The following is a 57,671-nucleotide window of genomic DNA, read 5'->3' on the forward strand; positions in this document are numbered from 1 at the left end:
CCAATCTTCATTTATTTATAGCGGTTTTGGACATTTCTTCAGGTTATGTTGGATATTGATCTCTCAGAATTGTATGGTGTAGAAACCAAAGTACTAAAGCAAACGGTACGACGTAATATTAGAAGATAGAAATCTTATTTACTTACCTAAACTAATTTATAGAAAAAGAAGACAAACTAAGAACATCAATTGGTTTTAAACAAAAAGGTAAATAAAGAGGTAATTGGGTTCAAAAAAAATGATATTTGTATAACCTGAGCAATTTTCGGATTTTAGCGACGGATTAGTCTTTTCATATTTGTATGGTAAATAATTAATGATATGGAAACACAAGATCAGCTTAATTATAAGCGTATTGCCAGTGCAATAGATTATATCAAGGGAAATTTTAAAGGGCAACCTAGTCTTGACGAAATCGCAGAACATGTACATCTAAGTCCTTTTCACTTCCAAAGGCTTTTTACCGAATGGGCAGGTACCAGCCCCAAGAAGTTTCTGCAGTACATTAGTGTAGCACATGCGAAACGTATGTTGATGGAGAATAGGTCTACGCTTTTTGAAACTGCTTATGAAACCGGTTTATCTGGTACAAGCAGACTACATGATTTATTCGTGAATATTGAAGGAATGACACCCGCAGAATACAAACATGGAGGGAAAAATCTGAGTGTTAATTATAGTTTTGCTGAAAGCCCTTTTGGCAACCTTATCGTGGCATCAACGGCTAAGGGTATATGTTATATGGCTTTTGAAGACAATGAAGTTCAAGCCTTAGAAAATTTAATACTTAGGTTTCCGAATGCTTTTTTTGTCAGAAAGTTGGACCTGATTCAGCAAAATGCTCTGTTTATTTTTCAAAATGACTGGACCAAGATCGCTGAAATTAAGCTGCATTTAAAAGGAACTGATTTTCAGTTAAAGGTATGGGAAGCATTGATGAAAATTCCAATGGGGCAAGTTTCTACCTATGGTACTATTGCGAAACAGGTTGAGCATCCAAATGCGTCACGCGCTGTAGGTACAGCTATTGGCAGTAATCCAGTAGCTTTTTTAATCCCCTGTCACCGCGTAATTCAGTCGACAGGTCTTTTCGGTGGTTATATGTGGGGAAACACTCGTAAAACGGCTATAATAGGATGGGAGAGTGCCAGAACATCTCATCTGTTACCCTAAAATATATAATATCTGTATCCGTTATTGTTTATTAAAAGTATATAGATTTACAGGTAGAAATTAAATACAAAATGGAGTTTATACAGAGTACTCATCAGGATATAGATGCAATTTTTCAACTTTATGATTACGCTACGGTGTACCAGGGAGAGGTAGGTAATTTAAAGTGGCAGGGATTTGAAAGAAGCATGGTAGAAAATACAATAGATGAGAAGGTTCAATGGCAAATCGTTATTGATAATGAATTAGCTTGTGTCTTCACTTTAGCTTTAAATGATCCTTTGATATGGGAAGAAAAAGATAAAGATCCTGCTGTTTATATACATCGTATAGCTACAAACCCCAAGTTTAGAGGGCAACACTTTGTAAAGCATATTGTAACCTGGGTTAAACAGTATGCTTTAGAAAAAGGTAAATCGTATGTACGAATGGATACAGGTAGTGGTAACGAGCGATTGAACAACTATTATGTTAGCTGTGGATTCGATTATCTTGGCGTTGTAAAATTAAAGAATACTACAGGCCTTCCCCGACATTATCAAGATGGTTCGTTTAGTTTATTTGAAATTAAGCTGAATTGAGTATTTTGGATAGGTTTAGATATCCTCCTCTTCTTCCAGGTATATTTCGTGAACTAAAAATTTAGCATGTTTTAGTGGTTCTAAAAGCTCTGTAATATCTTCCGAATCGATATGATAAATGGTTTCCCCGGCATCAGGAATTTCCGAGTTGGGTATTAATTCGAAGAATTTAATTGGAAGATCTGTATCCAGTTCCACGAGTTTTATATAGTCTACGCCATTCGCTTTCCAATCCTTTAATATTTGCTCAGTGAACTGGACATAAGGGTTCTTATTTTCATTTTCCATCTTATAATGCTAATTGAATTAGTTGTTGAACATTTTTATAACCTTATTATAAGAAAGATCGGTGTAGTTGTCAATATATAAATTACATGGTGGAAGTTCTTCTTTACTATGCGATGTTAATACTCCGACTACTTTCATTCCGGCATTTAATGCTGCTGAGACGCCAGAGAAAGAATCTTCAAATACCAGGCATCTTTCAGGTGCTACGCCAAGATTATCGGCAGATTTTAAATAGACTTCAGGATCCGGTTTGTGTTTCTTTACATCTTCACTAGCTAGTATAGAACCTAATCTTTCGCGAATATTTACTTTGCTTAGTATCAACTCCAGATTCGCATATGGTGCTGATGTAGCTACGCCTAATTTAACTCCATTAGCATTTAAGTCTGATATAAATTCAACAATTCCAGTTATAGGTTCGATATGCGGTTCGTAAATTTTTCTGAACAGTCCTTCTTTTTCTGCTTCCATCTGCAAAAGTTCATCGCCTGTAACCGGGCGTTTAAGAAAGTGGCTTAAAATGTAGCTATTACTTTTGCCAAACATATGTTGTGCAAATTCTTCATCTGTTGGGGCTAAATCTCTGGTCGAGAAAAATTCACGAAAGGCAAGAGAATGGAAAGGATTGGTGTGGCAAATTACACCGTCCATGTCAAATATAACTGCAATATCATTGTTCATTACACAAATTTAACTAAGTTTCTTCGCTTATCTGTCACATAATTGTGTTAAGACTAATAAAACCATTATATAACTCTGTTTTATTATAGCTGTCTTTTGCAAGTTGTAATGACATCGATTTCCCTATGTTTATTTTTTTAATTAAACTTTCAGTAAATTTTGAAAGTTTAATATATTGATTATATTTGTACATGGAATTAGCAGCAGCAAAACAAAAATTCATAGAGGCCTGGGGTAAATTAGGATCAGAATGGGGGATTAACCGTACAATGGCACAGGTCCATGCGTTGTTACTTGTTTCTCATGAGGCACTAACCACAGAGCAGATTATGAAAGATTTGAGCATATCAAGGGGGAATGCGAACATGACGCTAAGAGATTTAATTGGCTGGGGACTGGTGGAAAAACAACATAAAGCAGGTGAACGTAAAGAATATTTTTATGCGGATAAAGACACGTGGAATATTGCCCGGCAAGTAGCTAAAGAAAGAAGAAAGCGAGAGTTGGATCCGGTTCTGAAAATCCTTGATGAGTTGTCGAATGTAGAGGGAGATGTTAAGGATCCTGAATTTAAAACTTTCAGCAAATCCGTTAAGGATATTAATAAACTGGCTAAGAATGTAGATAAAACCTTAGACACTATGCTAAAGGCTGAAGAAAGCTGGTTTTGGGGCTCGATTTTTAAAATATTCAAATAGAATATTTTTTTGCAATACATGTTTCATTTTTTATTGAAACTTCAATAAGTATAACGATTTGAATGATGAATAGCTTTATTAAATAACACTATATGAAAACGCTGAAAAACCACCTGATCCTGTTTGATGAAGAATGTCCGATGTGCCGCATGTATACAAGTGCATTTGTGAGTACTGGTTTGTTGGAAAAGGAGGGGAGAGCTGCCTACCAGGATTTGTCAACGCAAGCTTGTCCTATGGTAGACCGCCAACGTGCTGCCAACGAAATCGCATTGGTAAATCAAGATACAGGGGAGGTGACTTATGGCATCGAAAGTTTATTTAAAATCTTTGCACTGATAATGCCTTTTTTCGGTCCGATTTTTAGATTCAAACCCTTTGTCTGGTTGATGAGCAAGGTGTATGCTTTTATCGCTTACAACAGGCGGGTTATTGTACCTCCTCTAAAAGACCAGAGTTTTCAATTCCAGCCAACATTTAAATTACACTACCGCATCGCTTATCTTGTTTTTACCTGGTTCGTGACGGCTTATATACTTTCTGTTTATACTGGCTTAATGAAAGAACTGCTTCCTGCTGGAAATGCTTACCGCGAATATTTTGTTTGCGGTGGACAAATCATTTTTCAGGGGATTATTATTACCCTGCTGAATAGACGGAAAGTATGGGGGTATCTCGGGAATATGATGACGATATCCTTTGCTGGAGCATTGTTGCTGTTACCTGCTTTATTAACTTCAATATGGCTAACTATAGATCCTTTTTTTTACATGTTATGGTTTCTCGCAGTTGCTGGTCTCATGTTATTTGAACACATCCGGAGAAGTAAATTGCTGAAAATTGGTTGGGTGCTAACCATTACCTGGATGTTGTATAGCATTGCTGTTCTATTAATATTCTTTTATAAATAATGTAGTTATGAAACCAGACCTACAAACTGCTATATTTTTAGCAGGAATAGCTCAATTGGCTTTGGCCGCCGGAAGCCTTGTGATCCCGGGAATATTAAAGTGGAAGGAAGAATTGAGTAAGGTCAATACAATGATTAAACAAATGTTCTGGACATATGCTGCTTACATCTTTGTGATCAACCTGTGTTTTGGATTACTTTCTGTTTTCGCTGTCAGTGAATTGCTTAATGGCTCTTTAATTTCTTTATTGGTATGCGGTTTCATTGCAGTTTACTGGATTTCCAGAGTATTGATACAGTTCTTGTATTTTGATAGAAAGAGCTTTCCCGCGGGAAAATTATACTTGTTGGGAGAGGTTGCTTTAGTTGGGCTCTTTGTGGCATTGAGTATCATAAATAGTCTTGCGTTTTACGCCAATTATTTATTGATTTAATATGGATAACCTATTCCCCGCAGTCATTTCCTTTGTATTTATAAACTTAATTCTCTTTTTTACCGGATTTATGAGTTTTAAGAAGCACTTGATCTGGTTGGGGTGGACATTACTTCCCCTTTGTTTAATTTTTATTTACCTGGTTTTTCAACAACAAAATGCGATAATTAAAATGTGGGCCCTTATTTCAACAACTTTTACTTGTATGAAAGTGATCGTTACTATTCAAAGTTATAACCAAGAAAAGTATGAATTAAATTTAATACAATGGTTGTTGTTTTGCTTCGGATGGGCTGGAATGCAACCGAGATTATTTGCCAGCTACGGTGGGAAATCACTAGAAAATGCCTGGATGATGATCTGTTTTGGAATAAAAAGGATTGGTGTTGGACTTATGTTGATATTTTTAGTTCATCAGGTATTACTTTTAGAAATAGATCCGAAACTTATTGATTTCTTTTCTTCTGTGATTTTATTGGTCGCTTTTAGTCTTATTTTACATTTCGGTCTATTGAGTATAAGCGCAGGGATCTGGCGATTTTCAGGGGTAAATGCTAGCTATCTTTTTAGATCTCCGTTGAAATCCAACAGCCTGGCTGAGTTTTGGAGCAGGCGGTGGAATCTGGCCTTTAGTGAAATGACGAGTATTGCCATATTCAGGCCATTAAGAACTAAAATAGGTCATACCTGGGCTGTTTTTGCTGGCTTTGCCTTTTCAGGTATTTTACACGAACTAGCACTTAGTGTTCCGGTAAATAGTGGTTTTGGTTTACCTTTTCTATATTTTTTAATCCATGGTTGTCTGGTCATTTTCGAAAAGATATTAATCAATAACCAAATCCTGATCTTACAACATCATGTGATCAGGAAAATATGGGTCTTTTTCTGGTTAGTTGTTCCGGCACCATTACTTTTTCATGAGACTTTTGTCAAACAGATTTTATGGCCCCTTGCAGGTATTGATGGAGGATGGAATTTATAACAACAGACTTAGAATGCTGGTTCCATTAATAAATGTAAATTGCAAACTCAATTACACAGTCGTTAATGGAACCACTAAAAGAAATGTTTAACAGCGAATTTTATCAGCACTTTGCTGGTGTTTTTGCTCATGCAGATAAAAATTTTAATGCCAAGGCCTTTGTTGGAGATGTTACGGCCAATCTTGATGAATTGACACTTAACGGTCGACTTCGCAATACCAGTGTCACATTGCATCAGCATTTGCCTGGAGATTTTAAAAAAGCTATTGCTGTTCTTTATGGTGCGGCTCCATCTTTAAGACAAGGGTATACAGCGCTGGTACTGCCGGATTTTGTAGCGCTTTACGGAAAAGATCATTTTGATCTTTCTATGGAAGCCCTTAAGGATTTTACATCCCTCGGTTCTTCAGAATTCGCGATCAGGGAATTTTTAAAGACAGATCTGAATAAAACACTGAAAGTGATGCAGACTTGGGCTGAGGATAAAGATCATCATGTGAGGCGATTGGCATCTGAGGGCAGCAGACCGCGCTTACCATGGTCGTTTAAGTTGGATCAGATTATTAAAAAACCTTCGCTTACTAAGGATATCCTTGAAAAATTAAAAACCGATGAGACTCCTTATGTACGTAAATCGGTCGCGAATCATTTGAACGATATCTCGAAAGACAATACGGCTTATATGTTGGAATTAATGAAAGGTTGGGATAACAGTAATCCACATACCAGTTGGATCATTAAGCATGCCAGTAGAACACTTATAAAAAAAGGAGATCAGGATTCATTGTCGCTGTTCAATTTTGAGAAAGATGTGAAAGTGGGCATAGATAACTTTAAACTGAATATGTTTCATTTTAAATTGGGAGAGGAAATGCAGTTTAGTTTTGAACTTAAAAGTTTAAAGGATAGTTCACAGAAGTTGGTTATTGATTATGCAATTCATTATGCAAAGGCATCCGGAGAACAATCTAAAAAGGTGTTTAAACTGAAGGAAATTACACTGTTGCCGGGGCAGTTAATTTTAGTTTCTAAAAGGCAATTATTTAAAGATCTAACTACGCGTAAACATTATACAGGTAAACATCTTGTAGAAATTATGGTGAATGGGAAAGGTTATGGAAATATAGAATTTGATCTGTCCTGCTAGAAGATAGTTTAAATTGAAATTCTATATTTGTGTATAGTGAATATGGACCATTTTCAAATATTCCATGAACGATAAAAATAAAATTATTCTCCAATGAAAAAATACGCATTATTATTCTTTGTATTGATCTCATTTTCAGGGTACGCTCAGAATACGATCAATAACTACAAATATGTACTGGTACCTGAAAAATTCAGTTTTTTAAAGCAAGCTAATCAGTATAGATTAAATACGTTGGCCAAGGCCTTGCTCGAAGAAAAGGGATTCACAGTTTATTATGATAATTCCGAATTGCCACAGGAAATTGCCAATAATAAATGTACAGCTCTTAATGTAGAGGTGCTGGAAAAGAAGAGTATGTTTAGTACTAATCTTACATTATTGTTAAAAGACTGCCAGAACAATGTTGTTTTCAAAAGTAAAGAGGGGAAAAGTAGAGAGAAAGAATTTAGTACATCTTATAATTTAGCCCTGCGCGATGCTTTTACGTCTTTGGAAGAGGTTCCTTATGCTTATGTTGCTGGAAATAATGAAGTTAAAACTGCTATTGTTACAGTAGCTCCTCCAGTTCCTCCTGCGTCGTCAGTTCCAGCTACCCAGACAGCAGCTCCTGTTGCTCTGCCGGCAGCAGCCAGCGTTGTTCCAGTAGTAAACGCTTCAGGAACACTGTATGCCCAGGCAACAGCTAATGGATATCAGTTGATAGATACTACACCAAAAAAAGTTTTAACCTTGTTTAAAACCTCTGTACAGGATTGTTTTATAGCTGATAATGGAACAGCTAATGGAATTGTTCTTAAAAAGAACGGGGAATGGTATTTTGAATACTACAAAGACGGCTCGCTTACTGCCGAAAAGCTTTCCATTAAGTTTTAACCGTTTAATCAAATTATTTTACATAAATAAAGCCCGCCTGTATAAATGCGGGCTTTGTTGTTACATAACAATCGGTTTACTATGCATTTTCTAAATCTGCGATTACAAGTTTCTTCATTTGCATAAGCGCATTCATCGCTCTTTGGCCGCGTATAGGATCACTTATCAATTTTCCTAATTCTTTAGGAATGATTTGCCAGCTGATGCCATATTGATCTGTTAACCAGCCACAGGCAACTTCGTAACCACCTTCGCTAGTTAAATTACTCCAATATTTGTCAATTTCAGCCTGATTTTCACACTCGACTACCAATGATATGGCATCGTTAAAGCCAAAACCATGATCTGCTGAGCTATCCATGGCCATCATTACAAAATTACTGATTTTAAATTGTGCATGTTTTACCAATGCCTCAGATTCTCCGTCTTCTTTACTGTAATTTAATATTCCCTGAAGGTGGGAGTTTGGAAATAATCCCGTGTAATAATGAACTGCAGCAGTAGCCTTGCCACACCCTTCACCAGTAAACATTAAAGTAGGACAAAATTTTTGGATGGTATCGGCTTTATCACCAGTATACAATTGCCATGAAACACCATATTTATCTTCAACCCAACCATATTTAGTACTCCATTCGTAACTGTCAAGCGGCATTAATGCCTTGCCATCAGCTATTAGCTTATTCCAATATTTTTCTGTTTCAGCTTCATTTTCACACATCACCATAAACGAAATTGAGGGGTTAGGAGATGATGTTGGACCGTCATTAAGTAGCATGATTTTTTGTCCACTTAGTTCAATTTGTATAACGAAAGGCGAAGTCTGGGATATTTTCCCATCTTCGAAGGTCTGAATGTAAAAGTCTGACGCCTCTGCAATTTTACCTTTTAAGGTGAGGCAAGGATAAATTGAGTTTTTCATAATCGTTAAGCATTTGTATTCATACTAATATACGACTCTTAAAAATGGTAAATACGGTATGTAACCGCCATTTAAAGGGGGGCATTGCGACATATAATTTATTTAGGCTGTATATGCATAATTTAAAGTGTTTCTTAGGGAAATCAATAGGGGCGATAATTGAATGAAATTGTTTTATTAATATAGATATTGTCTTGTTTGTAAAAATAATTTATGTTTTGTTTGGTGTTATTGTAAAAAAATTAGGACGTTCGAATAACTAAAAGTTTAATATGGAAAAATTAGAAACAAAGGTTATAGCATTCGAAGGTGCAATTACACAGCTATTACAACATGTTAAAGAAATAAGCCATGGTATGCAAGCTGGCTTCGAAAATGTAGCTGGTAAATTCGATAAGGTAAATCAAAAAATAGATTCAGGTTTTATAAAAGTGGAGGAACGCTTCGAAACGATTGAGAATCGATTGGAAAAGGCAGACGAACGATTGGAAAAGGTAGACGAACGATTGGATAAGGTAGAGGATCGATTAGAGAAGGTAGGGAGGCGATTGGAGAAGATATACGAACGATTGGAGAAGGTAGAGGGGCGATTGGAGAAGATAGAAGAACAATTGGAAGAGGTAGAGGAGCAAATTGAAGAGCTTAAAGCACAAATAGGAGAGGTTAAAATACAATTGGAAGACGTGAAAGGAGAGGTCAAAAAGATCAATCTTGTAACGGGATACCAGGCGGTGTACAGTAATGAACTAAAGATTAAATAAAAAAACAGTAGATTATGTCACTAAAATATAAATTGTAATGAACCGTTTCCTATTGTTATTTTTTTTACTGTTAAGAAGCAGCTTTGCAGCCTGTTTACTTTTTTCTTCTACAGTACTATACGCTCAGGTTTACAATCCCGAAAAATTCGAAAAAGACATAAAGGCTTTCGATAAACGTGATGCTATAGAAAATGTGCAGCCTGGTTCAAACCTGTTTGTAGGTAGTTCTTCTATCACCAACTGGAAAGATATTGCCAACTATTTTCCTGAATCTTATGTAGTTAACAGAGGGTTTGGCGGATCAAAGTTTGAAGATCTAATACATTACGCAGATCGGGTAATCATGCCTTACAAGCCTGCAAAGATCTTCGTTTATGAAGGTGATAATGACATTGCCGCAGGTATTGATACCGAAACATTGATTAGACGAGCTAAAACACTGAGAAAAAAGATTGCTCTGGCATTTCCAGGAGTTCCGGTCGTTTTTATTTCAGTAAAACCAAGTGTAGCAAGGTGGAATTTAAAGGATAAGTATGAGGCATTTAATAAGGCGCTTAAAGAGTATGTAAAAAAAGAGAAGTTTACTGCTTTTGCTGATGTGTGGACACCAATGATTGATGGAAATGGAGAGGTGTTTAAAGATGTTTTTTTAACAGATAACCTACATATGAAGTCCAATGGTTATGAAATCTGGCAAAAGGTACTTGAGCCTTTTCTATTAAAGAACAAAAGGTAATTTTAATTCTGTTGCTGTAATTCTTTGACTTGAGGCTTTCTAAATACCCAGTATTTTTGCAAAACATAATTGAAACCAAGGGAAACAATAATGTCGACCATAATCCTGGTAATCTTATAATCGAGTTTTAGCCAGTTGGTAAATAAATAGGTGCCGGATGATTTTAAGACGATGCTACCAGCCACTACAAAAACGAACTTAACCAGTTGGAACCCGACAGGAGATTTGCTGGCTTTATTATCTGTGAAAGTCCAGTATCTGTTAACAGAAAAGTTCAGCACAGCACCTATAATTCCACCGATAGCAATGGATATGGTATAATGAATGTGCAATAGTTCTGTGCACAGGATCATCACTGTATAATCAAGCAATCCGCCAGTAAACGCCGAAACCTGTGCCTTGGCAAATACAAAAACAGACTTCTTTTTACTCATTAAGCAGCGTTATTTTTAGCTTTTCGTTCCATATCGTCCCGTATATCGCCAAGCTTTAAAAGCTTCCTGGTGTCTATAATATTAATGATGAAAAGGGTAATGCAAATTCCGCTGGCAAAATACTCGAAAAGGTGACCAAATATGGTTTCAACAATAAGCATAAGTGCGATTATAATACGAATTTCTGTAGGGCCTACCAGACCAGAATCTATACTGTAAACATCGGTAATTTTATACCTGAGTTGTGAAATAATCATAGCCCATCCATAGAGGACAACAAAGATAAAGGCAATCAACTCATATGCACTTCGCGCATATACCAGGTAACCCAGACCTATTAACACGGTGCTTACCCAGTCCATAATGATATCGAGAGAAAAACCATACCATTTACGAGGGATGTTGCGATAATAAGCTACACGGCCGTCTAATGAGTCGCCAAGCCAGTTTATTGCCAGTCCGGCAACGCCCAATAGCAGGTAATTTCTGCTTAGGTAAGTAGCCAGAATAAATCCTGCCAGTACCAGAACAGAGCCCAGTGTACCGGTAAATGTAAGCATGTTAGAGGTAATGAAATCTGGAACTCTTTGAACAAGAAAGGAGATCGTTTTTTGTTCTGCAGCGTTTAAAATATTTGTTCTCTTTCTATCCTGAAATACTCTTTTAAGGTCATCCGTAGGGGTAGGTGCAACTAAAGTTTCTTCTCTCAATTTGTTTTGTTCCATTAAGGCTCTATAATGTATACTTGTAAGTTAAGTATAGTATGCAAAAGTATAGAATTAAAACAATTGAAGTCTCATTTTGTTAGAAAACAACCTTTCTATGATAAATTAAATACCTGACTTCTTAAGTTCAATTACTGTAATTTCAGGCCAGATGCCTATTCGACCTGAAAATCCAAGGAATCCAAATCCCCTGTTGATGTTCAGGAATCTGCCATTTTCATTTGCAATGCCTGCCCAATGTGCATATCTGTATTTAACAGGGCTCCACTTTAAACCAAATGCTTCGATACCGAATTGCATACCATGGGTGTGGCCGGATAGGGTTAAGGCTACTTTTGATGGGAGTTTTTTTACTTCATTATCCCAATGAGTGGGGTCGTGAGATAGCAATGCCTTAAAATCTGTAGCATTTGTACCTGCTAATGCCTTTTTCAGATCACCACGTTCCCCGAAGCCGATCCCCCAGTTTTCTACACCAGCCAATATAATTTTTTCTCCGTTTTTATACAATTCAACATGTTCATCCAGCAATAGTCTGAAGCCTAGTTCTGCATGATATTGTTTTAATTGTTGCAGATTAGCTCTTTTTTCGGCGTCGCTTTCCCATTTTATATAGTCGCCATAATCATGGTTTCCTAATATAGAGAATTGTCCATAAGGTGCTTTAATTTGCGAGAAGTAGCTAATCCATGGTACAATTTCCTCCGCTTTATTGTTTACAAGGTCACCGGTAAATACAAAGAGATCCGATCTTTGGGCTTTAATCAGATCAATTCCTCTTTGTACCGCCTTTGGATTTTGAAAACTGCCGGCGTGTACATCTGATATTTGGGTAATGGTAAAACCGTCGAAGTTCTCCGGCAGATCATCGAAGTGTAAAGTGTGTTTAATTACCCGATAGGCATATTTTCCTTTTATAATGCCATATATAAATATAGCAATGGTGAGGGTAAAGAGGAATGCTGCAAATTCTACCCAATATATATTTCTAGAACCGCCAGTAATTAAATGAAATATGTCGAGAGGTATTAAAAACAGGATAAAAACCAGCTCTGCTACAAGTAACACAAGAAAAGCATGGGTAGCGATCTTAAAAATCATGTCCATTCCGTTGTCGCGCATTCTTAATATGGAATAGATTAGTGCCGCAATTACTATGGTGATAAATGTCCAGAATACTGGGGTAATAATAGGGTTAATGCTCAGTGTATGAATACCGGAAAGTACATAGCTGTTAATTAAAAAGAATAGTAGAGCAATTACTGCAAAGGGCAGGAGGTTTATTTTTCGTTTCATTTTTTTAAATTACAACTCTGACAGCAAAGTGTTTTTGCAAAGGTAGATATGTCAGTAAGATATCAGTAGGTTATTTCTACAAAGTAGGGTATAAAGGGGGGTGAAGCAAGGTATTGAGTCGGTGAAGTGGGTAGATTATCTTAGTTCAGACAAGGGTAAGATAGAATTAGGTCTGAGTTTGGAATGACAGTGCAGTGAGTCCGCAATGAGTCCGCGTTGAGTCCGCCTTTTTACAGGAAAAAGGCGGACTCAACGTGCTGGAATTATTCAGATAGGGTGTATTCATTACAAAGGCTTAGGGAGCTCTCCCCGGACTATGTTTTTTACTGCTGGTCAGCAACTGACATCCTCCTTCAAAACTCCTTGTATTATAATCCAATTCCTGCTAATTGTTTCGTTACTCGTTGCACCCAATTAAATCTAACCTCCCGTTTTGAATAACGGCATACAAATAGGCTTAATGGAATATCACCTAAATCTAGCACATGCAAAGATTTCGGAGGATAGGTGTAATAGTGTTAAATAATAATAGTCTGATATACATCAATTTACATATTTATTACAAAATAATATACTACTAGTCCTGTATACTTTATATATTTGCTTTATGAACAAAACTAACAACATCCTTATCTACCTGAATATGCACTGCATGTATAGGTAAAATTATAGGCTGTTGAGATAAGATATTGAAGCTTCTCCGGTCACCCAGACAGAGAAGCTTTTTTTAAATAAGACCAATTAGTATGCAAAGTTTTAGGACAGAGTTAGAGAACCCTATTGTCGAAAAAGATATCATTGATCTTGAAAAAAAGATCAGAGCATTTCGCGAAGGTAAAATCCATGATGAGAAATTTAGAAGTCTGCGTTTAGCACGTGGGGTTTACGGACAACGACAGCCAGGCGTACAAATGGTACGTATTAAACTGCCTTTTGGTAAAGTAACCTTCCAGCAATTGTTGCGCATTTCGGATGTGTCGGATGAGTATGCGAGCAGAAACCTGCATCTCACCACCCGTCAGGATATTCAGATTCACTATGTAAGTTTAGACCGTACTCCTCAGTTGTGGGAAGAGTTGCAACGTGACGATGTAACCATTCGTGAAGCTTGTGGAAATACAGTACGTAATGTTACCTCTTCACCTGATGCAGGTATCAATCCGAACGAACCTTTCGACGTTTCTCCTTATGCACATGCTTTCTTTACTTACTTTTTGCGTAACCCGATTTGCCAGGAAATGGGCAGGAAGATTAAGTTCTCCTTCTCTTCTGATGAAAAGGATACTGCATTTAGCTATATCCATGATCTCGGTTTTATCCCTAAAATAAATGAACAGGGCGAGCGCGGCTTTAAAGTGATGCTGGGTGGAGGACTAGGCGCTCAGCCTTTTCTGGCCGAACTGGTTCATGAGTTTTTACACGAAGATCAGATCATTCCTTATGCCGAATCGGTACTAAGGGTATTTGACCGCTATGGTGAAAGAACAAACAGAAACAAAGCACGTTTAAAATACCTGGTACAAAAACTAGGATTGGAAGAAGTGTTACGCTTAATTGAAGAAGAACGTATTGCCAACAAATCTAAATCTTTTAAAATAGACCGCGACACCGTTCCGCAGCCACAGATTCCTCAGTTAATTGAGTATCCTGTTTTGGAGGGGGTGCTGGATGCCTTAGATTACAAACACTGGCGTGCTACAAATGTAACTGCCCAAAAGCAGGATGGTTTTTACGCTGTATACATTAAAGTAACCAAAGGTGATATCCCTACCGAGCAGGCACGTAAACTGGTAGAAGCCATTGCACCTTATGCAGCGGATGAAATCCGGATCACTCAAAACCAGGGCTTAATGCTCAAGTTTGTAAGAGAAGCCGCATTGCCAGCCTTATTTGTTGCTCTTAAAGAGCTGGGGTTTGCAAAACCAGGCTTTGATAGTGTGGGTGATGTAACAACATGCCCTGGTACAGATACTTGTAATCTGGGGATCTCTAACAGCATGTCTCTATCTGTTGCTTTAGAGGATGTGATTTATGAAGAATATCCGGAATTGATTTACGACAAAGACATTAAAATTAAAATCAGCGGTTGTATGAACTCCTGCGGACAACATGGATTGGCGCACATTGGATTTCACGGAAGTTCGGTAAAAGCCAACGGAAAAGTTGTTCCGGCAGTACAGGTAATGCTGGGTGGCGGTACCATTGGTGATGGAGCTGGAAGGGTAGCAGAGCGTGTTATTAAAGCACCATCTAAACGTGCAACTGATGTACTGAGAACTATATTGAATGATTTTGCAGCCAATGCCGAAAAAGAAGAAAGTTTCCACGCATATTACGATCGCAACGGTAAAGATTATTTTTACCAGATGTTAAAGCCGCTGGCTGATTTAACGACACTTGTTGATGAGGAGTATGTGGATTGGGGCCATGAAGGCATATTTGTTCCTGCTATTGGTGTAGGCGAATGTGCCGGTGTGGTGATCGATCTGGTGGCTACTTTACTGCTGGAAGCAGAAGAAAAGCTGGATTGGGCGAAAGCCTCTTTTGAAGCCGAAGCCTGGTCTGATGCCATTTATCATACCTATGCCGTATTTGTAAGTACAGCCAAAGCATTACTACTGGATAAAGGAGTAAACAGTAGCACACAAATCGGAATCATCCGTGAGTTTGATACCAATTATATTGAAACAGGCGAGGTGAAACTGGAAGGTACATTTAATGACCTGGTATTGCAAATTAATAAAAATGAACCTACTAAGGAGTTTGCAACAAGCTATTTAGCCGCTGTTGATAAGTTCTATAACGAAATGAAAGCTAAAAGAGAGGAGCAATTTCAATGATCACTCAAATTAACAATAAAGAACCAAAAATCACTTTAGTAGGCGCCGGACCCGGTGATCCTGAACTGATTACCTTAAAGGGAGCGAATGCATTGAAGACTGCTGATGTGGTTTTGTATGATGCGCTGGTGAATGAAGGTATTTTAGATTACGCCAATCCAAATGCCATCAGGGTGTATGTGGGCAAAAGATCTGGTGAACATTCTTATGGTCAGGATGCCATAAACAAGCTGATGGTGGATTATGCTCTTAATTATGGTCATGTGGTACGTTTGAAAGGTGGTGATCCTTTTGTATTTGGCAGGGGCTATGAGGAACTGGACTATGCAGCTGGATACAGTATCCCGGTTTCGGTAATTCCCGGCTTATCGAGCTCTATCTCTGTACCTGGTTTACAACAAATTCCAGTAACACACCGTGGATTAAGCGAAAGCTTCTGGGTGGTTACGGGTACTACTGCTTCTGGTCAGATCTCTAATGATTTGTATGAAGCGGCGCGGTCTAAGGCCACTGTAGTAGTCTTGATGGGCTTGGGCAAATTGAAGGAAATAGTTAAATTGTACCAAAATGAAGGCAAGCATCAATTGCCGGTAGCAGTCATTCAAAGTGGCTCAACGGAAAACGAAAAACTGGCTATAGGCATCGTAGATACAATTGTAGAACTGGTTGAAGAAAAGGGCATCAAAGCTCCGGCATTACTTGTTTTTGGTGAAGTGGTTTCGTTGCATCCTTCATTTCAACCCATTAAGGATTTTTATCAGGCACTTAAAGAAGAACTATAGCTCTTATGGAAGGCAATCAATTATTTCCTGTCTTCATTAAATTAAATACCATCCATACGCTATTGGTTGGGGCCGGGCCTGTGGGGCTTGAGAAGCTTAGTGCTATTCTGGGCAATAGTCCTGATGCAAATGTAACCGTTATTGGCCTTGAGGTATTGCCTGAGCTGAAACAACTGGCCGCAAACCACGAAAGAGTAAGCGTTTTGACACGGGAATTTGAAGTAGCCGATCTGGAGGGAATTGACCTGGTGGTGGCTGCGACGAATAACGACGACTTGAACCAGTTGATCAGAGTAGAAGCTGATCGCAGGAATTTACTGGTGAATTTTGCCGATAAACCGGAGCTGTGTAACTTTTACCTGGGCTCGATTGTTAAAAAAGGAGATCTTAAAATAGCCATCTCCACTAACGGGAAGTCACCCACCATTGCAAAAAGATTAAAGGAAGTATTAAACGATAGCTTACCAGAAGAGATTAACGATACCCTGCAAAATATGCAGGCATTAAGAAATACACTGAACGGTGATTTTGCTGCTAAGGTTAAAAAATTAAATGCAGTAACTTCATCGCTGATTGTAGCGAAAGAAGAGAAACACAAGACTTATTTGAAGTGGCTGATCTGGTCGGCAATTGTATTTTCATTTGCTATAGTTGTTGCTGCCTTTTGGCATAAGGAACCGGAATTTCAGGCTTATTTGACGAATCTTGACCCTATATTCTACTGGTTTTTAATAGGCGGCTTTATTTTTGCCATGATTGATGGAGCGATAGGGATGTCGTACGGTGTAACCAGTACTTCTTTTTCGATCGCTATGGGGGTACCACCAGCTTCGGCCAGTATGGGCGTGCATTTATCGGAGATTTTGAGCAATGGGATTGCCGGTTGGATGCATTATCGTTTTGGTAATGTAAATTGGAAACTGTTTAAATTATTATTGATACCAGGGATTATTGGCGCGGTAACTGGTGCTTATTTATTGTCTTCATTAGAGCATTATAGCCATTATACCAAGCCTTTTGTTTCTTTATACACTTTAATATTGGGCTTTGTCATTTTGTCTAAAGCTTACCAGTCTAATGGTAAAACTAAAGGGAAAAAAGATAAGATTAAAAAGATTTCTCTACTTGGGTTATTTGGAGGTTTTATTGATGCTGTAGGTGGTGGAGGCTGGGGTTCGATTGTATTGTCGAGCTTAATTGCTGGGGGAAGAAATGCTCGTTTCTCTTTAGGAACGGTAAAAATTACACGCTTTTTTATTGCACTGATGAGCTCGCTTACTTTTATAACCATGTTAAGTGGTGCACATTGGGAAGCTGTTGCAGGTTTGGTGATCGGTAGTGCTTTGGCATCGCCAATAGCTGCAAGAGTATCCAATAAGATTTCTGCGAAAACAATCATGGTTTTAGTAGGTATCCTGGTGGTTATAGTAAGTGCGCGCAGTATCATCAATTTTATTCTTGAATTAGTATAGTCATGAAGGAGAAATTAACAGAAATAGCAGAAAAAATAAAAGATCTTGATCCGGTTGAGGCCTTGCGCTTCTTTGCGGATCATTATCCGGGGAAGATCGTTTTTTCTACCAGCTTTGGATGGGAAGATCAGGTAATTACCCACATGATCTTTGCCAATGATATTCCTATAGAGGTATTTACATTGGAAACGGGGCGTTTATTCCCGGAGACTTATTATGTATGGAACCGGACGCTCGAAATCTATAAAAAGCCTATCCATGCTTATTTTCCTGATGCTCAGGCATTGCAGGAAATGGTGGATAAAAAAGGCCCAAGTAGTTTTTACGAGTCGGTAGAGAACCGGAAGGAATGTTGCGGTATACGTAAATTGGAGCCTTTGCGAAGAGCCTTGAAAGGGAACGATCTATGGGTGACAGGAATCAGATCGGAACAATCGGTAAACAGGCACGATATGGCCAATCTGGAATGGGATGAGCAAAATCAAATGATTAAATTTCACCCTATCTTTTTCTGGTCTTTGGATGAAGTAAAGGAATACATTAAAAAAAATAACATTGTTTATAACACCCTGCATGATAAAGGTTTTCCAAGTATAGGCTGTGCGCCTTGTACAAGGGCGGTTAGAGAAGGTGAAGACTTTAGAGCCGGTCGCTGGTGGTGGGAAGATCAATCAAAAAAGGAATGTGGTTTACATGCCACAAAGTAATTGCAACAGAAAATGAGTAAGTATAATTTAGATTATTTAGACGAATTAGAGGCCGAGGCGATTCACATACTACGTGAAGTGGCAGGGCAATTTGAAAAGCCAGCCTTGTTATTCTCGGGTGGCAAGGATTCTATTACCCTGGTTAGACTGGCAGAAAAGGCCTTCAGACCAGGCAAGTTTCCTTTTCCGTTGGTACACATTGATACCGGACATAACTTTGAGGAAACGATTGTTTACCGTGATGAAATGGTGGAAAGACTAGGCGAGAAATTGATTGTTGGCAGCGTTCAGGAATCTATTGATCAGGGGAAAGTGGTGGAACAAACGGGTAAAAATGCTAGCAGAAATGCTTTGCAGACGGTTACCTTGTTGGATACCATTGCTTTGCATGGTTTTGATGCTTGTATTGGTGGTGCCAGAAGAGATGAGGAAAAAGCAAGGGCCAAGGAACGTATCTTTTCTGTAAGGGATGAATTTGGTCAGTGGGACCCTAAGCGTCAGCGTCCCGAATTGTGGAACATTTACAATGGAAAGATTCATAAGGGAGAAAATGTGCGGGTATTCCCTATCAGTAACTGGACTGAACTGGATGTTTGGAACTACATAAAAAGAGAAAATATAAGTCTGCCGTCCATCTATTTTGCACATTACAGGGATGTGATTACCCGCAATGGTCAGCTGATGGCCGCTTCACCTTTTTTAAATATGGATAGTGAGGATATAGTGGAACACAAGCAGGTAAGGTTCCGTACAGTTGGCGACATGAGTTGTACTGCTGCTGTGGAATCGGACGCAGTGGAACTGGATAATATTATTGCTGAAATCAGCGCATCAAAAATTAGTGAACGGGGAGCCCGCATGGACGATAAAGTTTCGGAAGCTGCGATGGAAGACCGCAAGAAAGGAGGATACTTTTAATGAATATACTTAAATTTTTTACAGCCGGTAGTGTGGATGATGGTAAAAGCACTTTGATAGGTAGGTTGTTATATGATACGGATTCAATTCTTGCTGATCAGCTGGAAGCTTTACAGGCTTCGAACCGCAAAAATGATGACGGAACAATTGATCTGGCGATTTTAACGGACGGTTTAAGGGCTGAACGTGAGCAGGGGATTACTATTGATGTGGCTTACAAATATTTCCAGACGGAGAAACGTAAGTTCATTATTGCTGATACTCCCGGGCATATTCAGTATACACGAAACATGGTTACGGGCGCATCAACTGCTAAGCTGGCGATCATTTTAATTGATGCCAGAAATGGAGTGGTTGAACAAACAATCCGTCATTCTTACCTGGTGTCGTTATTGGGTATTGAGCATGTTGTAGTTTGCTTAAACAAAATGGATATGGTGGGTTATAGCGAAACCGTATTTACTGCTATTACCGATAAGTATAAAACACTTGCTGCGGAACTGAACTTAAAGGATGTAAACTTTATTCCTGTAAGTGCGTTGAAAGGTGATAATGTGGTTAACGAGTCGGAGCATATGAGCTGGTATAAAGGCCGTAGTTTGCTTCATTTCCTGGAGACGGTAGATGTGGAAACTGGTGCGGAATCTGAGTTGGCACGTATGCCGGTTCAATGGGTGGTAAGGCCACAAACGGATGAACTGCACGATTACAGGGGATATGCTGGTCGCATTTTAAGCGGCGAGTTTAATGTGAATGATAAGGTGACGGTTTTACCCTCGGGTAGCAGTTCGGTAATTGAACGTATTGAAATTTTTGATCAGCAGCCAGAGGTTGCCTTCGCAGGTCAGTCGGTAATGCTTCACCTGAAAGATAATATTGACATTAGCAGGGGGGATGTGTTGGTGAACTCTGATCACTTACCTCAACATTCTCAGTTGATTGAGACTGATGTTTGCTGGATGGATACTAGGCCTTTGGATGAAAGTATTACTTATTTATTGCAACACAATAGTAAGGTGACGAAATGTAAGATTCGCGAGATTATTTATAAAGTTGATATTAATACATTGGAAAAGCAGGATGCGTATGATTTTAAGCTGAATGATATCGGCAGGATTGTCTTGAAAACTGCTGATGCGCTTGCTTTTGATCTTTATACGGATAATAAAGCGAATGGTGCGGCGATATTGATTGACAGTAGGACTAATTTAACTGTTGCGGCGTTGATGTTTAGAGCTGTTGCGGATTAGTTGTAGTTAGTGCATCACGTCATCCTGAATTTCTCAGAAGGTCTTAATGGGATATTGTCTTCAAGAGGGCTAGAAATACTGGAAAAAAAACCTTGTACTCCTCTGAGTCTGGAATCTTTTGCTCGCTTCGCGTAAGCAGCAAAAGTTCCCAGGCCTCATCGAAGCACAAGGTTTTTTTTATTAATATTATTTTTTTGCTAAATATTTGCTTTACGCTACTTAATCCCTATTTTGAGGTGATTTTTAAACCCTCAGAATATGGAGATAGTACACCTTAGCGCAGAATGTTATCCTATTGCTAAAGTTGGTGGTTTGGGCGACGTTGTAGGTGCTTTGCCGAAGTATCAGAACAAGCTTGGACATGTTGCTAAGGTAGTGATGCCTGCATACCAAACCAAGTTCATGCAGGAGAACGAGTTCGAAGTAGTTTATGATGGCTGGGCTAAACTAGGCTTTCATAATTTTGCGGTAAAGATATTCAGGGAAAAAACCAATAAGTTAGGCTTTGACTTGTTTCTCGTTCATATTGAGGGGCTATTTGACAGAGAGCTTGTTTATGGTTATCATGATGATACGGAGCGTTTTCTGGCTTACCAGATCGCAGTATTGGATTGGATTTCACAATGGGAGCACCGTCCGGATGTGATTCATTGTCATGATCACCATACCGGACTTGTACCTTTTATGGCTGCTTATTGCGAGCAGTTTAGACGATTAAGTCAGATACCGACGGTTTTAACGATACACAATGCACAGTACCAGGGACAATTCGGTTGGGATAAGCTACATTATATTCCGGCATTTGATTTATGGAAGACAGGGCAACTGGATTGGCGTGGTTCTATTAATCCCCTGGCAACAGCCATTAAATGTGCCTGGCGCGTAACTACTGTTTCCCCGAGTTATCTGGATGAAATTAGCTTTAAAGCTAATGGACTTGAAGATTTACTGGCACAGGAAAGAAGTAAATCATTCGGTATACTTAACGGAATAGATAATGAGGTCTGGAACCCTCAGACTGATCCGATGCTGGAGAAGAATTTTACAACGCGTATTGTAGATGCAGGGAAGAAAGCCAATAAGGCTGCACTTTGCGCCGTTTTTAATCTGGATCCTGAAAAACCTTTGTTTACTTTTATTGGTCGACTGGTGGGGGAAAAAGGCGCGGATCTGCTTCCTGAGATATTCTACAATGCTTTAATAACATATAGCAATCAGATCAATATATTGGTGCTAGGTTCTGGAGATTCGCAGGTAGAAGGTCGGTTAACTCAGTTGAAAGATGCTTTCCCTGGAAATTACAATGCTTATATTGGTTATAATGAAAAATTATCGCACCAGATTTATGCCGGGGCCGACTTTTTGCTGATGCCAAGCAGGGTAGAGCCTTGTGGCTTAAATCAGATGTATGCGTTAAGATATGGAACCATTCCTATTGTTAGAAGGATTGGAGGGTTAAAGGATACAGTGGTGGATATTGGTGATGGAGGTTTTGGCGTTTGTCATGATCAAACCAGTGCCTGGGATGTGGGGCATGCAATTGGACGGGCATATGATTTGTATACAGATGCCAAACATGTAAAAGAAATTCGTAAGTTTATTATGCAGCTGGATCATTCCTGGGATAGGGCAGCACAACAATATATAGATATTTACCAAGTATAAATGAAACACTATGACTAACAATGTATTGGGGGTAATCCTTGGCGGTGGTCAGGGTTCCAGGCTGGCGCCATTAACACAAACACGCTCTAAACCAGCGGTACCGATAGGTGGGAAATATCGTTTAGTGGATATTCCAATTTCTAATTGCCTGAACTCGGGGATACATAGAATGTTTGTTTTAACACAGTTTAATTCTGCTTCGTTAAACAAACACATTAAAAACACGTATCATTTTAGTCATTTCAGTTCTGCGTTTGTAGACATTCTTGCTGCAGAGCAAACACCCGACAATCCAACCTGGTTTCAGGGGACTGCAGATGCGGTTAGACAAACTATGCACCATTTGTTAAATCATGAATTTGAGTATGCGTTGATCTTATCAGGAGATCAGTTGTACCAGATGGATTTTAATAAAATGGTTCAGGAGCATGTGAGTAAAGGTGCAGAGGTAAGTATTGCGACGATTCCTGTAACAGCTAAGGATGCTACCGATTTTGGGATTTTGAAGGTGAATGAAGAAAACTTTATCACTTCCTTTATTGAAAAGCCTGCCGCAGCATTATTGCCGGACTGGTCTTCTGATACAGGACCCGAAATGCAGGCTGAAGGAAGAGATTACCTGGCTTCAATGGGGATTTATATCTTCAACAGGGACTTGCTGGTTAAAATTTTGGTGGATAACCCTGATGAAAAGGATTTCGGTAAAGAGATCATTCCAAGGGCAATGGCAAACAATAAGGTATTGAGTTTCCAATATGAGGGGTACTGGACTGATATCGGTAATATCTCTTCGTTCTTCGAGGCTAATCTTGGTCTTACGGATGACATTCCTAAGTTTAACTTGTTTGACAGTCATCAAAGTATCTTTACCCGTGCAAGGATGTTGCCGCCATCAAAAATATTAGGTACAACATTAAATAAGGCGGTTATTTCGGAAGGTTGTATTTTACAGGCTAAAGAGATTTCTCATGCGGTAATTGGTATCCGGTCAAGAATTGGGATTGACACAGTTGTTGAAAATGCTTACATTATGGGTAGCGACAGGTACCAGACCTTATTAGAAATTGAAGAAGAATCAGCAAACGACAAGCCTTTGATTGGTATTGGTGACAGGTGTAAAATTGTGAATGCACTTGTGGATAAGAATTGCAGAATTGGAAACGACGTTCAGATTATTGGTGGTGACCACCTACCTGATGGTGATCATACGCTATATACTGTTAAAGATGGTATTGTAGTGGTGAAAAAAGGTGCGGTTATTCCGAACGGAACAATTATTTAATCGATTGTAGTTACAGTACAATTAGTACGGTCGTCATGCAGGCGAAGGTCGGTATCTCTCATTAGCGACGCTGATTTTTTCTTGAGAGGTACTGAAATAAATTCAGCATGACGACCGCTTTAACAAACACATCTACCATTACCACACTCGCTAAAGGTATTTGAATACAAGAGAAAATGTTGTTTTCTCAAAAGGAGTAGAGTTTACTTCTAAACTTCCCTGGTGCATTTTCATGATATTTTGGGTAATGGTTAAGCCTATGCCGGAACCATTTTTTCGGGTGCTAAAAAAGGGAACGAATATCTTTCCGAGTAAGTCGGGTTCTACACCTTTCCCATTGTCTGTTACCTCAAGGTATAACTTGTTCTGATCCACTCTGTAGTTTATTTCTATGACTGGTCGCCTAATATTTTCGAGGGCATAAACGCTATTGGTAACCAGGTTAATAAGTGCTTGTTCTATTAGTTTTAAATCTACTTCAACACTGATTCTGGAAGTAGCCTGCTCAACTTTTAAGGTAATGTTACGTTCAGTAGCAAAAGGTTGCATGAGTACTTTAATGTGTTGCAGGATCTCTCCAATTGTATGGTGTTCCAGGCGTGGCGTTGGGAGTTCTGCAATGAGCCGGTAAGCCTTAACAAAATCAAGTAAGCCTTCGGACCTTCTTTTGATGGTTTGAATGGCCGGCTTCAGATCTTCAAGCTCCTCATTGTTTAAATTTTGTTTGTTGGCGATCATACCGTTTACAGTATCAGAGAGTGAACTGATCGGTGTAATGGAATTCAGGATCTCGTGCGAAATTACTCCAATTAGCCTGTTCCATGCTTCCGCTTCTTTTTGCTCTATTTCATCTTTAATGTTTTGAAACGAAATGACGGTGTAGTCCGTTTGATAAAGATTTAATGGGATTACTTCTGTCGACAACTGGATCATTTTGTCTTGTATTTTAAGTTCCATAAAACGTTTTCCACCTTTACCTATGTCAGCTATTTCTTTGGCAAATTGAGGGATGTGTTGCATTAAACGGTGCCAGTATTTATACGCGGGTATATTGAGCAGATTTGTAGCTGCCTGATTAAAGAAAACGATTTCTGTTTTCTCTGTCTGCTGCGGATGACCCTTAATGACAATTACGCCCGTTGGGATTTGCTCCAGAATTGTTTTGATCAATTGAAACATGGAGTCTTTTTCCAGCTGCATGTCTTTGTTGATCTGAATGAGTTCATTGAAGAAATTGTACAAATCCGGGAATGCTCCTTTTGTAGCTTTACGGTTAAAATTTAGCGTATTGTCCTGTGTCTTTACCGCCTCAATAAACCGTTTAATGTCTTTACTGATCTGTTTAATGTAAAAGTGCAAACTTAAAATGCTGGCGATTAAAATGATCCCCAATCCTGTAATTGTGAACCATAATTCCGTTTTACTGATCAGGAAATACAAGACTATGCTCAGTAAATTAATGATTAGCAGCCTGATCAATAGATTGAAGGTGAATCGATTGTAAAACATCATAGGTTAAATTTTTCTATGCGTCTGTATAGCGCCGCACGGGTTAAACCAAGATCAGCAGCGGCTTTTGAAATGTTACCTTTATGTTTTTCTATCGCCTTTTGTACCATTGTCTTTTCCATTTCCTCCAGTCCGAGGTTTGTTTGTGGGCTTAACATGGAGCCAAATTTCTGTGGGCTCAATTGAAGATCATTCGGCTGGATTTGCTGACCATCGGACATGATCACTGCCCGTTCTACTACATGTTGTAATTCTCTTACATTACCAGGCCAATGGTAATGTAGCATCATAGTTTGTGCTTTATCGTTAAAAGTGGTAATGCTTTTATGGTATTTTGTATTGAAAGCATGGAGAAAATGATCTGCTAATAGTAAAATGTCTTCTCCACGTTCGGCAAGAGCAGGCAAAAATAGTTCTACGGTATTTATCCTGAAAAGTAAATCTTGTCGGAATGTCCCTTTTGCTACCATTTCATTGAGGGGCATGTTTGTTGCCGTAATGAGGCGGACGTTGATCTTACGCTCTTTGCTTTCCCCAAGTCGGTTGACTGTTCTGTTCTGAATTACACTCAGTAATTTTGCTTGCAAAGGCAAAGAAAGATTACCAATTTCATCCAGAAAAATTGTTCCACCTTCCGCCATTTCAAATCGTCCGGGTTTATCGTCTTTCGCATCTGTAAAAGCACCTTTGGCATAACCGAACAGTTCGCTTTCAAACAGATTTTCGTTTAGTGAGCCCAGATCTACATGCATAAATAGCTGATTCTTGCGTTGCGATAGTCGGTGAAGTTCATAAGCAAATACCTGTTTGCCTGTACCATTGTCGCCAAGGATCAGGACATTAGCATCGGTGGGGGCGACTTTTATAAGTGTACGTTGTAGTTGTTTGATTGGGTCTGAGTTTCCCAGGATATTTTCAAACTGCCTGTTGATGTCTTTTTGCAGAGAAGAATGAATCTTTTCAAGTTTTTTAACCTTTTTGTTGGATTGTCTTAGTTTTGAAGCTGATGATAAAGTTGCAAAAAGCTTTTCGTTTTCCCATGGTTTAAGGATAAAGTCGATCGCACCTTTTTTGATGGCCTGTACGGCAAGTTCAACATTCCCATAAGCGGTCATGAGGATAACAACATAATCTTTATCTATCGAGAGAATATGATCCAGCCAATACAATCCCTCCCGGCCGTCGCTCGCCCCCTTTTGATAATTCATATCGAGCAGGATGATGTCTACTTCGTTGTTACTCAGCAATATATTGAGCTCTTTGGGAGATTTACAAGTAATGACCTGACGGAAATGTTGTTTCAAGAATAATCTTGCACTGAGCAGGATGTCATCATCATCATCTATAACAAGAACAGTTGCTTCTATCATCGCTTTTTTAGTTTATACCAAAAATAATATAAAGTGTCCGATGGCGTACAGAAAGTGTTCGGTAATGAACAGTTTGTTTGTGTTTTATTTTTTAATATGCTGTTTATTAGTATTTTAGTTTTTATTTTTTCTATTGGCATAAGCTTGGCTTATCATTGTCTGTAATGAACGCATGATGGATAAGCGCATAGAGAAAAAAAGATTTAGTAAGAAAAGGATAGTGATTGCTGCTGGGCTTTTACTATTTGTAATTGTTGTAGCCTATGGTTATAGCTTGTCATTAACAAAGGTATATAAAGCCGATGCAGATAAAGTTATCATAAATAAAGTGTTGTATGGTGATTTTGAGGATGTAGTTTTGTTGAATGCAAGTGTGGTGCCGTTGACTTCAGTAATTGTGAGTTCTCCAGAAGGGGGGACTGTAGCTGAGATTTTTACGGAAAATGGGGCTGGTGTAATAAAAGGAACTCCATTGTTGAGAATTGCAAATCCTAATGCTTTATCAGGATATACTTCGAGTGAAACGAGCATTACAGAACAAATCAATCAATTGCGTAAATTGAGGCTTGATCTTGAACAAAATCAACGGATCATGAGTCAGGATATGATGGACATTGAGAATAGCTTAAGGACTGCGACCAGAAAGTACCGTACGGATAGTATATTGTATGCGAAAAAAGTAATCACGAGGCAGGAATTCGAGATTTCCAGTCAGGATTACGAATATCTTCAGGGTCGGAAAAAAATACTTAGAGAAGCTGTTAAACAGGAAAACCAGAGCCGAATTATGCAGTTGAAACAAATTGATGCGTCTGTAAATAATATGAATGAGAGTTTGCTGACTATCAGACAGAATATTGAAAATATGACCATTAAAGCGCCGGTTTCGGGAAAGTTATCCTCCTATGATCCGGTAATTGGTAAATCTTATGGTGCAAATGAGATGCTTGGGAAAATAGATGTGATGCAGGGCTATAAGCTACAGGCAGGAGTGGATGAATATTATGTGAACAGGGTTAAAGAGGGACAAACTGCAAACTGTGAGTTTAATGGCCATACTTACCAATTAGTGGTAAAGAAAGTAATTCCAGAGATTACGGCAGGGCAGTTTCAGGTTGAATTGGGTTTTGAAAATAAATCATCAGTTGATTTAAGAAGAGGTTTAACCTTGTCAGTAAAATTGACTTTATCCGATAACAGTAAATCTTTGCTTTTAAGCCAGGGACAGTTTTTTCAAAGTACGGGAGGCGCCTGGGTTTTTGTACTGAAAGATGGAAAGGCAACCAGGAGAAATATAAAAATTGGCCGTAAAAACTTCCAATATTACGAGGTGATGGATGGCTTGAATAAGGATGAGGAGGTGATTACTTCATCGTACGATCAGTTCAATCAGTATGATGTGATAGAAATTAGTAAGTAGAGTTAGCATAAAAATATAGTTATGATAAGAATTGAGCAACTGGAAAAAGTATACAAAACTGAGGAAGTTGAAACTACAGCGCTGAACGGTATTAGCCTCCATGTGAAACCCGGAGAATTTGTATCTATAATGGGGCCGTCGGGCTGCGGTAAATCAACGTTGCTAAACGTTATGGGGTTGCTGGATAAGCCAGAAGGTGGTAGTTACAAGTTTATGGACACGGAACTGCTGACTTTGAATGAACGGGAACGTTCTAATTTTAGAAAGCGAAACATGGGTTTCGTGTTTCAGAATTTCAATCTGATTGATGAGCTTACTGTTTTTGAAAATATAGAGCTACCATTAATCTATAATAAAGTGCCTTCGGGAGAAAGGAAAAGACTGGTCAATGAAATCATTGAGCGAATGAATATTGTAAACCGTAGCGGGCATTTTCCACAGCAGCTTTCAGGTGGACAACAACAACGGGTTGCGGTTGCAAGGGCATTGGTGACAAAACCCAAACTGGTGCTTGCCGATGAGCCAACAGGTAACCTGGATAGTGCGCACGGTAATGAGGTGATGGAGCTTTTGTGTGAGCTGAATGAATCAGGAACAACCATTGTAATGGTAACGCACTCTGCTCATGATGCGAGTTTTTCCAGTCGTATCATTAACCTGAAGGATGGGCATGTGATTTCGGAAAAGGTAAATAGGGGACGTACGGAGGAGTTGATTTAATAATTAATTGTGCAGATCATATGTTTAAACTGAATTTCAAGATAGCGATACGTAACCTTTGGAAAAATAAGGTATATACTGCAATTAATATCGGTGGACTATCTATCGCATTGGCGGCATTTATAGTCGTGATTTTGTATGTTCATTATGAAACGAGTTATGATAAAGATCTGCATAATTACGACAGAATTTATCAGGTCGGAAGAAATCTGCCCAACCATAAAACTGATTATACACCAGCGCCTTTGGCAAAGGCTATTAAGGATAACTTCCCAGAGGTTGATGTGGCTGGAAAAATGAGCACAACCTGGTTTGAGTTTCCTATTCATACAGAAAAAGGCAGGGTGTATTCTACCAAAGCTTTATTGATGGATTATAAGGTGGCGAAGATGTTTAATATCTGGCCGGAAGGAAAGTTAGTCGATGAAAATGATCCTGGCTTTCAGCTCTATGTTCCCCAATTGTTTCTTAGAAAGCTATTTCCACACGAGCAAGTTGTGTTTCCTAAACAAGTTAGTCTGGGACCAAAAAAAGATGGACAGTTTGTTAAATTATATGGTACAATTGAAAGAACAGATGAGCATTCTAATATAAAATTTGACGTGGTATCGCTTTCAAAGGATATTGCTTTTGACAATAAGGATTATGGGACAAATAACTTTAAAACTTTTATCCTGGTTAAGAAAGGAGCAAATATTGAGGAGCTTCAACAAAAAATAGATCAACTCTATAAAGCTGAAGTGATCAAAGCAGGCGCATCTGCGAACGATTATAGGATTGCCGGACGTTCGGTTATATTTCTGGATCCTTTAAGAAATCTGCATTTAAGGCCAATGGCTGGAACCAATACCAGTTATAAGATTGTATTTGTGCTTTTTGGGCTGGGTATCTTGATGGTGATTATCGCTTGTATTAACTTCACAAATCTAACCATTGCCCAGGCTACGAAGCGGGCAAAAGAAGTCGGTGTAAAAAAAGTATTGGGCGCCTATCGCCTGAACCTTATGTCTCAGTTTCTTATAGAGATTTTTATGCAGTGTTTAACAGCGCTGGTATTTGGGCTCATTATTGCTGAAGTTCTGCTGCCTGTGTTTAACAGGTTGTTTGGCGTCCCTCTGTCCATCTGGCATGGAGATATGACTCTTTTTGCTCAATTGCTATTGATATTAATAATGGTCACGGTTATTTCGGGTATTTACCCGGCCCTGATACTTTCAGCTTATAAGCCTGCATCCGTTTTGAAGGGTAATATGCAGACCAGTTATAAAACACTTTGGTTAAGAAATTCCCTTTTGGCAGTACAGTTTGTAATAGCCATCATATTTATTGCGGGTTTGTTGATCGTAAACAGCCAGTTAAAATATATGCGGGCAGAGGATAAAGGATTTAAATCGTCACAAGTGGTTTTTATTAAAAATATCCAGTTCTATAACAAGCCTGAAGATTTTGAACAGGCCAGAAATAGAATTATGAAAATACCGGGGGTAAATTATGTAACTGTAGTGTCAGACATACCGGATGGATCTAAGCCTGGTACAAATAACTATAAATTAGCTGAACGGGAATCAGTGATAGATTTTATTGACGTAGACTTTGATTATTTTGAAACACTGGATATTAAACTAAAAAGCGGAAGGTTTTTCTCGCGGAATTTTATGGCCGACACAGCCGGCTCAGCAATTTTAAATGAAAGTGCAGTTGCACGCTATGGCGTAACTAATCCGGTAGGCAAAGTCATCAGGGGCTGCGATATGGATTATACGATAGTTGGCGTGGTGAAGGATTTTAAAGCAGGGGGATTTGAAGCGGCCGTTGAGCCTACTATATATGCGATCAGGAATCCATGTAACAATCAAAAAACAAAGATAATGGTTAATATTGATCAGCGTAGGATGGCTGCTGCGCTGGCAACGCTCAAATCAGAATGGATAAATATTAATCGTCTTGATGGGGATGATTTTAGGTATGAGTTTTTAGATGAACTGTATGGACGGTTATTTAAAAAACAAGAACAGCTTCAGTCTGTGTTTTTCTTTGCTGCAATACTAACCATATTCATTGCGATACTAGGTCTGTTTGCTTTCTCTGCATTTACGACCAATAACAGAATTAAAGAAATATCGATTAGGAAAATATTAGGAGCTACAGATTTTCAGATGTTTAAAATGTTAAATACTTTTTTCATGTGGTTGGTGTTGATCGCTAATCTTATAGGTTGGCCATTGGCTTATGTTTTGGCAAAGAAATGGTTGGAGACTTTTGCTTATAGGATCGATATTCCCCTTTTTCCTTTTGTTATCGCGGCATTAATTTCTACAGTTCTTACTGTGCTTACGGTAAGTATCCATGCAAGGAAAGCCGTGAAAGCAAATCCTGCTAAGGCATTGAAATATGAATAACTCTTTAAAGATAGACTTATGTTCAGACTCAATTTAAAAATAGCTTTGCGGAATCTCTGGAGAAATAAGACTTCTTCTGTTATAAATGTAATTGGACTGACGGTTGGTTTGTCTGCCTGTATTCTGTTGTTGCTATATGTCAATTACGAAGTGAATTTCGACCGTCATTATAAGGAGGCAGATAAAATCTATCAGGTAATGACCAATTTTCAGGATGCGTCAGGGAAGATTACAAGCACCGGAACTTCACCTGGTAACGGGATTGCAATGGCTATTAGGAGCAAAATTCCTGAAGTAGATGTGATTGCCCGTATTGCCGGTGGTCGTAAATCGCTCATCGCCAATAAGGAAAATGGCTTTAAAAAAATTGATCTCTTCGCTGATCCGGAGATCCTGAAAATATTCAACTACGAATTTATAACTGGTAATCCCGAAGTTGCACTCAACACACCGAATGCTATAGTGTTAACTGAGGGGACTGCGAAGTTATTGTTTGGCACTACGGATGTACTGGATAAAATGGTGAAGTATGTAAACAAAATTGACCTTAAGGTAACTGGTGTGATCAAAGATCTCCCTGCTAACACTTCACTTAGATTTGATTACCTGATTCCCTGGTCTTTTTATCAAACTATAGATGATGAAGCTAGAAATCCTGGTTGGGGGAATTTTAGCTTTTTAGCAATAACAAGGCTTAATGATAGGGCTGAACTAGATTTTGTCAATTCCAAGGTTAAAAAGCTGTTCAATGAAATTTATACAGAACAAAGAAATGAGAACTTTTTATACCCTTATTCGGATTTACATTTACATGGGAAATTTTTAAACGGTAAAAATGTAGGTGGCGACATAGAACGTATTTATCTGTTTATAGCATTGGCCTTTGGTATTCTGCTGATTGCCTGTATCAATTTTATGAACATGGCTACGGCAAAGTCGGAACGCAGGGCAAAGGAAGTAGGGATCAAAAAAACGATTGGTGCAACCAGAAGTTCTTTGGTGAGCCAATTCCTGACTGAAGCTATGATGCTCACTATAGTTGCAGTGTTGATTGCGCTTACTATTGTTGAAATTAGTTTGCCGATGTTCAATAACCTGTTGGGTATAGAAATATCAATAGACTACATGGGGTTGGCCTATTGGCTGGGTATAGTATCGGTAACCTTGCTGACGGGACTTTTGGCGGGCGTTTATCCAGCAATGTTCCTATCGTCATTCAACCCCATTCAGATTTTTAAAAAGAAAACAGCAAGGGCCAGGTTTATTCCCATCAATCTGAGGCAGGTGCTGGTGGTAGGACAGTTTTGTTTTGCTATTATGTTGATTATTGCTACACTCGTGATTTATAAGCAGATTCAGTTTATTAAGAACAGACCAGTAGGTTACAATATTAATTTGCTTGCAGAGATGCCTCAAAGTGGAGAGTTGCACGGGAAATTTGAATTGTTTAAAGAGCAGGTACTGAAGAGCGGGGCAGTAATTTCGGTAAACCAGGCATCACGCAGCATGACCCATGTAAGCAATTGGTTCTATGGGTTAAAATGGCCGGAGATGGAAAAACAGGGAGAGGAAATTGTTTTCAACCGATTAGAAACCCAGTATGATTTTGTGAAGACAAATGGTGTACAAATGCTTGCTGGCCGTGATTTCTCTAATAAATTTGCTTCAGATACTGCTGCAATTTTATTAAGTGGCACTGCGGTGAAGATGATGAAGCTGAAAGATCCTGTAGGTAAGACAGTAAATCTATTCGGGAATCAGCTAACAATAATCGGTGTATTTAAAGATTTTCTCTGGGACTCACCATATCATTCGGGACGTCCTATGGTGATCAATTTTAGTAAAAGTGAGGGAGGAAACATCAATATGCGTTTAAATCCTGCTAATAGTTTAAGCAAGAATATAGAGCTGATTTCGGTTATTGTTAAAAATATCAATCCTCAGTATCCTGTTGAGATTAAATTTGTAGATGATCTGTATGCTGATAAAATGCAGTCGGAAAAGATACTGGGGGTCCTGGCGAATTTGTTTGGTGGTATAGCCATATTTATATCTTGTTTGGGGTTATTTGGTCTGACCGCTTATAGTGCAGAGCAGCGTACTAAAGAATTTGGTGTACGTAAAGTTCTTGGTGCTTCGGTGGTTAGTATTATGCAACTGCTTTCCTTATCCTTTATGAAAATGATTTTAGTGGCCGTTGTGATTGGTGTACCACTTGCTTGTTACCTGATGAATAAATGGCTGGGGAATTTTGAATTCCGTACGGTAATTTCCTGGTGGATCATCGTTGTATCCATATTTACTACAATTATAGTCGCCTTTTTTACGGTAAGTTTTCAGGCTTATAAGGCGGCAAAAGCAAATCCTGTGGATGCATTAAAATATGAATAGGTAAAATAATTAGTAAATGACGATTTACATCGTTTAGATGGGGTGTTAATGAACGACAATTTAAAACTGGTTAAAAAATGTTTAAACTTAATTTAAAAATTGCGCTACGTAGCCTTTGGAAACATAAGACTTCTTCGATAATTAATGTGTTTGGTTTAGTCATCGGGGTTGCATCCTGCCTTTTGCTGATGCTTTATGTAACTTACGAATGGAATTTTGATAAGCAATTTAAGGGATCTGAAAATGTTTATCAGGTAATGACCAATTTTCAAGATGGGAATGGTCGCATTCAGGGAACCGGAGATGGTACCAGTAATGCAATTGCAACAGTGATTAGAGAAGAAATCCCTGACGTTGATGCTGTAGCTAGAGTTGGTTATGCCGGGAAATCCTTAATCTCTAACGGCGAAAGTAACTTTAAAAAGGAGGCGAAATTTGCTGATCCTGATCTGCTTAAAATCTACAATTACGAATTTATTGCGGGGAATTCTTTGACAGCATTAAACAGTCCAAAGTCTGTAGTCTTAACCGAGGGGATGGCAAAGCTATTGTTTAAAGATGGTGATGCGCTTCATAAATCAGTACGTTATAACAACGATGTAGATTTAATGGTTACAGGAATTATCAGGGATTTGCCATCTAATGGCTCAAATACCTTTGAGTTTCTGATGCCATGGTCTTTGTATGAAACACTTTTTGATTGGGTTAAAAAGCCTGAATGGGGCAATTACAACTGGCAAACTTTAGTTCGCATAAATGAGCAGGCAAATGTTCCTTTGATCAATTCAAAATTGAAAGGAATGATAAAAAGACATAGTGGTTTTTCAACAGATGAAGCATTTATATTTAAATTATGGGACAGACACTTGTTTGGGGAATTTGTAAATGGAAAAAGTGTGGGAGGTGATATTGAACGTATTTACTTATTTATTGCCCTGGCATTCGGTATCCTTTTTATCGCCTGTATTAATTTTATGAACATGGCGACTGCCAAATCGGAAAGGCGGGGAAAGGAAGTGGGTATTAAAAAAACAATAGGTGCAAGCAGGACTTCTTTAATCTCTCAATTCCTTACAGAATCTGTTTTGTTGACGATTATCAGTGTATTGCTTGCAATGGTACTGGTAGAAATCTTATTACCAACATTTAATAATCTGCTGAATATAAAATTGAGTATTAATTATTTTAGCGCTTACTACTGGATTGGTATAATGAGTGTGATTTTGTTGACCGGGCTTTTATCCGGTATTTATCCTGCATTGTATCTTTCTTCCTTTAGTCCTGTCCAGACCTTAAAAAGAAAAATGGCGAAGACTAAAGCTATTCCCGTAAGCTTGAGGCAAGTGTTGGTTATCGGCCAGTTTAGTTTTGCCATTATCCTGATCATTGCTACACTCGTTATTTATAAACAAGTTCAGTTTATTAAAGAAAGGCCGGTCGGTTATGACATTAATCTTTTGGCCGAGATGCCGCAGGAGGGTGAATTGGGGAAAAGGTTTGAATTTTTTAAATCGGAATTGCTAAAAACAGGTGCAGTTACAGCCGTATGTCAATCCTCTGGAAGTTTATCGAATAGCAGTTCTACTTTCTGGAATTTCGAATGGCCTGGAATGAATGCCGCGGATAAAGACGTAGTTTTTAATCAGATTGCTACGACTTACGATTTTATCAAAACAAATGGGGTACAATTAGTTTCGGGACGTGATTTCTCTAAGGAATTTGCTTCGGATACCGCGGCGCTTTTGCTGAGCAGTTCAGCAGTAAAATTAATGGGACTTAAAAATCCGGTTGGTACAGCCGTAAAATACCATGGAAATGAGTTCACTGTTGTCGGGGTCTTCAAAGATTTCATTTGGGGCTCTCCGTACTTTACTGATAAGCCAATGGTTGTTGCTTTTATTAAGGAATGGGGTGGTCAGATTACTATGCGCCTTAACCAGAATAATAATTTAACAAACAATGTTGAATTGATTACTCAGGTAACTAAACGAATAAACCCAGCTTACCCTGTTGACTTGAAGTTTGTGAATGATTTGTATGCTGATAAGCTTGAGGGAGAGCGGGTTCTTGGCATTTTATCAAATCTATTTGGCGGACTGGCAATATTTATATCCTGCCTGGGGCTTTTTGGTCTGACGGCTTATAGTGCTCAACAGCGGACTAAAGAATTTGGGGTACGTAAAGTCCTTGGCGCTTCGGTTGCCAATATTATGCAATTGCTTTCTGCATCATTTATGAAAATGATTTTAGTGGCGGTTGTCATTGCCGTCCCGGTGGCCTGTTACCTGATGAATATATGGCTGGGGCATTTTGAATTTCGCACAAAAATCTCCTTGTTGATGATTATTGCGGCTGTATTTGGTACGAGTGTAATTGCGCTTTTAACGATAAGTCTTCAGGCGTATAAAGCGGCAAAAGCTAATCCTGTGGATGCTTTAAAATATGAATAGTTTTAAATAATTAATAAATGATGATTGAATTACAGGGCATAGAGAAGTTTTATGTAAACAAAGGAGGGAAGAATTACGTTCTTCGTCATGTATCTGCAAGTATAAAAGCCGGTGAATTTGTTTCTATAATGGGGCCATCGGGCGCGGGGAAATCAACGGTGTTGAATATACTGGGGATGTTAGAGGAGCCTACCTATGGCGCATATGAATTTATGGGACAGGATGTGTTTTCTTTAAATGAGCGTAAGCGGATCGAATTGTACCGCAATCACATTGGTTTTGTATTTCAGGCTTACCATTTGATTGATGAGATGACGGTGGCTGAAAATATAGAGGCGCCAATGATGTATAAAAAAGTTTCGGCTCCAGAACGTAAAAACAGGGTAGCAGATTTATTAGACCGTTTTAACATGGCTGCTAAAAGTGATTTTTTTCCTGGTCAGTTGTCGGGCGGAGAACAACAATTGATAGGTATTGCGCGTGCATTGGCTACCAGACCATCCATCATTCTGGCTGATGAGCCTACAGGGAATTTACAGTCGGCCCAGGCGTTACAGATTATGGATCTGTTTAAAAAATTAAATCAGGAAGAAGGAATAACCATTATTCAGGTTACGCATTCTGAAATAAATGCCGGATATGGCAATAGAACTTTACAGCTTTTAGATGGGGTTATTAACGAAGAACGATTTAAGACTGGTTAGATAATTAGTTAGCACTTATATTTGTAGGATGCAACGCAGTTTTACAGATCAGCTGGGAAATACAATACGGGTTAATTATCCACCTAAAAGGATCATTTCTATTGTGCCATCGCAGACAGAACTGTTGTTTGATCTGGGGCTGGACAAGGAGATTGTTGGTCTGACCAAGTTTTGTATTCATCCGATAGAGAAATTTGCAGAACGTACTAAGGTAGGGGGGACTAAAAAGTTAAACATAGAGCTGATTCGCAGTTTAAAGCCAGATTTAATTATTGGAAATAAGGAGGAGAATACCAGGGAGCAGGTGGAGTTGTTAATGGCGGAGTTTCCGGTGTGGATGAGTGATATTTATACTTTGGAAGATGCTAAAAATACGATAAAGCAAATTGCTGAATTGGTAGACCGGGAGCCTGAAGCCTCTTACCTGAATCATTTGATCAATGCAGGGTTTAGTGACCTGCAAACATTGGCCTTACAACAAGGAATTGATAAAACCGTTGCCTATTTGATCTGGAGGGAGCCTTATATGCTGGCCGGAAGAGGTACTTTTATCGATGATATTTTAACGATGAATGGCTTGCGTAATGTGATCAAAGAGAGTCGTTATCCTTCGGTGGATTTAAAAGAGCTAGATGCTTTAAAACCTGATTTGATTTTTTTGTCTTCGGAACCTTATCCATTTAAGGAAAAGCATCTGGAGGAAATAAGGGCTGCAGTTCCGACAGCAAAAGTGATGTTAGTAGATGGAGAAATGTTTTCCTGGTATGGCAGCAGACTGGTTAAAGCTGTCCAATATCTGTTTCAATTGCAAAAAGAACTTTTATAATAAAAATATTTTTACTGAAACCCAGTGGGTTAACTTAGACTGGTGAAAATAAGTTGGAAACCTTTTTGACTTTTAAAAACAATATCTATCTTTGCAGTCCTAAGCAACACCAAAACAAGCGGAAGTGGCGTAATTGGTAGCCGCACCAGACTTAGGATCTGGCGCTTCACGGCGTGGGGGTTCGAGTCCCTTCTTCCGCACACTGACAAAAAGCAACCTCAAAGGGGTTGCTTTTTTGTTTTTCTTCATTTTTCGTTTTTTGTGCGCTAAGTGTTTATATTTATCAAAAATCTTATGTATTTATTATTTTTTGATACACACTGAAACTAAACATGAAACCAAACAGAAGAAAGTTTTTACAACAATTAGCTATTGGATCCGGAGCGTTGACACTTGGATTGCCGGCTTTTGTTCAGGCAAATGAAGCCAGTCAATCAATCGATGAATCTTCGTCGAATCCTTTAAATGGAGTTAATTCAGCACCACGGTTTAATATGAGCGGCTATGCAGCTCCTAAGATCGACAAAGTTAAAGTCGGTGTTATAGGGCTTGGAATGAGGGGGCCTGGTGCTGTAGAGAGGTTGTCTTTCATTGAAGGCGTAGAGATTAAAGCTTTGTGTGATAAATTGCCGGAAAGAGCATCGAAAGCACAAAAATATTTGGTAAACAAAGGTTTGCCAAAGGCAAAGGAATATTCGGGAGAGAACGGTTGGAAAGAGATGATCGACAAGGAAGGGCTTGATCTTGTTTATATCTGTACACCATGGAGTCTGCACACTCCGATGGCTGTTTATGCGATGGAAGGTGGTGCGCATGCGGCTACTGAAGTTCCAGCAGCCTTAACAATGGAAGACTGCTGGAAGTTAGTAGATACTTCTGAAAAGACAAAAAAGCATTGTATGATGCTGGAAAACTGCTGTTATGACTTCTTTGAGATGCTAACGCTGAATATGGTTCGTAATGGTATGTTCGGCGAGTTGATTCATGCAGAGGGGGCTTATAACCATGATTTGCTGGGTTTGAACTTCAGTAAAAACGGCTACCAGGATATGTGGAGATTGAAAGAGAATATCAATTTCAACGGGAATTTGTATCCTACACATGGACTTGGACCAATTGCTCAGTGTCTTAATATCAACAGAGGTGATAGAATGGATTACCTGGTTTCTGTTTCTACTAATGATTTTCTAATGGAAGCGGAAGCAGAAAAATTGGCACAAAAAGATGATTTCTATAAGCAGTTTGTAGGTAAGAACTATCGTGGAAATATGAATACGACCACGATTAGGACTGTTAAAGGGAAGACGATGATGTTGCAACATGATGTGTCTACACCAAGACCATATTCCAGACTTCATGTACTGAGTGGTACAAAAGCTTCGGCTAGTAAATATCCGGAGGAAAAAATTGCGATTGGAGAAGAGTGGGTGAAAGATGCAGAATTGAAAAAACTATATGAGACTTATAGTCCTCCAATCATCAAACACGTAGGTGAGATTGCAAAGAAAATAGGTGGTCACGGTGGAATGGATTTCATGATGGATTGGCGCCTGATTGATTGTTTACGGAATGGTTTGCCATTGGATCAGGATGTTTATGATGCAGCTTCATGGAGTTGTATCATTCCATTGAGTAAAAAATCTGTTTCTAAAAGATCATCAGGTATCGATATTCCTGATTTTACCAGGGGTGCATGGGCAAATAATAAGCCTGTAAATTTAACGCTGGATGGCGGGGGAAATACCCCTGTACGGAGCGCAAAGTAATATAGTCGGTACTTTTTATTCACCTCCGTATCTGCTGATACGGAGGTTTTTTTATGTTGCTGGGGTGCTGGACTACAGACATTTCGCAGACATAATATTTTCAATTATAAGCTTTGAAATCAACAAAAAAGCATATATTTGCGCCCTCGAAAGGGAAATTTGAGCGGTAGATTGGGAGTCAATTCTTCCGCGTTAAACTTCCTCCGCCACTCGGGGGATTTTTTGTATATAGACATTAATAATTATTGATTCAGAAAGATGAACATTACACAGGAAAAAATTAACGACTTAAACGCGGTTGTAAAAATTAAGATTGCGCCTGAAGATTATACTGAAAAGGTTGAAAAAACTATCAAAGAACAAGCAAAAAAGGCTACCCTTCCTGGTTTTCGTAAAGGAATGGTTCCTGCAGCCCACATTAAAAAAATGTATGGCAGAAGCATTCTTGTAGAAGAGATCAATAATTTGTTAAGTGAAACATTAAACAAACACCTTACAGATAATAAAGTAGAAATCCTTGGTCAGCCTTTGCCTGTAATGGACGATACTAAGGAGTTCAAATGGGATTATACTGATGAGTTTGAATTTGATTATGAATTAGGTCTTGCTCCGGCAATTGATGTGAAAATCACTTCAAAAGATAAGTTTACTAAATATATTGTTAAAGCTGATGCTGAAACGCTAGCTGGACGTATTAAAAATATCCGTAAGAGCTATGGCAAAATGACAAACCCTGAAGTTTCGGCAGAAGGAGATGTAATTTATGCCGAATTAGCACAACTTTCTGCTGATGGTTCAGTTTTTGAAGGTGGAATTACAGCAACGGGATCTGTTCGGTTAGATTTAGTGACTGATAAAAAGATTTTAAAATCTTTGGTTGGTTTGAAAAAAGATGACGTTGTAGAACTTGATGTTCAGAAAGCTTTTGATAAAAATGAGGTAACTATCGCTAAATTATTAAACATCAGCGAAGAGGATGCTAAAGCGGTACAATCGAAGTTCCAGGTAACGGTTAAAAATGTAAACCGTTTAGATGAGGCTGATTTAAACCAGGAGTTCTTTGATAAATTGTTTGGTGCAGGTGTCGTAACTGACGAAGCTGGTTTTACTGCTAAAATCACTGAAGAAGTGGAAGGTATGTTCCAGCAGGATGCAGATCGTAAATTGCAGAATGACATTTATACGAAACTGATCGAGTCGGTAAACATTGAATTACCTGATGAGTTTTTACGTAAGTGGTTAAAAGCAACTAACGAAAAATTAACTGAAGCAGAATTGGCTGAAGGTTATGATGATTTTGCTAAAAACTTGAAATGGACGTTAATCGAGAATAAATTGATTAAAGAGAATAACATCGAAATTAAATATGAAGATGTTTTCCAAACGGCAAAACAACGTTTAGATGCACAGTTTAGAATGTATAGCCCAAGTCCAATGCCGGAAGACCAACTGGCTCAGTATACGGCTACTTTCCTGAAAGAGAAAGACAACGCTAATCGTATTTTTGATGAGGTTAAAGCCATTAAAGTATTCGAATACATTCAAACTGTTGCTACTATTGATGAAAAAGAAATAGCTTATAACAAGTTTGTTGAATTAAAATAGACAGGTTTTAGACGGCAATATTTTAATTTTTATAAAAATAACAGATAAGGCGGCTTTAATTAAGGCCGCCTTATTTATATAATAGTGATACTCAAATTTTACAATACCACAATAAATTACCAAATTAGTTTTATTACTATTGGTAAAGAATAGTAGAAAAGATAACAATTATAAATCATGAAGATAGATAAAGACGAATTTAGAAAATACGCAGTTAAACATCACCGCATTAATGGTTTAAATGTTGACCGTTTTATTGGTGCTACTAATAATTCTCCGAAAAGTATGACTCCTTATATTATCGAGGAGCGTCAGCTTAATGTTGCGCAAATGGATGTGTTTTCCCGTTTGATGATGGATCGTATCATTTTTTTAGGTGATGCTATTTATGATGGAAATGCAAATATTATTCAGGCACAATTGTTGTTCTTACAGTCAACAGATAACAATAGAGACATTCAAATCTACATCAACTCGCCAGGAGGTTCTGTTTATGCGGGTTTAGGTATTTATGATACCATGCAATACATCACACCAGATGTGGCTACAATTTGTACAGGTATGGCGGCATCTATGGGTGCGGTATTATTAGTTGCAGGTGCAAAAGGCAAACGTGCTGCATTACCTCACTCTCGTGTAATGATTCATCAGCCTTCTGGGGGTGCACAAGGTGTGGCATCTGATATGGAAATCAATTTGAGAGAGATGCTTAAATTGAAAAAAGAATTATATGATATTATTTCTAATCACTCCGGGCAGAGCTATGAGTGGGTAGAAAAGGCTTCAGACCGTGATTACTGGATGAAAGCTGACGAAGCAAAAAGCTTCGGAATGATTGATGAAGTGCTAGGTGCTAGCAACAAAGATTAAAAGATGGCAAAACAAAGTAAAGAATCCCGTTGTTCATTTTGTGGCTCAGGTAAGCAAGATACTTTAATGCTTATCGAAGGTCTGGATGCATTTATCTGTGATAAATGTGTTACCCAGGCTAATCAGCTGCTGGTGCAGGAACTGGGAAGTAAAAAATCGAAACCTTTAGACACTTCGATTACCTTATTAAAACCTCAGGAAATTAAAGCGCATATTGATCAGTATGTTATTGGTCAGGATGATGCTAAAAAGGTACTTTCTGTGGCGGTATACAATCACTATAAAAGGTTGGGACAGAAGGTTGAGAAAGGTGATGAAGTGGAGATTGAAAAATCGAACATCATGCTGGTAGGTGAGACTGGTACGGGTAAAACCCTGTTGGCTAAAACTATCGCTAAAATATTGCATGTGCCTTTCTGTATTGTTGATGCAACTGTGCTTACCGAAGCTGGTTACGTTGGCGAAGATGTAGAAAGTATCCTTACACGTTTGTTACAGGCTGCTGATTATGATGTAGCTTCTGCAGAACGTGGAATTGTATATATTGATGAGGTGGATAAGGTTGCACGTAAAAGTGATAACCCTTCTATTACCCGTGATGTTTCCGGGGAAGGTGTACAACAGGCGCTATTGAAGATTTTAGAGGGCACGGTGGTTAATGTTCCGCCTCAGGGTGGACGTAAGCATCCGGATCAGAAAATGATTCCTGTGAATACGAATAACATCTTGTTTATTTGCGGTGGCGCCTTTGATGGTATTGAGCGTAAAATTGCGAACAGATTACGTACACAGGCGGTAGGTTATAAAGTTAAAAAGGACGATGAAGAATTGGATCTTAAAAACCTTTATAAATATATCACGCCTCAGGATTTGAAATCATTTGGTTTGATTCCGGAGTTGATTGGTCGTGTACCTGTTTTAACACATCTTAATCCTTTGGATAAACAGGCATTGCGCAATATTTTGACTGAACCTAAGAACTCTTTGTTCCGTCAGTATGTTAAATTATTTGAGTTGGAAAATGTGAAACTTACATTTGAAGATGAGGTTTTAGATTTTATCGTGGATAAAGCTATGGAGTACAAGCTAGGCGCAAGAGGATTGAGGTCTATTTGTGAAGCTATTATGCTGGATGCCATGTTTGAAATTCCATCCGATACCAGTGTTAAAGAATTGAACATTACGCTTGATTATGCATTGGAGAAATTTGAAAAGGCCGACTTTAAGAAGTTAAAAGCTGCTTAAGAGATTTAATCCCCGGTTTACCGGGGATTTTTTTTTATATTGTTTTAAGGAATTTTCAGTGGTGTATATTGCTCGTCAACCTCATGATTGTTATATGCTCCCCGTCGTCCTGAATTTATTTCAGGATCTCTCAAGAGAAAGGTAGCATGTTCGGGATCCTGAAATAAATTCAGGATGACGAGCGCCTCATGGATGACTGGTTTTGCACGACGAATATTGGCTTAAATTAAAGACGATTGGATTAGATTAAAAAGGAAGTAATATGAACGAAGAAAAAGATGTTAAAAAAGAGGATCTTGCTTCAGGGAAAAAAAAGAAAGTTAAAGAAGTTGAATCGCCAGTAAGGAAAGGTTTGAAATCGAAGGCTGAAATTGTAAAAAACTGGTTGCCCCGGTATACAGGTCGTCCGTTGGAAGAGTTTGGTCATTATATATTGTTAACGAACTTCAGTAAGTATGTGCAGATGTTTTCGGAGTGGAATGATAATGCACCAATAATGGGACTTGATAAGCCCATGCAAAGTGTAACAGCTAATGGTATCACCATTATAAATTTCGGAATGGGAAGTCCGCTGGCTGCGACAATGATGGATCTGCTTACTGCAGTAACTCCAAAAGCAGTGTTGTTTTTAGGTAAATGCGGCGGCTTAAAGAAGAAAAATCAGTTGGGTGACCTGATACTGCCCATAGCGGCGATAAGGGGAGAGGGGACTTCTAATGACTATTTGCCGCCGGAAGTACCAGCTTTACCAGCCTTTGCTTTGCAGAAAGCAATATCAACCACCATACGCGATCATTCAAGAGATTATTGGACGGGTACCTGTTATACGACCAACCGTAGGGTATGGGAGCATGATAAAACATTCAAAAAGTATTTGAAAACTTTAAGGGCCATGGCGGTAGATATGGAAACGGCTACGATTTTTACCACAGGTTTTGCCAATAAAATTCCAACGGGAGCCTTGTTGTTGGTCTCTGATCAACCGATGATACCGGAGGGCGTAAAAACGACAGAGAGCGATAGCAATGTTACCTCAAAATATGTGGAAACACACCTTAAAATAGGGATAGATTCATTGAAGCAGTTAATTAATAACGGACTTACGGTTAAACACCTGCACTTTTAATCGTCATTCAGACTTTTTGGATAATCGAACTGGATGAGCTTACCGGTATGGTGGCTTACCAGTCCCCAATCGTCGATATCAAATTCTATCAACACGGTTCCACAGGTCGGAATATTATAAATATCCGCGTCACTTAAGTAATTAGAAAGATCTGTAAAACCTGGATTGTGTCCAAAGACAGCGATGTAATCGTACTTATTGTTAAAGTCATTAATTACTTTTAGCAAGGCAGTTACATTTGCTTCATAAATCGAAGGTATTTCTTTGATTTGTTCGGGTGATTTTTTCCATGCCTGCACAAAGTGCCGGGCAGTGGTAATGGCCCTTAGTGCGGGACTACTTACTATCAGTTGCGGAACAAGGTCTTTTTGCAATAACCTGGCTGCCATTTCAGGTGCGTTTCTATGCCCCCTAGGGTTTAAAGGTCTGTCAAAATCTGCGAGATGGGCGTTGCCCCATTCTGATTTACCATGTCTAACTAATAGCAGTTTTTTAGTCATTTCCGAGTTTTTTGAGTACACTATTTATAACAACTGATTCAGATAAATTGTTCATACAAGCAAAGTCGCCTCTGTAGCAGGGAACATTGCCATATATGGAGCATGGTCTGCAATACAAATCGATTTGTGCTGCATCGTTTATAGATTGACCATAGCCTAAAAAACCGGCATAGGGATGTGTGGCACCCCATACAGATACGACCGGGATATTTTTTAAAGAAGCGAGGTGCATGCCTGATGAGTCCATGCTTAGCATCACATCCAGATTGGAAATGAGCTTTAGTTCGTCATCCAGTTTCACCTTTTTTACTACCGACAGAATATTATCGTGTTTCTTTTCCCATTGGGCAGCAATATGTTCTTCGGCTTCGGATCCTCCAAATATAAAAAGCTGATGTCCGGCTTCTGCCAGCGACAGTAATACTGTTTCCATTTTTGGCAAAGGATAAACTTTTTGCTGATGCTGCGCAAATGGACTTACACCAATCCATTTTTTTGTTTTAGGGACTGGAACGAAAGAGAAAGTCTCTTTTTGGAGTTGGGCGGGAACAGGCTTTTCTAAGGTGTTTTTTAAGACAAAAGGGAAGCCTAGTTCTTTAAATACATCCGCATAGCGGTTTACCGTAGACTTTAATGGTTTTAAAAGCTTGTTTTCCTTACATGTTAACGCGGCCTTTTCTTTTCTACCTTTATCCAGTGTTGCTGTTTTCACTCCGGCAAGGGAAAAAAAGCATGATACAATTTTACTCCTAAGATTGTTGTGGAGGTCAGCCACAGCAGTCACTTTTTCTTTTTTAAGCTCCCTGAAAAGCTTAATCAACCCCAAAAAACCTTTATGCTTGCCTTTTGGCTCAAGCGCATGGAAGCTCAGGTTTGGAATGTCGTTAAAGAAAGGCTTAAATAATGAGCGGCTGACCACCAGTAATTCTGTATCCGGATACTCCCGTATAAATTCTTTTAACACCGGGGCAGTCATGGCTACATCTCCCATTGCTGAGAAACGAATTACCAATATTTTATTTTTGTAGGTCATTCATTATTTGTGTTGTAAAGCACAGGGTTCAGACTCGGGTCATTGTACATTTTCATCTGTTTGTAAACCTTCATATACTTATCACCATTTTCAATATCCTGTAACAATTCATCTAAGCTATTAGAAAGATCGGTTTGTTGGTTTAACAGGATGTTAAGTTTTTGTGTACACAACGTTTTATGTTCTTCCGTTGCATCAGTCCGTAAAGTTTCCTCGCGCATGTGGTAAACCTTTAATGCAAGGATAGAGAGTCTGTCAATTACCCAGGCAGGACTTTCTGAATTGATTTTTGCATTTGGTTTTGGTTGAATATTTTTATATTCCTCCAAAAAATAGCTATCAATATATTCAACCACATCCGTCCGTTCCTGATTGGAAGTGTCAATGCGTCGTTTCCATTGTAATCCTTCAACCGGATTAATTTCCGGGTTGCGCACTACATCTTCCATGTGCCATTGTACGGTATCTATCCAGCATTTTAAATACAGCAGGTGTTCAATTGAACTGATGCGGTATGGATTTTGAATGGGCTGTTCTATATTATTGTGGATGTGATAATCATTAATCGCCTCTCCGAATATTTTATTGCAAAGCTTACTAATCATGGTTCAAAGGTAAGGATAACTATTTTTTATTGTTGAAGTATTGGGAGATATCTTGTAATGTGAAACTATTTAAACATTGTTTCGCTGTTAAGCCGCCCTTTCTGCCAATTAACACACCGTAATGCATGTCGTGGAAGCCTTCCTTTCTGTGTGCATCTGGATTTATAGAAAGTAATACGCCCTTTTCAAGCGCATAGCGATGCCAACGCCAGTCAAGGTCTAACCTTAGCGGGTTTGCATTGATCTCTATCACTACATTGTTTGCTGCACAGGCATCTATTACTTTAACGTAATCAATCGGGTAACCTTTTCTGCTTAACAAGAGTCTGCCGGTAGGGTGGCCCAGGATGGTGGTGTAAGGATTTTCAATAGCGGTGATTAACCTTGATGTGGCTTTTTCCTCGTCCATACGTAAAATACTGTGAACAGAAGCGACAACGAAATCAAATGTTTTGAGGATGTCATCACTATAATCCAGGGATCCATCATATAAAATATCACTTTCTATACCTTTAAAAATACGGAAGGGAGCTAGCTTAGCATTTAATGCATCGATTTCCTGGTGCTGGGCATAGATGCGTTGCTCATTCAGACCATTTGCATAAAAAGCAGATTTGGAGTGGTCGCACATCCCAAGGTATTCTAATTTTAAGTTCTCCTTGCAGAATATCGCCATTTCTTCCAGTGTATGTACACCATCACTCCAGGTTGAATGGTTATGTAAAGAGCCTTTTAAATCCTGGTAGGTGATGAGCTGAGGCAACGTATTGGCTTTTGCCAGTTCAATTTCATTTAAGCCTTCCCTTAATTCAGGTTCAATATATGCCAAACCAGCTTTTTCATATAGCTCATATTCTGAAGAGAAAGGACCCAGGCCGGATAATGCGAGTACCTCATTTACATGCTGCTCATTGCCTGTTAGCTTAAACCAGTTCAGATAAAAATCACTTTTCAAAACCACCTGAAGTTTTACTTTTAATCCCGATTCGGTAGTCGCCAGGTAATTGTGTTCTTCCTGTTGCTCAAAAACCAGTGGTTTAAAAGTGGTTATTTTAGTCTGTATTTCTTCAGGACTGTCTGCGCCAATGATCAGTTTAATTTCTTCAATGATTTCTAAACAGCGACGATATTCTCCACCTATGCCCAATAATGGAGCGCCAGTAATTGTATTTAGCCAAACCGAAAGATCTGCATGTAATTTGTTAACTGATGCTTCAGTTTGCGCATACAGGAATTTGCCCTGTGCTGCCATTTTGAACTCGATGATTTTTTTGATCTCTTCCTGTGTTTTCAGTCCGAATCCTTTAGCTTCAATTAACCTGTTTTCATTGCAGGCATAATAAAGTTCGCCTATGTTCTCGATGCCTAGTTCTTTCCAGATGACAACGATCTTTTTTGGACCAATGCCTTTAATTCCCAGCATTTCTACGATACCTTCAGGGGTTTCGGCAAGTATAGCGTCCAGTTCGGCCATTGATCCGGTTTCTAAAAGCTCCCATACTTTTGCTGATATGCTTTTGCCAAGCCCATCAATCTGGGCTATTTCTTCCAGAGTCTTGCCCTGAACTGCATACGGTAACTTATCAACTTTAAAAGCGGCGTTGGCCACTGATTTGATTTTAAAAGGGTTCTCATTGTGGAGTTCCATCAATTGAGAAAGCAGGCGTAAAGTGCGGGCAATAGTTTTATTTTCCATTAAGAAAATGATTTTTTATTGGATTTTAATTTCAAAAGGCATTCTGGTTTGTATGCCAGATCTGGATATCGCTGATTTTATTTGCTGATAAATGATGTAGTTGGCACCAAGTTCTTGTTTGGTATAATAGGTTTTAACCTTTTCGGTGGTGTTTTCCATTAATGATTTGAAAGGGTCAAGCATTTCAGGATATTCAACTACACTATATTCTTTGACGTTTGCTTTTTTTGCAGCAGCAGCTATCGCCTGGTTAAAGTTGGCGGTTCTATCGGCCAAACCAATTTTAACGGCATCGGTACCTACCCAGACCCGTCCGCCTGCAATGCTGTCGACGTATGCTTTTGTACGTTTACGCCCATCAGCTACGCGGGTAATAAAACTGTCGTATACACGATTTACATCATTTTGCACGATTAAACGTTCTCCGTCGGTCATTGGACGGTCTGTACTCATGATGTCCGCATATTTCCCGGTTTTAACACCATCAAATGTGATTCCCAGTTTTTCATTATATAATTTCTTAAGGTTAGGGATGACACCAAATACACCTATAGATCCGGTGATGGTATTGGGCTGTACAAAAATGGAGTCGGCAGCGCAGGCTATGTAATATCCACCGGAGGCGGCTACATCACCAAAAGAAGCAATTACCGGTTTAATCTTTTTGCTCAATACAATTTCTCTCCAGATTACATCGGAAGCTAGTGCGCTACCTCCAGGCGAATTTACCCTCAAAACTATGGCTTTGATACTGCTGTCTAAACGCGCCTTTCTAATTGCTCTGGAAATACGTTCAGAACCAATCTGTTCATCAGAACCTTCACCTCCAGTAATATCACCATTGGCGTAAATTACAGCTACTTTATTTTTCGCAGATTTATTCTGGTCGGTCGCCACATTGCGGGCATATTCGTTTATAGTAATAGTAGACAAATTACTCTTTTTGTCTTTCCCACTTAGTGATTTTAATTCTTCGATAATTTCGTCTTTGTATTTCAGGGCATCTACCATTTTATAGGCGACAGCATCAATAGGTTCCTGAATTTTATAATCATCAGCAATCTGATGTAAAACCGGTGCACTGATATTTCTGCTTGCGGCAATTCCATCCAGAAAAGTTTCGTATAATCCGTTTAAATAGATAGTTACCTGTTCCCGGTTTTTATCACTCATTTTATCTGTGAAGAATGGTTCGACAGCACTTTTATAGTTTCCTACTCTTACGATTTGTGCTTCAATACCTAATTTGTCAAGCGCACCTTTAAAGAACATGGTTTGAGACTTCATGCCTTTAAACTCCAGTGCACCTTCGGGATTTAAATATACTTTATCCGCAACGGAAGCCAGGTAATAAGCACCCTGGGTATACACTTCACTATAAGCTATTATTTTCTTTTTGCTGGTTTTAAAGTCGATCAATGCGTCCCTGATTTCGCGCATAGTGGCAAAGCCAGCTTGTGGCGAACTTACACTAAGGTAAACGCATTTGATATTTTCGTCTGTTTTTGCTTCACGAAGGGCGCGGATGACATCATTAAAGCCGATGCTTTTATTGACTTCTGAGCCAACAACTGGTAGTTTAGAAAAAGGATCTTCCATTGTTCGCTCGGTGATGGTCTGATCCAGGTTAAGAAAGAGAACCGAATTATTACTTACACTAACTTTGTCCTCGTTGAGTGAGGATTTTACAATTCCCACGATAAGTACGACGAAAAACACTAAAAACAGCACGAGCGAAATGACTACTCCTACAACTGTTGCAAAAACATATTTAAAAAATTCTCTCATGTGCCAGGTAAATATTTATTTTGTAAAGATAAGTAAACGATAATGAGTTTACCTTGTAAATTGGGCTTTATATGGAATTGGATAGTGAAAATGTTTATTTGTTACTAGGAAGTAATTTAGGAGATAGGGATGAATTGATAAATGCCGGGTTAAGGGAGGTCGCATTCCGTATTGGTGATGTTTTTAGTACTTCTTCATTTTACGAAACCGCAGCCTGGGGTAAAGAAGATCAGCCTTCATTTTTAAATGTAGCAGTGGGAGTTACCACAATCATGAGTCCGCTGGAAGTATTGGAGACTGCTTTGCAAATAGAGTCTGAGTTGGGTAGGGTGCGATACGAAAAATGGGGTGAACGGTTAATTGATATCGATGTTATATTTTACGGTGATAGGGTTGTAGATATGGGCGATAGGTTACAAATTCCACACCCACAGATGCAATACAGAAAATTTGTATTGGAACCGCTTGCAGAAATTGCTTCAAAATTCGTGCATCCAGTGCTTCAGTTAAAGATATCGGAAATATTAGAAAGATTAAATGATAATTTGTCAGTAACAAAAATTTAATTTCATTAGTTTTGTCTATGATGATAAACTTACAAAAAAATAACGAGCCCTTAGATTTGTCTTATTTAAGGGATATGTCTGGGGATAGCGCTGAATTTATCATAGAAATGATAGACATGTTTAAACTCCAGACTCCATTGTATATTACCGACCTGGAGAAGGCAATAGAGGACAAGGATTGGCCTAGGGTGTCTAACTGTGCCCATAAGATTAAACCAACATTTGCTTATGTAGGTCGTGAAGACGCAAAAGAGCATATGCAAATGATGGAAAACAATGCCAGAGATCTTAAAAACATAGAAGAACTGCCTGTCGCATTTCAGCAAATTAGCTCTTTTGTTAATGTTTTGTATGCCCAGCTTGATGAGGCTAAAGCCGATCTCGAAAAACAACTGTAAGTTATTCTTTTATTTGTCTGAAATGAATAAGTGACAGACTGATATACAGTATAAGAATTAAAGGGACAGCGGCAAACTTTAAGATCGCTACAAGGAATACAGATAAAATAAGGAAAATATACTTGATCTTGTTCTTTGCCCAGCTCGTGGAATTGAATTTAAGTGAGAAAATCCTTATTTCACTGATCAACAACCAACTCAATAATACTATTAGAGCAATTAATAGTGGGGCAGAGCCAATAAGTGAAGGATAGTCTTTTTGTATAAAAGGCAATGATACAATGAAAAGCGTATTCATTGGCGTGTTTAGCCCTATAAAATCTTCAGTTTGCCTGGTGTCAATGTTAAATTTGGCTAGCCTCAAGGCAGAAAATACCGTGATGATAAATCCGAAATAAGGCAGGTAAGGAGAAGAGAAGTCACTTTGACTTAACAATTGAAACATCACCATTCCTGGTAAAAAACCAAAACTTACTACATCCGCCAAAGAGTCCAGCTCTTTTCCAATGTCAGATTTTACATTTAGTAACCTGGCTACAAAACCGTCAAAGAAATCGAAAATACCAGAAAGCAATACAAAGTAAGCGGCTGTTTCAAGCGCACCGTTAAAAGCATAAACAATACCGATACAACCCGAAAAAAGGTTGGCACAGGTAATTGCGTTTGGAATGTGTCTTTTCATATCAGGATTAAGGAACAAGGATTAAAGATTAATAATTAAGGAGCAAAGCGTAAAGAGAAAGGGCTAAACGCCCAAAGTCTTTAATCCTTGCTCCTTGTTTTTTATCTTTATACTAAAACTAGCTATTCATTGAAATTAAGAACTCTTCATTGGATTTTGTTCCTTTTATCTGAGCCTGAACAAACTCCATGGCTTCCTGAGCGTTCATGTCTGCCAGGTGGTTACGTAAGATCCATACGCGTTGTAACGTATCTCTGTCGTGTAACAGATCATCTCTACGTGTACTTGAAGCTGTAATATCAATAGCTGGGAAGATGCGTTTGTTAGATAATTTACGATCTAACTGAAGCTCCATGTTACCGGTTCCTTTAAATTCTTCGAAGATCACCTCATCCATTTTAGATCCGGTATCTGTTAATGCTGTAGCTAAAATGGTTAATGAACCACCTTTTTCAATGTTACGTGCAGCACCAAAGAAACGTTTAGGTTTATGTAATGCATTGGCATCCACACCACCTGATAATATTTTTCCCGATGCTGGAGCAGTAGTGTTGTACGCTCTTGCAAGTCTGGTAATAGAGTCCAGAAGGATAACTACATCATGTCCACATTCAACCAAACGTTTCGCTTTTTCAAGTACAATGTTGGCAATTTTAACGTGACGTTCTGCTGGCTCATCAAAAGTTGAAGCAATTACTTCAGCTCTTACACTTCTTGCCATATCAGTAACCTCCTCAGGACGTTCATCAATTAATAAGATAATCAGATAAACTTCAGGGTGGTTTTTAGCAATAGCATTGGCAACCTCTTTTAATAAATTGGTTTTACCTGTTTTAGGCTGGGCAACAATTAAACCACGCTGACCTTTACCTATAGGGGTAAATAAGTCGATGATACGAGTTGAATAATTATTGGTTTCTGTAAACAGGTTCAATCTTTCTGTTGGGAAAAGAGGGGTCAGGTAATCAAACGGTACACGATCCCTTACATCAGCAGGTAAACGTCCGTTGATGGTTTCTACTCTAACCAATGGAAAATACTTTTCACCTTCTTTCGGTGGGCGGATGCTACCTTTAACAGTATCACCTGTTTTTAAGCCAAACAATTTGATTTGTGACTGTGATACATAAATATCATCAGGTGAAGAAAGGTAATTATAGTCGGCAGACCTTAAGAAACCATATCCGTCGGGCATAATTTCAAGTACACCTTCGTTGGTGATGGTATTGTCGAAATCAAGATTAGAATAACTATTCTCGTTTTGCTTATGCTGACCGCTATTACCTTGATTTTGGTTTTTAGGTCTGTTATCTAAAGGTCTTTGTTTTTTATTGTGGTCATTGCCCGCAGGTACTCCGGTTCTGGCTTCTGGTGCTGGTGTTGTTACTGTTGCAGAAGATTCTGCTACAGGTGTTGCCGTTTTTATGATAGTTTCTGCCTCAGGGGGTGTTTCCTGTTTGTAGCTTTCAGTAGCCATTGGCTGCGGATCAAACAAAGAAGCTCTGTTAAATGGTCTTTGTGTTTTTTCTTCCGTTTCCTTTGGTGCGATGCGAATCCTTTTTCGTGAAGGTTTGTCACCCTGTGCATCTTTGTTACTGTCTTCAGCAGGTGCTGCTTTCGCAACGTGTGTTTTTGCCGGGCGCTCTTTAACAACTGGGTCAGGCTTTATTACTTCCTCTTCTACCAGAGCGGTAGCAACGGGTTCAGTATCCTTAACAGCAGTGTTTTTTGAAGCTGTATCCTTTGCTACTTTAGTTTTTGTAGCTTTTACGGGGGCTGCTTTAGGAGCAGGCTCTGCCTCGGCTTGTTGTTCTGTTATTTGGGCAATAATTTCAACAAGTTCAGCTTTACGCAATTCATCCGCATTTAGAATGCCTTGAGTTTTTGCTATCTCACGCAGTTCTGCAGTGAGTTTTTCATTTAATTCTGTTTTATTAAACATTTATATGGATGTAGAGAATTTTTTTAATAAGGTAATTTCATAATTAACTAAATTTAAGTTCATCGATTGTTTAGCTACCATGTTGTTTTTTTAATGTGATAACACACAAGGGAACCAATTGAACAAAGCAAAAAATGCAATTATAAAAGGCGTTGTTGAACAAAATTTTATGAGATTTTCTGGAATGGTCAGATAAGCTTTAGAGAATTATGGTGCAATTGTATGTATTTGAAATCTATTCTCCAAGAAAAAATTGAAAATGTTTACAATTTTTTGAATTAAAAGTTTTAGAAAGGGCCTTAAATCATCATGAAATTTGGCATCTTTGCAAGCAAAAATTACCCCCAGATGAATAAGAAGCAACTATTTGAACAAATTAAAAGTAAAAAATCTTTTTTATGTGTTGGCCTTGATCCCGTAATGGAGAATATTCCCAAGCATCTGTTCAAGTATGATAATCCGGTATTAGAGTTCAATAAACAAATCATTGATGCAACCAAAGATCTATGTGTTGCATATAAACCCAATACTGCTTTCTTCGAATCAATGGGATTGAAAGGTTGGGAGAGCCTGATCAAAACCTGGGAGTATATCCCACAAGAGATCTTTACAATTGCTGATGCGAAAAGAGGTGATATCGGGAACACTTCGGCTATGTATGCTGATGCTTTTTTTAATAAAGAAAAGTCGGGAATGAGTTTTGATGCAATTACTGTTGCGCCTTATATGGGGAAAGATTCAGTAGGCCCATTTTTAAACTACGCAGATAAATGGGTTATCCTGTTAGCTTTAACTTCTAATGCAGGACACAGTGATTTTCAACTTCATCAGACGCCAGAAGGTAAGCTTTATGAAGAAGTTATCCGGATTTCTTCGCAATGGGCGGATAGTGAACAACTGATGTACGTGGTTGGTGCGACAAGGGGGGCTGAATTTGAAAATATAAGAAGACTGGCGCCTGACAATTTCTTATTGGTTCCTGGAGTAGGGGCACAAGGGGGAAGTCTGGCAGACGTATGTCAATATGGATTGAACAGTGAATGTGGTTTGCTGGTAAACTCGGCACGCGGCATTATTTACGCCAGTAACGGAGAAGATTTTGCTGAAAAGGCCCGTGAGGAAGCTTTAAAGTTGCAGCAGGAAATGGAGCATATTTTAGCTGCCGCTAATTTGGTATGATCAAAAAAATAGATTTAAAGCTAATCTTTGCCTTGGTAGGGGTGGCTTTAATATGGGGTACGACTTACCTTGGCATCAGAGTAGCAGTAGAGACCATACCTCCCTGGTTTGTTGCTGCATTCAGACAGACTATCGCTTCGATCATATTGTTAATTATTTTGTTGCGCAAAAATGAGCTGAGCTGGCAGGGCTGGCCTTACTTGAGAAGGCAAATGATTTTGTCTTCCTTAATGATCGTTGTGGCCAATGGTATGACCACCGTTGCAGAACAAACCATTCCGAGTGGTTTAACATCGCTTTTAAATGCATTAACACCAATTTTTGTTTTTTTGGCTAGTGTGGGGATTGGTCTGCAAAAACCAAATATTAAAGGTTTTTTGGGTGTAATTATTGGATTTTTAGGTGTAGCTTTTATTTTTAGAGAAGGACTTAATGAATTGTTGGATCCTAATTATAAAACGGGTATCATGTTTTTGTGTTTTGCGGTTACAGGTTGGACAGTTGGAACAATTTATATTAAAAAGAACAATCAGAAATCTGATCACATCTTTCTTGATCTCTTTTACCAGTTTGCTTTTTCAGCTATAGTCCAGTTTGTGCTTGCTTTTATGTTCTCCGCAGATAGAAACGTATCCAATTGGAGTTTGAATAGCATGTTCGCTGTCGCTTATCTGGCTATCTTTGGTTCTGTCGTGGCCTTTTTCTGTTACCATTATGCTTTAAAAAAGGTGAGCGCTACGGAAGTTTCCATGCTCAGTTATTTCAATACGGTAATTGCTATATTTCTTGGCTGGCTCATTTTAGATGAAATTATAACAGTAGATATCCTTATTGCTACAGTGCTGATTATTATTGGTGTATTTATTACCAACTATAAAGGGAAAAAACAAACCCTCTGATTTGTGGAGTAGTTAGTCACTTTGCGTTAAATTCACAGGAATGAATTTTAACGAGGACTTTTTACACTTTATCTGGAGGTTCAGACTGTTTAATTCGGCCAGATTGATTTGTGCGGATGGTGAAGAACTGCGTGTAGTAAACCCTGGGATTTCAAATAAACATGCCGGTCCGGATTTTAGTGGTGCAAAATTGATTATTGATAAAACAACCTGGATTGGTCATGTCGAGATTCATCTTAAATCATCAGACTGGCTGCTTCATGGTCATCAGCATGATAGTTTTTATGACGGTGTCATTTTGCATGTTGTTTATCAGCATGATCAACCGATTCGCCGTACCAATGGGAGTATTGTTCCTGTTCTGGTTCTTCAAGGTCTTTTTTCAGACCAATTACTGGTGAATTATAAGGAACTGCTTACTACTGTGAATTATTTTCCTTGTGAAAAGCATATTGGACATTTGGATTCGTTTATTGTGAATACCTTTTTATCGAGGCTTGTCGTAGAGCGTTTGCAGCAAAAGTCGGAAGAGGTGTTTCAAAAACTCAATGTTAACCAGGGAGACTGGGAACAGACTTTTTATTGTTTTATAGCGAGAAACTTTGGCTTCAAAGTAAATGCAGTTCCTTTTGATTTACTTACTGCGATTTTACCCCAACATATTCTTTTGAAGCATAAAGATTCTGCACTTCAAATTGAAGCACTTTTGTTTGGACAGGCAGGATTTTTAGAACAGGAGTTTCTTGAGGCATATCCTTTAGAATTACAAGCAGAATATGGTTTTTTGAAAAAGAAATATCATTTAAAACCAATGAGTCGTAGTTTGTGGAAGTTTCTAAGAATGCGGCCGCAGAATTTCCCCACGGTTAGACTAGCGCAGTTTTCTGCACTTATTTTAAAATCAAATCAGCTTTTTTCAAAGGTATTAACGGCTTATACGTTATCGGATTTGTATGTGCTTTTTAATGAGCTTCCGGTAAATGAATATTGGCAAACACATTATCATTTTAATAAAAAGACGAAGGAAGTTGTTGTACAGCCCGGCGCTGCATCTATCGATAATGTGATCATCAATTCTGTTTGTCTTTTTTTATTTTGTTATGGGAAATATACTGATCAGCCAGATTTAATGGATAGAGCACTTGATTTCCTGGAGAAGCTACCTGCGGAACACAATGAGGTTGTAAATCAGTACCGTTATGCAGGTGTTAAAATTGGAAATGCTTTTACCTCTCAGGGCTTATTGCAATTAAATAAATGCTATTGCAATCAAAAAAAATGTTTAAATTGTGCTGTAGGAATCAAAATCTTAAGAAAATAACATGTTCCAGCAGGTGGTTACCTTTTTTGAAAAGCAGAGTTTTGGTGTATGTACATACCTTGCAGAGCGTTTAAATATCTCTATTAGTAAGATCAGGCTTTTTTTTATTTATGCATCATTTCTGGCTGTAGGCTTTCCAATTGTCTTTTATATATTGGCAGCTTTGGTGTTAGATGTACGGCATTATATTAAAAAGATCAGAATGCGGATCTGGGATGTGTAGTTAAACTTTCAGAATTTCGGCAATTTCCAGAAAGCCTTTTTCCATAGCTAAATCTGAGGGTGATTTGCCGCCTTCCATTTTTACATCTACTTCTGCTTCGTTTTCAAGCAATAATATAATCAGCTCAACATCGCCCAATTGTGCAGCTGCATGAAGCGGGGTGAATCCTGCCTGTTGCATGACATTTACATTTGCGCCGGCATTGATTAACATTTTGGTAATGGCGCGATTTCCGGCAGCAACGGCAGAGTGTATTGGGAAAACATTATAGCCATTATTAGCAGGTATATTTACATCGGCACCTCTTGCGATCAGCAGCTTTGTGATCTCTTCATGGCCAAAATAAGTAGCCAGACCAAGTGCTGTAAAACCGTCTTTAGAAAAGTTATTTACCGATGCGGGGTTCCGTTCTGTTAAAAAAGCTGTTTCTTCAAATTTGCCAAGCGCAGCGGCTTCAAACAGATTAATCTGTTTGGCAAAATTAGCTATTAATGCAGCGATCTGAGGTTTTTTATAATAGCAGGCTAACAAAATAGGAGATATACCATGACTGGTATCTTTAAGAGCGAGGCTGGGGTTTTCAGATAAAAAATCAAAGATATCCTGTCTGTTGCCTGTTTCAATTAGTGTTTCAAGATCCGCCATCGTTCCTATTAAATTTCGGTTAAAAATGTGTAAATAATTTAATATAGGCAAATGAGGAGCGTTTAATCGCAGCAAAAATTTTTTATAGATCGCATTTATAATAACTTAGCATATATTAAAATACTCGGTGTAAGTGCAATAATTTTTTTTCCGGAGGAATTGAGATGAATAAAATTGTTTTAACAATTTTATCTAAGTTTGTTAATTATTAAAATCAGTAACTAAAGATGTC

54 protein-coding genes and 1 tRNA gene (1 of these 55 running past the window's edge) are annotated in these 57,671 nt (G+C 38.6%); 39 read left to right on the forward strand and 16 right to left on the reverse strand.

Annotated features, from left to right (window positions below; all coding sequences use genetic code 11):
- Positions 1–45 precede the first annotated feature (45 nt).
- The 3 genes from R2Q84_RS19805 to R2Q84_RS19815 all read left to right on the forward strand — a co-directional run bounded on the left by R2Q84_RS19805 (position 46) and on the right by R2Q84_RS19815 (position 1,754).
- Positions 46–129 carry an ORF6N domain-containing protein gene (locus R2Q84_RS19805; RefSeq protein WP_316818688.1) on the forward strand — a complete coding sequence of 28 codons (84 nt, stop codon included), beginning with the start codon at positions 46–48 and terminating at the stop codon, positions 127–129.
- Positions 130–321: 192 nt separating this feature from the next.
- A complete protein-coding gene (locus R2Q84_RS19810; protein WP_316818335.1) occupies positions 322–1,173 on the forward strand; it encodes a methylated-DNA--[protein]-cysteine S-methyltransferase in 852 nt (283 codons plus the stop codon).
- Between the two features lie 71 nt (positions 1,174–1,244).
- A complete protein-coding gene (locus R2Q84_RS19815) occupies positions 1,245–1,754 on the forward strand; it encodes a GNAT family N-acetyltransferase (protein WP_316818336.1) in 510 nt (169 codons plus the stop codon).
- A 15-nt stretch (positions 1,755–1,769) separates the two neighbouring features.
- Here R2Q84_RS19815 and R2Q84_RS19820 read toward each other — a convergent pair whose 3' ends face one another.
- Positions 1,770–2,042 carry a hypothetical protein gene (locus R2Q84_RS19820; protein WP_316818337.1) on the reverse strand — a complete coding sequence of 91 codons (273 nt, stop codon included), beginning with the start codon at positions 2,040–2,042 and terminating at the stop codon, positions 1,770–1,772.
- A gap of 18 nt (positions 2,043–2,060) precedes the next feature.
- Positions 2,061–2,723, reverse strand: a complete 663-nt coding sequence (locus R2Q84_RS19825) for an HAD family phosphatase (RefSeq protein WP_316818338.1) — start codon at positions 2,721–2,723, stop codon at positions 2,061–2,063.
- A gap of 191 nt (positions 2,724–2,914) precedes the next feature.
- On the opposite strand from R2Q84_RS19825, the gene R2Q84_RS19830 reads away from it, so the two are divergent.
- The 6 genes from R2Q84_RS19830 to R2Q84_RS19855 all read left to right on the forward strand — a co-directional run bounded on the left by R2Q84_RS19830 (position 2,915) and on the right by R2Q84_RS19855 (position 7,771).
- Positions 2,915–3,421: a GbsR/MarR family transcriptional regulator gene (locus R2Q84_RS19830; protein ID WP_316818339.1), complete on the forward strand. Its 507-nt coding sequence runs from the start codon at positions 2,915–2,917 to the stop codon at positions 3,419–3,421.
- Between the two features lie 92 nt (positions 3,422–3,513).
- Positions 3,514–4,332: a DCC1-like thiol-disulfide oxidoreductase family protein gene (locus tag R2Q84_RS19835; protein WP_316818340.1), complete on the forward strand. Its 819-nt coding sequence runs from the start codon at positions 3,514–3,516 to the stop codon at positions 4,330–4,332.
- Positions 4,333–4,339: 7 nt separating this feature from the next.
- Positions 4,340–4,765: a hypothetical protein gene (locus R2Q84_RS19840; protein WP_316818341.1), complete on the forward strand. Its 426-nt coding sequence runs from the start codon at positions 4,340–4,342 to the stop codon at positions 4,763–4,765.
- Positions 4,766–4,970: 205 nt separating this feature from the next.
- The gene (locus R2Q84_RS19845; protein ID WP_316818342.1) at positions 4,971–5,747 is read left to right on the forward strand and encodes a membrane bound O-acyl transferase family-domain-containing protein; all 777 of its coding nucleotides are present in this window, start codon (positions 4,971–4,973) and stop codon (positions 5,745–5,747) included.
- A gap of 65 nt (positions 5,748–5,812) precedes the next feature.
- Positions 5,813–6,895, forward strand: coding sequence for a DNA alkylation repair protein (locus R2Q84_RS19850; RefSeq protein WP_316818343.1), 1,083 nt, complete (start codon positions 5,813–5,815; stop codon positions 6,893–6,895).
- 93 nt (positions 6,896–6,988) lie between these two features.
- Positions 6,989–7,771 (forward strand): hypothetical protein, encoded by a 783-nt coding sequence (locus tag R2Q84_RS19855; protein ID WP_316818344.1) that lies wholly within the window; start codon positions 6,989–6,991, stop codon positions 7,769–7,771.
- Positions 7,772–7,850: 79 nt separating this feature from the next.
- Here the strand turns inward: R2Q84_RS19855 and R2Q84_RS19860 are convergent, their stop codons facing one another.
- The gene (locus R2Q84_RS19860) at positions 7,851–8,693 is read right to left on the reverse strand and encodes a VOC family protein (RefSeq protein WP_316818345.1); all 843 of its coding nucleotides are present in this window, start codon (positions 8,691–8,693) and stop codon (positions 7,851–7,853) included.
- A gap of 272 nt (positions 8,694–8,965) precedes the next feature.
- Here R2Q84_RS19860 and R2Q84_RS19865 point away from each other — a divergent pair, with 272 nt between their 5' ends.
- Complete coding sequence (locus tag R2Q84_RS19865; protein WP_316818346.1) at positions 8,966–9,454, forward strand: hypothetical protein; 489 nt, start codon at positions 8,966–8,968, stop codon at positions 9,452–9,454.
- A 37-nt stretch (positions 9,455–9,491) separates the two neighbouring features.
- Positions 9,492–10,190: a GDSL-type esterase/lipase family protein gene (locus tag R2Q84_RS19870; RefSeq protein WP_316818347.1), complete on the forward strand. Its 699-nt coding sequence runs from the start codon at positions 9,492–9,494 to the stop codon at positions 10,188–10,190.
- 2 nt (positions 10,191–10,192) lie between these two features.
- On the opposite strand, the gene R2Q84_RS19875 is transcribed toward R2Q84_RS19870, so the two are convergent.
- The 3 genes from R2Q84_RS19875 to R2Q84_RS19885 form a co-directional block, all read right to left on the reverse strand.
- Positions 10,193–10,624: a GtrA family protein gene (locus R2Q84_RS19875; RefSeq protein ID WP_316818348.1), complete on the reverse strand. Its 432-nt coding sequence runs from the start codon at positions 10,622–10,624 to the stop codon at positions 10,193–10,195.
- A complete protein-coding gene (locus R2Q84_RS19880) occupies positions 10,624–11,349 on the reverse strand; it encodes a CDP-alcohol phosphatidyltransferase (protein WP_316818349.1) in 726 nt (241 codons plus the stop codon). The genes R2Q84_RS19875 and R2Q84_RS19880 overlap by 1 nt, the downstream gene beginning before the upstream one ends.
- 105 nt (positions 11,350–11,454) lie before the next feature.
- On the reverse strand, positions 11,455–12,645 hold the full coding sequence (locus R2Q84_RS19885; protein WP_316818350.1) for a metallophosphoesterase: 1,191 nt from the start codon (positions 12,643–12,645) through the stop codon (positions 11,455–11,457).
- A gap of 746 nt (positions 12,646–13,391) precedes the next feature.
- Here R2Q84_RS19885 and R2Q84_RS19890 point away from each other — a divergent pair.
- The 8 genes from R2Q84_RS19890 to R2Q84_RS19925 all read left to right on the forward strand — a co-directional run bounded on the left by R2Q84_RS19890 (position 13,392) and on the right by R2Q84_RS19925 (position 23,561).
- Entirely contained in the window at positions 13,392–15,485 is a 2,094-nt protein-coding gene (locus R2Q84_RS19890; protein WP_316818351.1) for a HEPN domain-containing protein, read from the forward strand.
- On the forward strand, positions 15,482–16,267 hold the full coding sequence (cobA, locus tag R2Q84_RS19895; RefSeq protein WP_316818352.1) for a uroporphyrinogen-III C-methyltransferase: 786 nt from the start codon (positions 15,482–15,484) through the stop codon (positions 16,265–16,267). Before R2Q84_RS19890 ends, cobA begins: the two co-directional genes overlap by 4 nt.
- Before the next feature lie 5 nt (positions 16,268–16,272).
- A complete protein-coding gene (locus R2Q84_RS19900) occupies positions 16,273–17,739 on the forward strand; it encodes a TSUP family transporter (protein WP_316818353.1) in 1,467 nt (488 codons plus the stop codon).
- A gap of 2 nt (positions 17,740–17,741) precedes the next feature.
- Entirely contained in the window at positions 17,742–18,446 is a 705-nt protein-coding gene (locus R2Q84_RS19905) for a phosphoadenylyl-sulfate reductase (protein ID WP_316818354.1), read from the forward strand.
- A 12-nt stretch (positions 18,447–18,458) separates the two neighbouring features.
- Complete coding sequence (cysD, locus tag R2Q84_RS19910) at positions 18,459–19,364, forward strand: sulfate adenylyltransferase subunit CysD (protein WP_316818355.1); 906 nt, start codon at positions 18,459–18,461, stop codon at positions 19,362–19,364.
- Positions 19,364–20,614, forward strand: a complete 1,251-nt coding sequence (locus R2Q84_RS19915) for a sulfate adenylyltransferase subunit 1 (protein WP_316818356.1) — start codon at positions 19,364–19,366, stop codon at positions 20,612–20,614. The genes cysD and R2Q84_RS19915 overlap by 1 nt, the downstream gene beginning before the upstream one ends.
- Positions 20,615–20,872: 258 nt before the next feature.
- A complete protein-coding gene (locus tag R2Q84_RS19920) occupies positions 20,873–22,279 on the forward strand; it encodes a glycogen synthase (RefSeq protein ID WP_316818357.1) in 1,407 nt (468 codons plus the stop codon).
- A 10-nt stretch (positions 22,280–22,289) separates the two neighbouring features.
- Positions 22,290–23,561: a glucose-1-phosphate adenylyltransferase gene (locus R2Q84_RS19925; RefSeq protein ID WP_316818358.1), complete on the forward strand. Its 1,272-nt coding sequence runs from the start codon at positions 22,290–22,292 to the stop codon at positions 23,559–23,561.
- Positions 23,562–23,711: 150 nt separating this feature from the next.
- Here the strand turns inward: R2Q84_RS19925 and R2Q84_RS19930 are convergent, their stop codons facing one another.
- Positions 23,712–25,073 carry a HAMP domain-containing sensor histidine kinase gene (locus R2Q84_RS19930; RefSeq protein ID WP_316818359.1) on the reverse strand — a complete coding sequence of 454 codons (1,362 nt, stop codon included), beginning with the start codon at positions 25,071–25,073 and terminating at the stop codon, positions 23,712–23,714.
- Complete coding sequence (locus R2Q84_RS19935) at positions 25,070–26,440, reverse strand: sigma-54 dependent transcriptional regulator (RefSeq protein ID WP_316818360.1); 1,371 nt, start codon at positions 26,438–26,440, stop codon at positions 25,070–25,072. Before R2Q84_RS19935 ends, R2Q84_RS19930 begins: the two co-directional genes overlap by 4 nt.
- A 172-nt stretch (positions 26,441–26,612) precedes the next feature.
- Between R2Q84_RS19935 and R2Q84_RS19940 the strand changes: the two genes are divergently transcribed.
- The 13 genes from R2Q84_RS19940 to R2Q84_RS20000 all read left to right on the forward strand — a co-directional run bounded on the left by R2Q84_RS19940 (position 26,613) and on the right by R2Q84_RS20000 (position 43,962).
- A complete protein-coding gene (locus tag R2Q84_RS19940) occupies positions 26,613–27,860 on the forward strand; it encodes an efflux RND transporter periplasmic adaptor subunit (RefSeq protein WP_316818361.1) in 1,248 nt (415 codons plus the stop codon).
- A gap of 21 nt (positions 27,861–27,881) precedes the next feature.
- On the forward strand, positions 27,882–28,580 hold the full coding sequence (locus tag R2Q84_RS19945; RefSeq protein ID WP_316818362.1) for an ABC transporter ATP-binding protein: 699 nt from the start codon (positions 27,882–27,884) through the stop codon (positions 28,578–28,580).
- 20 nt (positions 28,581–28,600) lie between these two features.
- A complete protein-coding gene (locus tag R2Q84_RS19950; protein ID WP_316818363.1) occupies positions 28,601–30,979 on the forward strand; it encodes an ABC transporter permease in 2,379 nt (792 codons plus the stop codon).
- A gap of 18 nt (positions 30,980–30,997) precedes the next feature.
- Positions 30,998–33,370 carry an ABC transporter permease gene (locus R2Q84_RS19955; protein ID WP_316818364.1) on the forward strand — a complete coding sequence of 791 codons (2,373 nt, stop codon included), beginning with the start codon at positions 30,998–31,000 and terminating at the stop codon, positions 33,368–33,370.
- A 77-nt stretch (positions 33,371–33,447) separates the two neighbouring features.
- Complete coding sequence (locus R2Q84_RS19960) at positions 33,448–35,820, forward strand: ABC transporter permease (RefSeq protein ID WP_316818365.1); 2,373 nt, start codon at positions 33,448–33,450, stop codon at positions 35,818–35,820.
- 17 nt (positions 35,821–35,837) lie between these two features.
- Complete coding sequence (locus tag R2Q84_RS19965; protein WP_316818366.1) at positions 35,838–36,524, forward strand: ABC transporter ATP-binding protein; 687 nt, start codon at positions 35,838–35,840, stop codon at positions 36,522–36,524.
- Positions 36,525–36,552: 28 nt separating this feature from the next.
- On the forward strand, positions 36,553–37,350 hold the full coding sequence (locus R2Q84_RS19970; RefSeq protein WP_316818367.1) for a helical backbone metal receptor: 798 nt from the start codon (positions 36,553–36,555) through the stop codon (positions 37,348–37,350).
- 118 nt (positions 37,351–37,468) lie between these two features.
- A tRNA-Leu gene (locus tag R2Q84_RS19975) sits at positions 37,469–37,550 on the forward strand.
- Between the two features lie 132 nt (positions 37,551–37,682).
- Positions 37,683–39,116, forward strand: a complete 1,434-nt coding sequence (locus R2Q84_RS19980) for a Gfo/Idh/MocA family protein (RefSeq protein ID WP_316818368.1) — start codon at positions 37,683–37,685, stop codon at positions 39,114–39,116.
- Between the two features lie 258 nt (positions 39,117–39,374).
- Positions 39,375–40,721 carry a trigger factor gene (gene tig, locus R2Q84_RS19985; RefSeq protein ID WP_316818369.1) on the forward strand — a complete coding sequence of 449 codons (1,347 nt, stop codon included), beginning with the start codon at positions 39,375–39,377 and terminating at the stop codon, positions 40,719–40,721.
- 177 nt (positions 40,722–40,898) lie between these two features.
- Positions 40,899–41,591 carry an ATP-dependent Clp endopeptidase proteolytic subunit ClpP gene (gene clpP / locus R2Q84_RS19990; RefSeq protein ID WP_316818370.1) on the forward strand — a complete coding sequence of 231 codons (693 nt, stop codon included), beginning with the start codon at positions 40,899–40,901 and terminating at the stop codon, positions 41,589–41,591.
- 3 nt (positions 41,592–41,594) lie between these two features.
- Positions 41,595–42,836 (forward strand): ATP-dependent Clp protease ATP-binding subunit ClpX, encoded by a 1,242-nt coding sequence (gene clpX, locus R2Q84_RS19995; protein ID WP_316818371.1) that lies wholly within the window; start codon positions 41,595–41,597, stop codon positions 42,834–42,836.
- Positions 42,837–43,098: 262 nt separating this feature from the next.
- Complete coding sequence (locus R2Q84_RS20000; RefSeq protein ID WP_316818372.1) at positions 43,099–43,962, forward strand: AMP nucleosidase; 864 nt, start codon at positions 43,099–43,101, stop codon at positions 43,960–43,962.
- Here R2Q84_RS20000 and R2Q84_RS20005 read toward each other — a convergent pair.
- Genes R2Q84_RS20005 through sppA form a run of 5 tightly spaced genes read right to left on the reverse strand, consistent with a single transcriptional unit; the run spans position 43,959 to position 49,584 of the window.
- Positions 43,959–44,462 (reverse strand): SixA phosphatase family protein, encoded by a 504-nt coding sequence (locus R2Q84_RS20005; RefSeq protein ID WP_316818373.1) that lies wholly within the window; start codon positions 44,460–44,462, stop codon positions 43,959–43,961. The genes R2Q84_RS20000 and R2Q84_RS20005 overlap by 4 nt on opposite strands.
- Positions 44,455–45,495 carry a glycosyltransferase family 9 protein gene (locus tag R2Q84_RS20010; RefSeq protein ID WP_316818374.1) on the reverse strand — a complete coding sequence of 347 codons (1,041 nt, stop codon included), beginning with the start codon at positions 45,493–45,495 and terminating at the stop codon, positions 44,455–44,457. Before R2Q84_RS20010 ends, R2Q84_RS20005 begins: the two co-directional genes overlap by 8 nt.
- Positions 45,492–46,100 carry a DUF4254 domain-containing protein gene (locus R2Q84_RS20015; protein ID WP_316818375.1) on the reverse strand — a complete coding sequence of 203 codons (609 nt, stop codon included), beginning with the start codon at positions 46,098–46,100 and terminating at the stop codon, positions 45,492–45,494. Before R2Q84_RS20015 ends, R2Q84_RS20010 begins: the two co-directional genes overlap by 4 nt.
- A 19-nt stretch (positions 46,101–46,119) precedes the next feature.
- On the reverse strand, positions 46,120–47,796 hold the full coding sequence (locus R2Q84_RS20020; protein ID WP_316818376.1) for a helix-hairpin-helix domain-containing protein: 1,677 nt from the start codon (positions 47,794–47,796) through the stop codon (positions 46,120–46,122).
- A 15-nt stretch (positions 47,797–47,811) separates the two neighbouring features.
- Entirely contained in the window at positions 47,812–49,584 is a 1,773-nt protein-coding gene (gene sppA, locus R2Q84_RS20025; RefSeq protein WP_316818377.1) for a signal peptide peptidase SppA, read from the reverse strand.
- A gap of 71 nt (positions 49,585–49,655) precedes the next feature.
- Between sppA and folK the strand changes: the two genes are divergently transcribed.
- Positions 49,656–50,150, forward strand: a complete 495-nt coding sequence (folK, locus tag R2Q84_RS20030; protein WP_316818378.1) for a 2-amino-4-hydroxy-6-hydroxymethyldihydropteridine diphosphokinase — start codon at positions 49,656–49,658, stop codon at positions 50,148–50,150.
- Between the two features lie 17 nt (positions 50,151–50,167).
- On the forward strand, positions 50,168–50,548 hold the full coding sequence (locus R2Q84_RS20035; RefSeq protein WP_316818379.1) for an Hpt domain-containing protein: 381 nt from the start codon (positions 50,168–50,170) through the stop codon (positions 50,546–50,548).
- Position 50,549: 1 nt separating this feature from the next.
- On the opposite strand, the gene pssA is transcribed toward R2Q84_RS20035, so the two are convergent.
- Entirely contained in the window at positions 50,550–51,230 is a 681-nt protein-coding gene (gene pssA, locus R2Q84_RS20040) for a CDP-diacylglycerol--serine O-phosphatidyltransferase (RefSeq protein WP_316818380.1), read from the reverse strand.
- Positions 51,231–51,348: 118 nt separating this feature from the next.
- On the reverse strand, positions 51,349–53,172 hold the full coding sequence (gene rho / locus R2Q84_RS20045; protein ID WP_316818381.1) for a transcription termination factor Rho: 1,824 nt from the start codon (positions 53,170–53,172) through the stop codon (positions 51,349–51,351).
- Positions 53,173–53,520: 348 nt separating this feature from the next.
- On the opposite strand from rho, the gene pyrF reads away from it, so the two are divergent.
- Genes pyrF through R2Q84_RS20065 form a run of 4 tightly spaced genes read left to right on the forward strand, consistent with a single transcriptional unit; the run spans position 53,521 to position 56,794 of the window.
- A complete protein-coding gene (pyrF, locus tag R2Q84_RS20050) occupies positions 53,521–54,351 on the forward strand; it encodes an orotidine-5'-phosphate decarboxylase (RefSeq protein WP_316818382.1) in 831 nt (276 codons plus the stop codon).
- Positions 54,348–55,250, forward strand: a complete 903-nt coding sequence (locus R2Q84_RS20055; protein WP_316818383.1) for a DMT family transporter — start codon at positions 54,348–54,350, stop codon at positions 55,248–55,250. Before pyrF ends, R2Q84_RS20055 begins: the two co-directional genes overlap by 4 nt.
- 40 nt (positions 55,251–55,290) lie before the next feature.
- Positions 55,291–56,571 carry a DUF2851 family protein gene (locus R2Q84_RS20060; RefSeq protein ID WP_316818384.1) on the forward strand — a complete coding sequence of 427 codons (1,281 nt, stop codon included), beginning with the start codon at positions 55,291–55,293 and terminating at the stop codon, positions 56,569–56,571.
- A 1-nt stretch (position 56,572) separates the two neighbouring features.
- Entirely contained in the window at positions 56,573–56,794 is a 222-nt protein-coding gene (locus tag R2Q84_RS20065) for a PspC domain-containing protein (RefSeq protein WP_316818385.1), read from the forward strand.
- Here the strand turns inward: R2Q84_RS20065 and R2Q84_RS20070 are convergent, their stop codons facing one another.
- Positions 56,795–57,439 (reverse strand): ankyrin repeat domain-containing protein, encoded by a 645-nt coding sequence (locus R2Q84_RS20070; RefSeq protein ID WP_316818386.1) that lies wholly within the window; start codon positions 57,437–57,439, stop codon positions 56,795–56,797.
- A gap of 227 nt (positions 57,440–57,666) precedes the next feature.
- Here R2Q84_RS20070 and R2Q84_RS20075 point away from each other — a divergent pair, with 227 nt between their 5' ends.
- Positions 57,667–57,671: the 5' end (the start) of an FtsK/SpoIIIE family DNA translocase gene (locus R2Q84_RS20075; RefSeq protein WP_316818387.1), read on the forward strand. 2,593 nt of this gene lie beyond the right edge of the window; 5 of the gene's 2,598 nt are visible here — the first part of the coding sequence; the start codon lies at positions 57,667–57,669; its stop codon lies off the right edge, out of view.

The organism is Pedobacter nyackensis (assembly GCF_032678475.1).
Lineage (GTDB): Bacteria > Bacteroidota > Bacteroidia > Sphingobacteriales > Sphingobacteriaceae > Pedobacter > Pedobacter nyackensis_A.

Excerpts from the sequence above, each read along its gene's own strand:
- R2Q84_RS19805 (WP_316818688.1), top strand. The coding sequence starts at position 46 with ATGTTGGATATTGATCTCTCAGAATTGTATGGTGTAGAAACCAAAGTA.
- R2Q84_RS19810 (WP_316818335.1), top strand. The coding sequence starts at position 322 with ATGGAAACACAAGATCAGCTTAATTATAAGCGTATTGCCAGTGCAATA.
- R2Q84_RS19815 (WP_316818336.1), top strand. The coding sequence starts at position 1,245 with ATGGAGTTTATACAGAGTACTCATCAGGATATAGATGCAATTTTTCAA.
- R2Q84_RS19820 (WP_316818337.1), bottom strand. The coding sequence starts at position 2,042 with ATGGAAAATGAAAATAAGAACCCTTATGTCCAGTTCACTGAGCAAATA.
- R2Q84_RS19825 (WP_316818338.1), bottom strand. The coding sequence starts at position 2,723 with ATGAACAATGATATTGCAGTTATATTTGACATGGACGGTGTAATTTGC.
- R2Q84_RS19830 (WP_316818339.1), top strand. The coding sequence starts at position 2,915 with ATGGAATTAGCAGCAGCAAAACAAAAATTCATAGAGGCCTGGGGTAAA.
- R2Q84_RS19835 (WP_316818340.1), top strand. The coding sequence starts at position 3,514 with ATGAAAACGCTGAAAAACCACCTGATCCTGTTTGATGAAGAATGTCCG.
- R2Q84_RS19840 (WP_316818341.1), top strand. The coding sequence starts at position 4,340 with ATGAAACCAGACCTACAAACTGCTATATTTTTAGCAGGAATAGCTCAA.
- R2Q84_RS19845 (WP_316818342.1), top strand. The coding sequence starts at position 4,971 with ATGAAAGTGATCGTTACTATTCAAAGTTATAACCAAGAAAAGTATGAA.
- R2Q84_RS19850 (WP_316818343.1), top strand. The coding sequence starts at position 5,813 with ATGGAACCACTAAAAGAAATGTTTAACAGCGAATTTTATCAGCACTTT.
- R2Q84_RS19855 (WP_316818344.1), top strand. The coding sequence starts at position 6,989 with ATGAAAAAATACGCATTATTATTCTTTGTATTGATCTCATTTTCAGGG.
- R2Q84_RS19860 (WP_316818345.1), bottom strand. The coding sequence starts at position 8,693 with ATGAAAAACTCAATTTATCCTTGCCTCACCTTAAAAGGTAAAATTGCA.
- R2Q84_RS19865 (WP_316818346.1), top strand. The coding sequence starts at position 8,966 with ATGGAAAAATTAGAAACAAAGGTTATAGCATTCGAAGGTGCAATTACA.
- R2Q84_RS19870 (WP_316818347.1), top strand. The coding sequence starts at position 9,492 with ATGAACCGTTTCCTATTGTTATTTTTTTTACTGTTAAGAAGCAGCTTT.
- R2Q84_RS19875 (WP_316818348.1), bottom strand. The coding sequence starts at position 10,624 with ATGAGTAAAAAGAAGTCTGTTTTTGTATTTGCCAAGGCACAGGTTTCG.
- R2Q84_RS19880 (WP_316818349.1), bottom strand. The coding sequence starts at position 11,349 with ATGGAACAAAACAAATTGAGAGAAGAAACTTTAGTTGCACCTACCCCT.
- R2Q84_RS19885 (WP_316818350.1), bottom strand. The coding sequence starts at position 12,645 with ATGAAACGAAAAATAAACCTCCTGCCCTTTGCAGTAATTGCTCTACTA.
- R2Q84_RS19890 (WP_316818351.1), top strand. The coding sequence starts at position 13,392 with ATGCAAAGTTTTAGGACAGAGTTAGAGAACCCTATTGTCGAAAAAGAT.
- cobA (WP_316818352.1), top strand. The coding sequence starts at position 15,482 with ATGATCACTCAAATTAACAATAAAGAACCAAAAATCACTTTAGTAGGC.
- R2Q84_RS19900 (WP_316818353.1), top strand. The coding sequence starts at position 16,273 with ATGGAAGGCAATCAATTATTTCCTGTCTTCATTAAATTAAATACCATC.
- R2Q84_RS19905 (WP_316818354.1), top strand. The coding sequence starts at position 17,742 with ATGAAGGAGAAATTAACAGAAATAGCAGAAAAAATAAAAGATCTTGAT.
- cysD (WP_316818355.1), top strand. The coding sequence starts at position 18,459 with ATGAGTAAGTATAATTTAGATTATTTAGACGAATTAGAGGCCGAGGCG.
- R2Q84_RS19915 (WP_316818356.1), top strand. The coding sequence starts at position 19,364 with ATGAATATACTTAAATTTTTTACAGCCGGTAGTGTGGATGATGGTAAA.
- R2Q84_RS19920 (WP_316818357.1), top strand. The coding sequence starts at position 20,873 with ATGGAGATAGTACACCTTAGCGCAGAATGTTATCCTATTGCTAAAGTT.
- R2Q84_RS19925 (WP_316818358.1), top strand. The coding sequence starts at position 22,290 with ATGACTAACAATGTATTGGGGGTAATCCTTGGCGGTGGTCAGGGTTCC.
- R2Q84_RS19930 (WP_316818359.1), bottom strand. The coding sequence starts at position 25,073 with ATGATGTTTTACAATCGATTCACCTTCAATCTATTGATCAGGCTGCTA.
- R2Q84_RS19935 (WP_316818360.1), bottom strand. The coding sequence starts at position 26,440 with ATGATAGAAGCAACTGTTCTTGTTATAGATGATGATGATGACATCCTG.
- R2Q84_RS19940 (WP_316818361.1), top strand. The coding sequence starts at position 26,613 with ATGATGGATAAGCGCATAGAGAAAAAAAGATTTAGTAAGAAAAGGATA.
- R2Q84_RS19945 (WP_316818362.1), top strand. The coding sequence starts at position 27,882 with ATGATAAGAATTGAGCAACTGGAAAAAGTATACAAAACTGAGGAAGTT.
- R2Q84_RS19950 (WP_316818363.1), top strand. The coding sequence starts at position 28,601 with ATGTTTAAACTGAATTTCAAGATAGCGATACGTAACCTTTGGAAAAAT.
- R2Q84_RS19955 (WP_316818364.1), top strand. The coding sequence starts at position 30,998 with ATGTTCAGACTCAATTTAAAAATAGCTTTGCGGAATCTCTGGAGAAAT.
- R2Q84_RS19960 (WP_316818365.1), top strand. The coding sequence starts at position 33,448 with ATGTTTAAACTTAATTTAAAAATTGCGCTACGTAGCCTTTGGAAACAT.
- R2Q84_RS19965 (WP_316818366.1), top strand. The coding sequence starts at position 35,838 with ATGATGATTGAATTACAGGGCATAGAGAAGTTTTATGTAAACAAAGGA.
- R2Q84_RS19970 (WP_316818367.1), top strand. The coding sequence starts at position 36,553 with ATGCAACGCAGTTTTACAGATCAGCTGGGAAATACAATACGGGTTAAT.
- R2Q84_RS19980 (WP_316818368.1), top strand. The coding sequence starts at position 37,683 with ATGAAACCAAACAGAAGAAAGTTTTTACAACAATTAGCTATTGGATCC.
- tig (WP_316818369.1), top strand. The coding sequence starts at position 39,375 with ATGAACATTACACAGGAAAAAATTAACGACTTAAACGCGGTTGTAAAA.
- clpP (WP_316818370.1), top strand. The coding sequence starts at position 40,899 with ATGAAGATAGATAAAGACGAATTTAGAAAATACGCAGTTAAACATCAC.
- clpX (WP_316818371.1), top strand. The coding sequence starts at position 41,595 with ATGGCAAAACAAAGTAAAGAATCCCGTTGTTCATTTTGTGGCTCAGGT.
- R2Q84_RS20000 (WP_316818372.1), top strand. The coding sequence starts at position 43,099 with ATGAACGAAGAAAAAGATGTTAAAAAAGAGGATCTTGCTTCAGGGAAA.
- R2Q84_RS20005 (WP_316818373.1), bottom strand. The coding sequence starts at position 44,462 with ATGACTAAAAAACTGCTATTAGTTAGACATGGTAAATCAGAATGGGGC.
- R2Q84_RS20010 (WP_316818374.1), bottom strand. The coding sequence starts at position 45,495 with ATGACCTACAAAAATAAAATATTGGTAATTCGTTTCTCAGCAATGGGA.
- R2Q84_RS20015 (WP_316818375.1), bottom strand. The coding sequence starts at position 46,100 with ATGATTAGTAAGCTTTGCAATAAAATATTCGGAGAGGCGATTAATGAT.
- R2Q84_RS20020 (WP_316818376.1), bottom strand. The coding sequence starts at position 47,796 with ATGGAAAATAAAACTATTGCCCGCACTTTACGCCTGCTTTCTCAATTG.
- sppA (WP_316818377.1), bottom strand. The coding sequence starts at position 49,584 with ATGAGAGAATTTTTTAAATATGTTTTTGCAACAGTTGTAGGAGTAGTC.
- folK (WP_316818378.1), top strand. The coding sequence starts at position 49,656 with ATGGAATTGGATAGTGAAAATGTTTATTTGTTACTAGGAAGTAATTTA.
- R2Q84_RS20035 (WP_316818379.1), top strand. The coding sequence starts at position 50,168 with ATGATGATAAACTTACAAAAAAATAACGAGCCCTTAGATTTGTCTTAT.
- pssA (WP_316818380.1), bottom strand. The coding sequence starts at position 51,230 with ATGAAAAGACACATTCCAAACGCAATTACCTGTGCCAACCTTTTTTCG.
- rho (WP_316818381.1), bottom strand. The coding sequence starts at position 53,172 with ATGTTTAATAAAACAGAATTAAATGAAAAACTCACTGCAGAACTGCGT.
- pyrF (WP_316818382.1), top strand. The coding sequence starts at position 53,521 with ATGAATAAGAAGCAACTATTTGAACAAATTAAAAGTAAAAAATCTTTT.
- R2Q84_RS20055 (WP_316818383.1), top strand. The coding sequence starts at position 54,348 with ATGATCAAAAAAATAGATTTAAAGCTAATCTTTGCCTTGGTAGGGGTG.
- R2Q84_RS20060 (WP_316818384.1), top strand. The coding sequence starts at position 55,291 with ATGAATTTTAACGAGGACTTTTTACACTTTATCTGGAGGTTCAGACTG.
- R2Q84_RS20065 (WP_316818385.1), top strand. The coding sequence starts at position 56,573 with ATGTTCCAGCAGGTGGTTACCTTTTTTGAAAAGCAGAGTTTTGGTGTA.
- R2Q84_RS20070 (WP_316818386.1), bottom strand. The coding sequence starts at position 57,439 with ATGGCGGATCTTGAAACACTAATTGAAACAGGCAACAGACAGGATATC.